The following is a 57671-nucleotide window of genomic DNA, read 5'->3' on the forward strand; positions in this document are numbered from 1 at the left end:
GTTTGTCCTCCTCGCGAATGTACAGTTCTTCCGCCAGCTCCCGGTCGGTGTTCTGTTTCAGCACTTCCGAAAATGAAGCCGCCCCTTCCATAGGGTTCATGTGTCCGCCGAAGCCGAGAGAAAGCTTATTATGGAGGCGCGATTCCCCTCCGCCCGCGAGCCGCTCATACACAAACACCTCATCATCACGGCGGATGACGACATACGGAATCGGCTGTTTAAATCGCGGGTCCTCTTCCGCGTCGCCTCTTCTGATTTCAAAAAAATGCGCCTCAATTTGAGCCATAATTTTTATGATACGTTCATCCTCGCTGTTGACTCCCTGAAATGTCAGCATTTCGTTTTGAAAGACGTCACTCCGCGGTGCAGCCAAGATGATTTCATCCATTTTATTCATGCCCGTTCCTCCTGTCTTACCTCTCCATTCAAGCCAAAAGAGCAGATATTATATCTGCTCTTCGTCTTGGCCAAAATAAAAATCTTCGTCCTTAATCGGTTCTACGGTCGCCTTTTTGTAGCCGTTCCCTTTCATGGAGAAGAAATCATGTGATTTTGTTTTGGTGTTTAATCCGTTTAATACGATCGGATTAATATCCTCTTCTTCAAAGTAAGGATCGAACCCTAAGTTCATCAAAGCTTTATTGGCGTTATAGCGGATGAATTTCTTTACGTCATGAGACAGCCCGACTTGGTCGTAGAGATCCTCTGTATATTCAAGCTCATTGTGATAAAGCTCTTCTAAAAGCTCAACCGCAAATTCGCGAAGTTCCGCTTTTTTCGCTTCTGTTTGTTTATTGTATATTTCCTGTGCCAGCAGTCCGACATATACACCGTGGATCGCTTCATCACGAAGAATCAGGTTGATGATCTCACCGCTTTGCATCAGTTTTCCCTGTCCGTAGAAATATAACGGATAATAGAAACCGCTGTAGAAAAGGAAGCTTTCTAAGTAAACCGATGCGACCATCGCTTTAAACAGTGAAATTTCATCATCTTTTTGAATGGCTTTGTAAAGCCCGACAATCATTTGCGCTTTTTTCTGCAAATATTTATTTTGTTTAACCCATTCAAATACTTCGTTGATCGTTTCAGTCGGAGCAAGCGTCATAAAAATATTTGAATATGATTTTGCGTGCACCGCGTTTTCCATCATCGCCATGAAATTAAGAACCGCTTTTCGCTGATGGCCCTCGACGTGCTCGGCCACAATCGGCATGCCTGTGTTCCCCTGCTCTGTATCAAGCAGTGTCAGGCCGGCGAGCACCTTCATGTACGTATCCTGCTCATTTTTACCCAAATACTTCCAAGTAAGAAGATCGCCGTTTAATGCGATCTCTTCCGGAAGCCAAAACTGCTTTACGTTTTGGTTGTAAAACATTTGGGTGAAATCATCTTCATGCTTTGACCAGTTTGCTGCGTCATAAATTTTTGTCACTGTTAACTCTCCTTTAATCAAACGACACAAGAAAGACAGCTGTCCTGCCCGGTATCTTTCGTTCTTGCATAGTAAATGGTTTTGATGCCTCTATGGTGGGCATACAGATCAATACGGTTCAGATCACGAGTTGTCATCGTATCTTTCAAAAACAGGGTAAAGCTGATTCCCTGATCGATATGCTGCTGGATTGTCGCGATCATATCCACCACTTTGAACATGTCCATATCATAAGCTTCTTTGTAGAAGAACCAGTTATTAGACGCTAACCCCGGCATCGGGTAATACGTTTTTGAATTTCCGTATGTTCTTTCTTCGATCCGTTCCATGATCGGCATAACGGACGCCGTGCTGGATTGGACGTAGGAAATGGAGCCTGTCGGCGCGATGCACAGTCTGTAGCTGTGGTACATGCCGTTTTCAGCGACAAACGCCTTCAGCTCTTTCCAGTCTTCGATTGTCGGGATGTGCATGCCTTCAAAGAGCGCAGCGATTTTTTCGTATGCCGGTGAGAACTCTTTTTCGATGTATTTATTGAAATATTCTCCCGTTGCATAAGTGGAGCCTTCATAATGCTCAAACGTTTCGCCTTTTTCTTTCGCAAGCTCAGCTGAACGCTGGATGGAATAAAAGTTCACCATCATAAAGAACGTATTCGCGAAATCTCTTGCTTCCGGGCTTTCATAAGCGATGCCGTTTTGGGCCAGGTAGCCGTGAAGGTTCATGGCGCCTAAACCGATCGACTTCATCGCTTTGTTCGCGCGTCTGACTGCCGGCGCGTTGCGGATATCCGTCGTCTCAGATACATGAGTCAGGGAATCCGTCGCGAGTTTCACCGTGCGCTCAATCGATTTATGTTTCATGACATTCAGTATATTTAATGAACCAAGGTTGCAGGAAATGTCCAAGCCGATTTCGTCTTCCTCGTCATAATCTGTGTAAGCCGAAACCTGTGACGCCTGAAGCACTTCAGAGCAAAGGTTCGAGAATTTCACTTTTGATACGTGGTTATTCGCATGCTCTTTGTTTACGTTGTCCTGGAACATAATGTATGGATAACCTGACTCAGAACGGAGAACGGCAAGCTTTTCAAGCAATTTGCGCGCATTCACTTTTTCTTTTTTGACACGCGGGTTGTCGACAAGTTCCTCATACATCGCCGTCATGTCCATCTCATCCATATGCTGGCCGTATTCTTTATAAATCGTGTGCGGATAGAATACATAAGCCGCTTTGTCCTCACGTGCAAGCTCAACGAACTTATCCGGAATGACGACACCGATAGAAAGCGTTTTGACACGCACATCTTCATCCGCAGAAATCTTTTTCGTATCAAGAAAGTCATTGATATCGCGGTGGAAAATGTTTAAGTACGCCGCGCCAGAGCCTTGTCTTTGCCCCATTTGGTCAGCGTAACGGAACGCGTTATCAAGAAGCTTCATGACGCCTACAACGCCTTTTGTGGCATTCTCAACATCTTTAATCGCTTCACCTTTCGCGCGGAGCTTGGACAGATTAAGAGAAACCCCGCCGCCCAATTTAGACAGCTGCATGGAAATATCGATCGCCCGTGAAATATCGTTTAAGGAATCATTGACTTCGAGCAAGAAACAGCTCACAAGTTCTCCGCGGCGTTTTCTGCCGGCATTCAAAAATGTCGGTGTGCTTGGCTGATATTCCTGATTGATCATCAAGTTCACATATTCTTTTGCTTTCTCAGTGTCGCCGTTTGCAAAGAACAGCGCGACGATTGAGATCCGGTCCTCATAACGCTCGAGGATTTTTTTCTTGTCATTCGTTTTCAAAGCATAGTCATTATAGAATTTAAACGCACTCATGAAGGAAGGAAAACGAAACTTCTTAGCGTAAGCTGTCTTAAACACTTCTTTAATGTCTTCAAAAGAATAAAGGCTTAAGAATTCCTCTTCGTAGTATTGGTTTTCAATCAAATAATCCAGCTTCTCTTTTAAATCGTGAAAGAAAACTGTGTTTTGATTGATATAGTCTACAAAATAGCTATGTACAGCCTCTTTATCTTTATCAAACTGGAATTTTCCATCTTGTTGGATCATGATTTCGTTATTTAACTGGATCCATTTTGGCACTTGATTTTGTGACAACTCTTTCTACCTCCTGAGTAAACAATTCAACGTCTTTAGATGTGCCGCTGAGTTCAAATTTGTGCAAGATCGGCACCTGATATTGTCTAGAGATGGTATCGGCGCTTTTTGCAAAGTTATCGCCCCATACTTTGTTGCCGCTCGCAGCGACTCCTAATAAGAGATGGGCGTATTTTTCGAGAAATGATTGTGTTGATGCCGGTACCTGACCGAAGTTTGTCGTGTAGGTGACCAAAACAAACGGAGTGTCCACGTGGTCCGTTTCGTCCACCTTGCGGATCAGCTGAAAGTCTGTTTTATTCACAAAACGCTGAACATTCCCTGTCTTTGAATCAAATATGATTTGAACCATCCTTATCACGACCTATCAAAAATAATGAATCTCTTAACACTATATATAGTATACTAACCTCTCAGAAAAACACAACATATTGAGATCGATTTATAAAAAATTCATATTTTTGAAAGAGCGGACTTTGGCTCCGGCCCGATTAACGCCCAAAAAAGAGAGCAGAACGAGAATCATCTCTCATCCTACTCAAGGTGTCATGTGTAAGCCGATGTCTATCATAACATGAAAAAAAACTGCTTAGTAGTCTAGACTTTTATTCTTATTTTTTGTAAGAATCACATTTTTTTTCGCTTTCAACGGTTTCTTCAATCTCCACATCAGCACCGATTTCTTTCAGTACGGCTTTCAGAGCGCTTGTGATGGAAGCCTCTCTGATCAGTTCTTTGCCGTCAACGATGATGCTGGTTCCATATTCATAGCAGGAATCATCTTCACAAGTTTCTTCCCAATGGTTGATTATCACCTTGTGTTTCAATCGTCTCACCCTCTGCATGATCAATGTCAGTACTTAGTGTAGCTTGTGCGGCCCGCTTTGTAAATTCGAACGCTTGTGAAATTTATTCAAGCTCATCCAGCGCCGTTTCTTTTTTCAGTTCGATTTTATCCGTTTTTTCATCATAGCGGTATATTTTTAAGTAACCGTCCTCGACAATGCCGAAACGATTATGTTCCAGCTGCACCACGCCTTCTGTCTGCGGTTCGGCATCCGCCAAGCCGCCGTCATCATCCGTCACCACCGTCTCGTGATTGCTGCAAGCTCCAAACAGCAAAAAAACAGCGATCCAAACGAGCGTAATCCTGATTCTTCTCAGTTCATTTTCACTTTCGAACACGATTTTCCGTACCCCCTTTTATCTTTCCGATATACGGCCTGCAATATACAGACGCGCATAGAAAAAGACCATTGTTCATGGTCTTTGTCAAAAAGTCTATTCAAGCTCAAGCTGGACGTTTTTTTGCGGGGCGAACGTGGAGATGGCATGTTTATAAATAAGCTGCTGCTTCCCCTCCGTTTCGAGCAAAACGGTAAAGTTGTCAAAGCCTTTTACCTGGCCGCGAAGCTGAAAGCCGTTGAGTAAAAACACCGTGACGAACGTATTGTCTTTTCGGATTTGATTCAAAAACTGATCTTGAATATTAATCGGTTTCATGTTTCGTCCTCCTTGGTTCTCAATACAATACTGTTTCGATTAAATTTCCAGTTTTCCTGCTATGCACTCGAAAATTTCCTTTTTTTTCTGCTCAATATCAACAGGCGGCGTCATATCTGTCCATGAAACGGGCATTTTATTGCGAAACCAGGTCAGCTGGCGTTTCGCATATCGCCTTGAATTTTGTTTTAATTGCTCCACAGCCTGAGGGAGCGGCACTTTTCCATCAAGATATTCATACAGCTCTTTATAGCCGATCGCCTGAATCGATTGGCTGTCCCGGATATTCATATCATACAGCCGCTTTACTTCGTCAAGAAGGCCGGTTTCCAGCATCAGGTCAACGCGCTCGTTAATCCGGCCGTACAGCACTTCTCTGTCCATTGTAAGACCGATAAGAACCGCATTGTAAAGCAGCTCCCGTTTTTGGGTTTTAAGATGCTCTGACATTGTTTTTCCCGATACATGCAGGATTTCGAGTGCGCGGATGACTCTTCGCGTATTGTTTTGATGAATGGCTGCCGCCGCTTCCGGATCGGCTGCCGCAAGCTTGGCATGAAGCGCTTCCGCCCCTTCTTCAGCCGCCAGTTTCTCCATGCGCTCCCGGAATACAGGGTCGCCGGAGTTTTCCGTGAACGTATAGTCATACAGCACGGACTGAATGTACAGACCCGTCCCCCCGACAATCATCGGCAGCTTTCCTCTACCGGCAATCTCGGTGATTTTTCCCCTTACCATTTTCTGATAATCTGCCGTTGAAAAAGTGTCGGACGGCTCCAAAATATCAATCAGGTGATGCGGCACGCCTTCTGTCTCTTCTTCGGTGACTTTGGCCGTTCCGATGTCCATCCCTTTATATACCTGCATGGAATCTCCGCTGATGATTTCCGCATTCAGCATTTTCGCGAGTCCGATGCTTAGTTTTGTTTTTCCGACTGCCGTCGGTCCGACGAGTATGACGACAGGCTGTTTTTTATTTTTCAATATGTATCACTCTCTTTTATAAATCTCCCCCTAATTATAGCATTCATTTCTTCAGGCACCTATCCATTTTGCCCTTTTTCCTGAGCGCTAAACATCCGCTACCACCCGATCGGCTCGTTTCCGACAACCTCTCTCGTTTTTCCTTTGAGCGTATGGCGGTGCGTTTTCCGTCCTTTCTCCCGCGGATCGTAAACGACGCCGCCGTGCTGGATCTGAATCGGCTCATTGTAGGCGGCAAAGGTGGTCTCTGAAAGCTCATGGTAATGTGTTCCGTCAACCCTCGGGATGGCAGGGCCGGAAATGCCGTAATACCTATGAAAATGGCCGTTTTCAAACGAGGTGATGCCCGTATAGAAATGTGTATGCTCATCTGTATTGCTGCCGTTCTCCGGCTGCGAAAAGCCTTCGATCACATGGTAATGCCCCTGCACTACATCCGTAACAGCCCGGTATGCGTGTGTGTGCGGAGGTTTTTTTGACCAATCGGACTGATACAGGCCCACAAAAGATCACTCCTTTATTTTTTGATAAACGCCCAATCAAAAATTGGTGGGCTGAATACTCTGTTATCATCTCAAATTTATTCTTGGAGGTACCTAAATTATGAATGAAGAATACACATACGAAGCAGATAGTGATATGAGACAGTTTGGACGGCCCGGATTTGGGTTTGGACGGCCGGGCTTCGGGTTCGGGCGTCCCGGATTCGGATTCGGCTTCGGGCGGCCGGGTTTTGGTTTTGGCCGGCCTTGGTTTGGCCGCCCTTGGTTTGGCGGGTTCGGACGGCCGTTTGGTTTTTACGGCGGACCGTTTGTCGGAGGGCTTGTCGGGGGGCTTGTCGGAAGCGCTTTGTTCAATCCGTATTTGTACGGAGGTTACGGCTACCCTTACTATCCGTATTACTACTAAGACAATCAAAAAGGGCTCCTTTCAGGGGCCTTTTTATATAGGCCTAATGTCTTGACTTGGCGGGCAAAGTTCGGATATTATTTTATTTTACTGCCTTAAACAAAAGGCATAAGGATTATGATGAGAGGGGGATTTGATATGATTCTGGGTTATATCTTCCTCACAATTGCTATTTTATCAGAGTCAATCGGCGCGGCCATGCTGAAGGTCTCCCGCGGATTTACGCGGTTTTTGCCGAGCGCGCTTGTAGTGGCAGGCTATTCATTGGCCTTTTATATGCTTTCACTGACACTGAATCTCATTCCGCTCAGCTTATCCTATGCAACATGGAGCGGAGCCGGAACGGTGCTCGCATCCATTATCGGAGCGAAATGGTTTCATGAAAAACTGGACAAGCAGGCCGTCATCGGACTTGTATTCTTATTGGCCGGTGTCATTCTGATGAATTGGTAGAAAGGAGAAGCATGATATGAAAGGATTACTCTGCCTGGCATTAGCCATTGTATCAGAAGTGTTTGGAAGCACGATGCTGAAGCTGTCGGACGGTTTTACGCACTTATGGCCCGCTCTCGGCGTCATTGCCGGAATCGGAGCCTCTTTTATGTTTTTGAGCTTCTCTTTGAAAAGCCTTGATTTATCCGCCGCATACGCGACATGGTCAGGTGTCGGCACGGCTTTAACGGCAATTGTCGGCTTTTTTGTTTTTAAGGAAGCCATGACAGCCAAAATGATGATCGGGCTTATTTTTGTCATCACGGGCGTCATCCTGCTGAACCGTTCCAAGTCTCAAAAAGCTAAAAAAAATCAAACGGCCCGGAGCTGACCGTTTGAACTCGTCAAGCGCGGGCAGCTTTTACTTCAACCTCAAGCTCCATCTCCACGTTTCCTTGGATCGCTCGTGAAATCATACAGGAGGACTCCGCTTTTTGCGCTAACTTCCTGGCGAGCGTAAAGTCCGTTTCGGCTGCATCCGGCTTTAATAATATAAACGGGCGGTGAATGATTTTCTGGTACGTGAACACACCGTTCGTGACGTCTACAATTCCTTCAGATTCCATATGTAGATCTTCTTTATCCAGACCGCTTCTTTCCATCATCGCCGCAAGCGTTATAATATAACAGGTCGCGGCCGCTCCAAGCAGCATTTCATCAGGATTTGTGCCTTCTCCGGGTCCGTCCATTTCCTTAGGAATGGACACAGCCGTTTCCAGCCGGCCGCTTTTAATATCGCCGACGTCATTGCGATTTCCGGGCCAATTTGCTTTTAAATAAAAGTGATGTTTTGCCAAGGGACAAACCTCCTTTTTTTTCAGTTTACTCACCTTTCACTGGTTTGTCTTTTTTTAAGCTCACGAATACTCTTGATTGATCACTCTTTTTATCGTACGGACAAACCGGTAAAATTCCTCCGTTTTTGTGAATTCCCTTTCGCGGTAATCAAAATTATCAAAAAACGCTTCCCGCTGTTCTCTGCTGATCTCAAGCTGTATACTAAGCCCGGTTTGAGCCTGGTTATTGATATTTTCGGTGTCAACCCCGGCCAGACCGGTTTTTGAGGTTGCCAATTCTGCAGGAAATCCGTTTCGTTTGAGAGCTCTCACCAATTTTTTCGCCCGCTTCCGGTCGCTTCCTCCGACAAGAGTATTTTTCTCGTCGCCTTTATAACCGTGAACTGCGATAACATAATGGTGCTGCTTAATGCTTTCGACTGCTGAAGGCTCATCGAACTTGGTGCTCGTAATATGAAGAGTCTGGTTATCATGCGCTTTTAATCCCTCAAACAGGTAGGTTGAATAATCATCCCTGAAAGAGCGGACGATCTCGCTCACCCCGCCCTCAATTCTCCCTCCGTGCGGCGACATGATCAATACGGGGCTCCCCTTTCGCTTATTGTACGATATATGATAATCATCGGGGTCTTCATGTTCAGCCAGATCTTTAAAATCTGTGTATGTATCAGAAGAATTCGAGGGATCAGGGTCTGACGCATAATGAGCACATCTTATTAGTAAGACCATTGCTACGATAATGATGACATTAAGTAAAATTCTTTTCATCAGCTCTCCTTCTTTGCTCCTTTCTGAAAAATGAAATATTCATTATATGGATTTTTGTCAATAGGTCTTATCTTAACATTCTATTAACATTATCATCAGTGAAAAACTTCCCGGTTTCGAAAAATCAATGGATTGTCACGGTTCAAGCGCTCAAATGCCGGGCATCAGTGAAAAAAGGTTGAGAGAGGGCAAAAAAAAAGGGAGGAACGCCCGAATTTTCAGGGGCGGGAGATTCACGGCCGGAAACGGACGGCATCAAGAATACGCTTTTAAAAATGAATATCCGCCTCCCGAAGCAAATGCGCAGGACAGAATGGAGCCCGTCAAAAAAGTTCTCATCTGCCTTTTTGTACAGCAAAATGCCGTTACAGCCCGCTCATCCCCTTTTTTTATCATAATGGTCCGTTTTGAAATAGAGCCGTCTTTTTTCATATATATAATATCAATCGGAAGCTGTTTTTCCAAGGAATGTCTCAATATGATGTTCATGTGTATACCTCCTTCCGCCGGATTCATCATAAACGAACAAACGTTCCGATCCAACTCGATTTCTTCTCCTGAAAAAGCCGCAAGTAACCAGCTCTCCTGAAGGACAAACAAACTGACCGAACATACGGCCTGTTCATATGGTATAGAGAGAATCGCCAGAATGGGAGGAAAAGTATATATGTTTGGTTACTCAATGGTACAAATGGTGCGGTCAAATGCTCATAAGCTGGACTGGCCGCTCAGAGAAAACGTATTACAGTTATATAAACCTTTCAAATGGACACCTTGCTTTTTGCACAATTTTTTCGAAAAAAAGGTGAAAAACAGAAAGAAAATGTCAGTCATCATTGAATTTGAAGAGGGCTGCCATGAATCCGGTTTTCACAGCACAGGACAGGTCTTATCAAAAGAAAAACGCTGCACCATAAAAAAGCAGTTTCAAACAATCAACTGCTGCAGCGCCGAAGTCACTCCGTCCGCCCTTCACATGCTTCTTTCGCAATGCCGGGATATTCGTAAAATCTATTTAAACCGTGAAGTAAAAGCTCTCCTTGATACGGCAGCTGAATCGTCTCATGCAAAAGAAGTGACCCGTAACGGCACCGTATTAACAGGAAAAGGCGTAACCGTCGCCGTTATTGATACCGGAATCTATCAGCATCCCGATTTAGAAGGCAGGATTATCGGATTTGCGGACTTTGTCAATCAAAAGACAGAACCGTATGATGACAACGGGCACGGCACCCATTGCGCCGGTGATATCGCAAGCAGCGGCGCTTCATCTTCGGGTAAATATCAGGGGCCGGCGCCGGAAGCCGATCTGATCGGAGTCAAGGTTTTAAACAAATCAGGATCAGGAACCTTGGCTGATATCATTGAAGGTGTGGAATGGTGCATACAATATAATAAAGAACACACAAAGAACCCGATCAGAATCATCAGCATGTCACTGGGCGGAGATGCGCTCAGATATGATAAAGAAACGGACGACCCGCTCGTCAAGGCCGTTGAAGAGGCATGGAATGAAGGAATCGTCGTCTGCGTCGCCGCGGGCAACTCCGGTCCGGAAGCTCAAACGATTTCAAGCCCCGGTGTCAGCGAGAAGGTCATCACGGTAGGCGCCTATGATGACAATGATACAGCCAGCAATGAGGACGATACGGTCGCTTCTTTCTCAAGCCGCGGCCCGACGGTGTACGGAAAAGAGAAGCCTGACATTCTTGCGCCCGGGGTCGATATAGTATCTCTCCGTTCTCCGCGTTCATATCTTGACAAATTACAGAAATCAAACCGAGTAGGCTCCTTGTATTTCAGTCTTTCGGGCACGTCCATGGCCACTCCGATCTGTGCGGGCATCGCTGCCTTAATCCTTCAGCAAAACCCGCAGCTTTCGCCTGACGAAGTGAAAACATTGATCAAACAAAGTCCGGATCAATGGACAAATGAAGATCCGAACATTTACGGAGCGGGCGCAGTGAACGCTGAAAACGCCGTGCCGAAAGAGTAACCTTTTTATCATGAGAACGGGGTCGTCTGCACCGGCAGATGACTCCGTTTTTCAGGTGAATAGATGAAACATTTATAATGAAGGAACTCGGAACAGGTCAGAACCGGCTGTCAGAAAAAAAGATCAATGCAAGGCGGTGTATTTCTAAAAAAATAGGGAATAAGTATGGTGTAGATAAAAGGAGGAATCACAATGGCACTTACAAACACCGAATTGTCTGAATGGCTGCAAAAACAGATCGGACAAACGCTTGATATCAGAAAAGGAGAGCTGACAGACAGCCGAAACGAGATTTCTGATATGGACCGGATCATGCTTCACCTTGATGATGTTCTCGTCCGGCGGACAAACCATCCCGATGACTATGTAGCGGATGAAGAACTCGTCTTAAAAGGGCACGGCACAACCTATACGGAGGAAGGAAATGTCCCGCTTCCTCAAGATGCGTATGAAATTCCTCTGCTCGGCGACATTACCATCCAAAAGGAGCAAGACGGATTAAAGGTACATACAGATCGGGCCGTGTATACAATCGGGACCCGGAAAGAGCAATAAAAAGAAAAAACGCCCTGAATCAGCGGCGTTTTTTTATTGGTTTTTTTCTTCAGAATATCCGTGGAACATCGTGAATGCGCAAAGCATAATGCCTAAAATAATGATAATCGGGAGCCAGATCACGGCAAACTTATAATCCGGTTCGGCAAAAGCGCCTATGACCGCCCCAAAGCAATACAGAACCAAGGCAAGTGCGCGCAATACAGCATCTCTCGTAAACTGCTTCCGCTTGTCCGCTTTGTAAAACCTTGCGGTGAGATCTTCAAAAAAATTAGCGAGCGTTCCCGTTAATACGGTCGTGGAAATCCCCGCTACACCAAGTTTTCTCGCGGCTGTCGTCTGCATTCCCATTGCGAAGCTGAGCAGCATAATCAGCACATAAACAGAAATGGCATCTGCAAAAAAGCAAGAGAACAAAGCAAACAGCAGCAAAACAGCTCCTTCAATAGCTAAAGCGGCAGTTACCGCAGGGGGCCAGAATGATTTCTTTTTATTGCCCACAAGCAGGGCCGCGGCAATAACGCCGGCAATAAATCCGATTAACGAGGTTAACGATTTGAGTACGGCAAGGTGCCATGAATTGCCGATCGCCAGGCCGAACAGAACGATATTCCCCGTCATATTGGCAGTAAAGATATGTCCCAGGCTTAAATAACCGATCACATCCACAATTCCCGCTGTTAAACAAAGAAGTAAAAGTGCAATATTTCGGTATGTAGTCACTGTCAATGTGATCCAATCCTTTCTTATGCTGATTCCAACATATAAGTTTACTCTTTGCCATTTCATATGTCCAGCCGGCGTGCCGCTTTTTCAAAGCATAAAAAAACTCCGGCGAACCGGAGAAGTTACTGAACGATAAATAATACTCTCGTGCCGTCGGAATAGCCGCTCATTTGATTTCCAACCCATGAACCGGCCCCGCGGTTATCCGACGGGGTTACATATCTGATATCAGCCCCCGCCCCGCCTTCTGTGCAGACTGCCATGGGCCATTCATCACGGTCAAACCCGGGCTTTGTCGGAATTCCTTTCAATGATTCTTTCCTTCTATTCTCCGCTCCGCCCCGATCAATTGTACAAATCTCAGAATGACCTGCCGAAATGGCGTCTTTTATATGATTTCCCGTCTCTGGATATTTTGACAGCGGGAAATACAGCACCTGATCGTATCGGGATGCGGCACGAGCAGCACTGTCCGAATGGATGCCGGCGCCCGTAAGGCCGAACTGAAGAGAGATCACCAAAAGCAGACTTGCCGCCCATTTCATAAACGCATTCATTCACATCCTCCTTAAGAAGTTGATATGAAGCGTAAATATGTATATTAGCCGGATTTAACACACATGATGAATTGGCAAAAAAAGTTTGCTGTTTTGTTGATAATTAACGAAAATGGCGGCTTTACGATTTATCTATTGAACCGGCTTCTGTTTCCTTATATATTTTAGACATACTTATGAGCCGTTGTGATCAGTGTCTTCGGCAGATAAAAGGAGGAATGCCGTCCGGTCGGCAGGCACCGGCTGTTGGTTATGTCTTTTCAAAAACATGAAGGCGGGGAAATCCAGATGGAAAAAACAATGTTTCACCCACACTCACCCGAGTTTCACGAAGACCCTTTTGCGGTTTTAAGCAGATTCAGAGAGCAGGACCCCATACATAAATTCGAACTGCAGCGTTTCGGAGGCACCTTTCCGGCATGGCTCATCACGCGTTATGATGATTGTATGGCGTTTTTAAAAGACGGCAGAATTACGAGAGATGTAAGACGGGTCATGCCGAAGGAGCTGATCGCAAAGCTGAATGTCAGCGAAGATATCGATTTTGTCTCAGAGCATATGCTGGCAAAAGACCCTCCGGATCATTCACGTCTTCGATCTTTGGTGCATCAGGGGTTCACTCCCCGGATGATTGAGCAGCTTCGCACCGGGATAGAGCAGATCACAGAAGAGCTGCTGGATGAAATGGAAAAAAAAGCAGACCCTGATATTATGAGAGATTTCGCGGCACCCCTTCCGTTTATCGTCATTTCCGAGCTGCTCGGAATTTCGAAAGAGGACCGCGCCAAATTTCAAGTGTGGACTAACGCGATGGTTGACACGTCAGAAAGCGGACAAGATGCGACCAACCAGGCTCTCAAAGAATTTAAACAATATATGAAAACACTGATCGAAGAAAAAAGAAAACATCCGGCTGAAGATCTGACAACCAAGCTTATTTACGCTGAAGAGGACGGCCAAAAGCTGAGTGAATCAGAGCTGTATTCCATGCTGTTTTTGTTAGTCGTTGCCGGGCTTGAAACAACGGTTAACCTTCTCGGCTCCGGCACCCTGGCGCTTCTTCTGCACAAAGACCAGATGGAGAAGATAAAGCGGCAGCCCGAAAATATCCAGACGGCGGTCGAAGAGCTTTTGCGTTACACCTCTCCCGTCATCATGATGGCGAATCGATGGGCGCTTGAAGATTTCACCTATAAAGATGTTTCTATTAAAAAAGGCGATATGATATTTATCGGCATCGGTTCAGCCAATCGGGACCCGGAATATTTCGATGATCCTGATACATTAAATATAGCGAGAACACCGAACCGTCATATCTCTTTTGGATTCGGCATTCATTTTTGTCTCGGGGCTCCGCTCGCCCGGATGGAAGCATCCATTGCCTTTACTTCGCTTTTAAAACGGTTCCCGAATATAGAGCTGAAAGGCGCGCCCGAGGATGTAACATGGAGAAAAAACGTGTTTTTGAGAGGGCTTGAAACATTGCCTGTCAGATTTTAATATCGCCCCCTGTTTATCGGGGGTTTTTTTAATGTCTTATAAACAGGAAATCAATATAATAGTAAATATTTAGTACATAATGAATTTAGTTCTATGTATAAAAAAAACGGCCGGATTGCTCCGGCCGTTCTCTATTACCGTTTTACCAACTCATTTGTTTCGTCCAGCTTTTTTCTGAAAGATTTAAGGAAATTTGCGCTTATCGTTCCTTTGTTTGCGTACAGTTTTTCGCAGAATGCCTTAATGGCGTTTTGCGGCTTTGGTTCCGACAGCATTGTGACATGATTGGAGGAGTGGACGTCCAGCAGGTGAAAGTGTTTCATCTGGTGTTCCCATTCTTTCCAATACGCATCATGGTCTAACGGAATTTGTTCTTCCTCTGCTGTCAGATAACGTTCAAGATCTCCGAGGAACAAACCGCTTTTATTACGGAAGTAGTAGCATTGCAGCGCTTCCGGATGAGGCAGCGGCTTCATGTCATACTCTTCCATTCCGTAAGCGAGCTGCGTCTTCATCATTTGCTCCAGCTGCATCCGGATCGCTTCTTCGGATTTTGGCAGACCGCGCTTTTTGGCAAGGCCGATCAATTCTTTCAATACTTCTTCTTCCTCAGCCTGGACGGTAATGTCTTCTCTGCTGATTAATGCCTCTTCAAGGTTTTCAGGCTTAAGATATGCCGTAAGCATCGTATTGATCGTTTGCAGCATGACTGACTTAACAGATGGTTTTCTTTCTTTCCATTTTTCACTGTACGGGGTGTCGATCATGACGGCGCTTTTTACTGTATGACCTTCCTCCTGCAAGAGGCGCGCGGTTTCATATGCAAGCATTCCGCCCAAGGAATATCCGCCGAGGTCATAAGGGCCTTTCGGCTGTACCGCTTGGATGATTCTCATATAAGAAGCGGCCGTCTCTTCGATTCCTTGCAGCGGCTCTTTCCCTGTCAAACCTCTTGCCTGGATGCCGTAAAAAGGACGCTGACTCTTTTTGGCGAATGGCTGGTATGCTTCAACGCCTCCTGTTCCGCCGTGAAACCAAAAAACAGGACGGCCTTTTTCTCTTTCATTCAGCTTGACGAGTTCGGGAAAATTCCGGCCCGCCTCATGCGGTTGGTTCGTTTTTAACAGCATGCCGATCTCCTGAAGAGTGCTGCATTTCTGAAGAGCTTCCAGACTGATGCGGCTGTCTCCGTCCTCAAGTTTTTTCAGCAGCTGAATACAGGAGATTGAATCGAATCCGTATTCAGTCAGGGGCTTATTTTGATCAATTTCCGCTGCCTTCATCCCCAAAATGTCAGCCACAATGTCAGCTGCGCTCTCGCGGCGGAGCTGAGGGTCCTGGGAAACCGGTGCAAGGCTGATCTCTTCTGGCTGACCGCCGTTCCAATACTTGTGGTGTTCAAAAGGATATGTCGGAAGCGGCACTCTTTGAACAGATTCGCCTTGGTGGAGTCTGTCCCACGGTATATCCGCTCCTTTCACCCAGCAAAATGCAAGCTTTTCCAGATTGTTTTCAGCCAACAGCGTCTCCGTGACGACTGTACCGAGAGTCCCTTCCAGTAAAACGCCGATATCTCCTGATCCAGTCTGCTGACTGCCTGTAAAGAAGCTTTTCATTCCATTGCTTTCTTCGGAAAATGCTCTGTACTCTTTCAGTTTTTCCAGCAATTCATCTTGATTGCGGGCAACGAGTGCCAAGCGGCAGTTCATCGCCTCACGGCCGGTCTGAAGCGTATAAGCAATATCCCGCAATGACGGAGTATCTCCAGTTTGCACAAAATCAGCCAGCTGACCTGCGGCCGCCTTAAGACGCCCTTCGCTCTTAGCAGAAAGCACGATAAGCTGCGGGTCATGCTCAGATTCTTTGTCTTTATGGCTCGGGCTGTACTGTTCCAAGACGACATGCGCATTCATGCCGCCGAAGCCATAGCTGTTAATTGCGGCCCGGCGCGGGATCGGTCTGCCCGTATGGTCGGTGAGCTGTGTCCATTCCTGATTGTCTTCGGTGAAACGGAAGCGGCTTTTTTGAATAGCCATTTGCTCATTTGCAGCTGTAAATCCGGGAATGCCCGGGATGGTATGATGCTTCATGGCCATCGCTACTTTTATAAGGGCGGCCAGTCCGGAAGCGAGTTCGCCGTGCCCGATGCAAGGTTTCACGGTGCTGATATAACAAGGCGTGCTTTCCTCTTGATTTGCAGACTCGCCGTAACCCGCTTTGATTGCATTAAACTCCAGCGCATCTGCCATTTCGGAGGCAATGCCGTGCGCTTCAATATAAGTGACGGTTTGCGGATCAACATCGGTGTCTTCGTACGCTTTTTTCATCGCGGCCTTCATTCCCGCCGGATTCGGTGCGTGAAGCGACATGCCTTTACCGCCGTGAGACACTCCTGTTCCTTTAATGACCATGTGAATATGATCGCCGTCTTCAATTGCCGCCTCAAGCGGTTTGATGATGATCACGCCCGCCCCTTCGCTTCTGACAAAGCCATCCGCATCTTTTTGGAACGATTTCGCCCGGCCGTTTTTGCTTAAATATCCCATTGAGTCAAAACCGATAAAACCTTTCGGCGATTGCAGAATATTGGCGGCGCCCACGACAGCCTGCTCACATTCGTTATGACGGATTGATTGAACCGCCCTGTGCAATGCCACCAGCGTTGACGTGCAGGCAGCCTCGTAATATTCACTCGGTCCTTGTAAATTCAAGGCATATGATATCCTGTTCGGAATGATGGACGGAATGGCTGTTCCATTGTTCGGATCGCTGTTGCCCGCGGCAACGAAAACGCCTGTCGTCCTGCTTGATAATGCCTTATTTGTCAGGCCCGCATCCTCCATTGCCTTCCATGTATGCATCAAAAGCAGAAACTGCTCCGGCCCCATTTGTGATGCCTCTTTAGGAGAAATTCCGAAAAAGAGCGGGTCAAATTCTCCGACACCGTCAATAAAACCGCCCCATCTGAGACTCGTGTCATTCTCATCGCCGGCGTAACGGCGCCAGTCCCAGCGGTCCGCCGGAATTTCGGTAATACAGCGATCCCCGTTTACGATGTGCCCCCAAAAAGACTGGATATCCGGGGATTGCGGAAACTGAGCTGACATACCGATAATCGCGATTCCTTGCTTGACATCGGCGTTTTCACAAGGCGTATGCTGTTTCTTCGGTAAAGTGCGCTCTTCTGTTTCCGTGACCCCAGCCTCTTCTGAATGCTTATGATCGGCAAGCAATTGAGAAAACTTGCTCTCATATGCTGACGCGAAGTGGCGGGTCAGCTCCTCCGCCGTCGGATACTCGAAAAACAATGTTGGATTCACATCGATGTCCGCCTCTTGGCCGATCTCTTTTGTCAGCCCGATCAGACTCGCTGAATCAAGTCCCAATTCCATGATATTCGCGTCAGAACGAAGAGAGGACGCGGGTTCATCCATCATCTTGGCGAGCTTGCCAAGGACGTAGCTGCGGATATCATCTGTCAGACTGCCGGCAGAAATCGGTGCTCCCGCATTCTTAACAGCCGTTCGGGCCGGCTGATTCATCTGTTCGGTTTTCGGGCGGAACCGTTTCAGGGCATAGCCTTCAAAACGCATCACCACTTCCGATCGGCTGCTGATGACATCTGCGTTAATCAGAATCATTTCCCCCGTTTGTTTGGCCAGCTTGATGTGCAGCCAGCAATCGGTAAGATTTTCCGGGCTGCTGAAGGTGACGGAATTAATGCCGAACGGCAGATAGCTTTCCGCCTCTGTTTGGTCCAATAAAGAAAGCGAGGCCAAGTAAGCACTGTTGGCGATTAACGGATTTATGGCATAATGATGCGCTTGTTGTGAGTCGCTATTGTTCAGGTTCACTTTCGCTAAAACGGCATCAGTGCCTTTGTACAGGCGGGTGATCGTTTTAAATTCTTCTCCCCACACGACGGTTCCCGTTCCGTCTCCGTATAACTCATCTATCCGGCCCACTTCCCGGTATGAGCGCTGAATGGCCGCCAGATCCGCGTGCTGCTTTTGAAACGGATACGGGCTGCACTCGGCATACGCCGCTATGCTCCAATCAGGAGACGTGCGGCTGCGGTGCATTATGCTCAGTTCAAATCCATCCCCGTTTTGTTTCGATTCTGTTTTCAGCTCGATGCGATCGCCTTTTTTTACGGTAATGGGGCTGACGTAATTCAGTTTTTTAATATGTCCTCCCTCTGCTTCAGGAAAAAGATCACAAAAATGATCGACTGCCAGACTGTTATATGTAGCGCCGACGAGTACCGGTTCTCCGCTGAATTGATGCCCTTTCACGTATGGGTCGTCATCACTGTATACCGCCTGAACGCCGGCAGCGTTTTCTGATTCACCGAAATGAAAAGAAGTCCCGTGGTCAAAAGCGTAGGCCGGCAGATGAACGGCGTGCTCTTGCTGCAACTGATCAAACGTGATATTCTCTCCTTTTTCCCATTGCCGCGCACGCCGGCCGATATCAGAATCGGAGAAATTGAGATTCCGCTGATCCATGCGGTAAGCGGCCAGTTTTTCCGACAGTTCCTGAACGGAAGCAGCCGTAAATGCCGCCCGATACTCCGGATGATGCGTTCTTTTTTGCAGCGCGGATGCGATGGCGGCCGGATGAAGAGATGGCGTCTTTTCTAAAAAGGCCGCCAGTCTCTCAAGATAGGCTTCAAAACTCCATTTTGTTTTCGCTGACACAGGGAAAATATATTCCTCATTGCCGTGACGGGCATGATTAGAATTCGGATTGATATATTCTTCTACGATGAGATTTGCATATGCCCCGCCTGCCCCGAAGGAATTGATCATGCTTCTCCGCGGTATGATGTCTCCCGTCTCGGCATCCTTCAGACGCTCCCAATACTCGGTTTTCTCCTGCAGGTAAAAGGCCGTTTGTTCAAGCGCGATATTCGGATTTTGCGGTTTTGCATTAATGGTTGGAACTAATGTTTCCCGCTCCATTTGCAGCAGCACTTTCGCGAGCTGGGACATCCCGGAGGCCGCCTCTAAATGGCCGAGATTTGACTTGACGGATCCAAGCGCGCAAAATCGTTTTTTATCGGTATATTGCGAGAACGCGTTTGTCAGGGCAATGACCTCAATCGGATCTCCCAATACAGAGCCGTTTGCCGCTGATTCAACATAACTGATTGTTTCCGGATTGATTCCGGCCTTGTCAATGGAAGCCGCCATGAGCTTCGCCTGCTGTTTCGGATCCGGAGCCGTGTACATCTGCCTTCCGCCGCTATGGCACAACGCGCTGCTTTTAATGATCCCGTAAATATGGTCTTTGTCGGCAACCGCTTTGGAGAGCGGCTTCAAGAGCACTGCTCCGACTCCTTCTCCCGGCATCAGGCCCGTGCCGGTTCCGAAGCTTTTGCTTTCACTTCCCTGCTCAAGCAAATTCGCCCGTTCGAGCGCATCATATTTAGACGGTTCAAGCGTGAGATTGACCCCTCCGGCAATCGCCATGGAACAGCTGTTAAGCTTCAGGCTTTCACAGGCGAGATGAATGGCGCTCAGTGAGCTGGAGCATGCGGTCGTAACGCCCATGCTCGGACCCGTTAAATTGAAAAAGTGGGAAATGCGGTTGGCGATATGCCAATCCCCTCCGTTAGAGCTGAGTGCAGCTTTTTCCAATGACGGGATATTCCAGAAATATTGATTGTACATACTGCCCATAAATACACCGATCCCGCTGTCTGATTCCTGCCATTCGTTTACTCTTTCTAACGAGTAGCCGCCGTTTTCAAATGTTTCCCATACGGTTTCAAGGCTTAGACGGAGCTCAGGCGTCATCTCCATCACATGGTCTTCCCGGATGTCAAACAAGTGATGGTCAAAAGCGTCAATATGCTTCAGAAATCCGCCGTACCGTGTTTTGCGTTCTTCTTTTCGTGTTTCTTTTGCCATCGTTTTCAGAAGACCGGACTTCCATCTGTTTTCCGGAGCTTCCGTAATACAGCTGTCTCCGGCTTTTAAATGCTCCCACAGCTCATCGAGGGTTTCAGACTCGGGATAGCGGCCGCTGATGCCGATAATGGCAATGTCGTCACGATCTGAGCGATTATCGGTGACGTTTTCTGTTTCCGGCTTTGGCGCTTTTGGCTCTTTTTGTTCAGTGATAAATCGCCGCGTTTCCGTGACAAGCGGCACCGGTTCATTCATTGCAGGTTCCGGATGCTCCGTTTCAGGAGGCGCTTGATCGGCTCCGAATGCCTGTTGCAGCTTATCCGGGTAAGTTTCCAGCAAATACTCGGCAAGTTCTTTCGTATTCGTGTGTTCAAATAAGACCGTTTTCGGCAGCTCGCCCGTCAATGTTTCCAGTTCACGGATAAAATTCACCTGCAAAATGGAGTCGATGCCGTATTTTTCAAAGCTGGTTTCCGGCTGAATGCGCTCGGGAGCAAGCTTTATGGACTTGGCTAACGTTTCTTTTATGAATTGCACCGTCCGGTCTGTGACTGAGAAAGACGGTTCTGTGAAATCAGCCGGCTCTTTGGAAGCCGCAATTTCTTCAACCGCCGGCGCGTCCGGCTGCTTTTGCCTGATGACGCCGTCGCTTTCTGCCGCCACGATCTGCTGGCCGAGGTGATGTGACGATTCCGCCATAAATGTAACGTACCGATATCCCTCGCTTTCCAGCGCAGACTGCCACGCTTCAGGATACAGCCCAGGGCATCCGGGAATACGCAGTTTGGCGTCTTCATACAGCCACCAGCCTTCCAAAAGACCGAATGTCAGATGAGAATAAACCGAATGGCTGCTGATCTCATTTAATAGCAAAATCCCATTCTTTTTAAGCACCGCTTTGGCATTGCGAAGTGTCCGCCGAATATTTTTTGTCGCGTGAAGCACATTTGCCGCAATTACCGCGTCATATGCACCCGCCTCTATACCCTGCAAAGCCGGGGGCTCTTCCACATTAAACCGCTTATAAGTCAAATACGGATTGTCGGGACCGTATTCTTTTTCAGCATGCATGAAAAAGGCCTTTGACAGATCGGTGTAGCAATATTCTTTCACATGAGGTTTGACCTCTTTTAATCTTTTGAAAACGGCCGCGCTCGTCCCGCCCGTCCCCGCTCCGATCTCTAATATCCGGATTTCCGCGTTCGGGTCTTCTTTCAGGCGTTCTTCAATGAAAGCCGTCAATGTGTCAGCGAGCACCTCATTAAAGTAGTCTGCCGTTTCATTGTTTTTATAGATTCCTTCAACCAATTCCATTGAGGAATCAGGAAACAGAACATCAGTGGCAGAAACTCTGCCGGATAAAATATCCGGCAAAGCTCTGAGAGCGGTCTCCACTAAGGTGATCATCGCCCGTTTGCTGCTGTCCTTGAGTAAAGGAGCTTTCTTTTCATCCCATTCTTGCCACAGAACGTCCGCACGCTCTATCGGACCCGTTAACACATACGTACTGCCAGACTGTTTCAAAAAGCCTTTTTGCACCAAGATGGAGATGCTTTCTTCCAGCCACCTGCCGTAAAACCCCTGCATGACAGGCTGCGTTTCGTTTTCCGTAAAAAATCCGACAGATTTCAGCTGGCCTGCCAATAGTTTGTAAAGAAGATCTTCAGTGTTTTGCAAAGCCGTCCCCTCCTTAACTCAATTGTTGTACATGTCTTGTTACTTTAGGCTGATAGCTTCGCAGTTTTTGCATCGCCGAGCCGTGATGTTCAGGGTATACTTCTATCATTTCTTCCGGTTTTTCCTCCGGCTCTTCCGCCTGTTTCATCATGACGAACTGATTCAATGGGCCGCCGAGCAATCGTTCAAGCGCCGCCATTGCTTCGGGCGCTTCAATTGATCCGACTCCCGCCTGTTTCATCCGTTCTTGATATTCGGCAGATGATACGATTCCGACACTGCCCCAATAGCTCCAATTCATCACTGCCGCCGAATACGGCCGGACTTGAGCCAAATGAGCGGCAAAGGCATCTTTGAAACTGCACCCGGCAGCATAATTGCTTTGTCCGGCCGCTCGTGCAAATGATTGAACAGATGAGAAGAACAAAGCAAAGTCCAGCGGCTCATTTTGGAACACGCGGGCCATATTCACGCTGACATTGACTTTTGCAGCGAGCACGCTTTTCAAACGACTTTCCGGCATATTCGCCAGGCTCTGATCCTCTAAAACAATTGCGGAATGGATGATTCCGTTAATTTGCGGGTGCGTGCGTTTAATCGTTTCATATGCCCGTGTGAGCTCATCCGGATTTGCCGCGTCAGCTTCAATATAAATCGGCGCCGGCCCAAATTGGCTGAGTCTGTCGATTTTTTCCTGGATGGCGCTGTTATGTTTTCGTCTGCCGATCCAAACGACTCGCGCCTGATACGTTTTCACGGCATATTCGCTCCATGCCTCGCCGATGCCCCCCGCGCCGCCGATGACGACATAAACGCCGCCTTTTTGGTAAGCGGGCCGGCTTGACACCGGCTGCTGTACAGGAATAAGGCGCTGTTTGTACCAGTGATTGTTCCGGTACGCCCAAGTGTTGCCTTGCTCATCAAACGGCGCTGAGAACAGCTCCGCCTTTGAAACATCTTCCGGACATCCGGCATCAATCAGCCGTGTTTGCCAGTTCGGATACTCTTTTGCGAGCGAACCGATCAAACCGTGAATGCCTGCATGAGCCGGATCAATGATGTCCGCCGGCTGTACGGACTGTGTTTTTATTGTGACTGCAGTCAAGCTGATTCGCTTGCCTCCGTATCCTAAAGCAAGCATCGCCTTAATCACTCTGTACATCTGGATGACGCCCGCATCTTGAGCTTTCACCATGTCATCATCGCTGTGAAAAGGAGCGATCCATACGATATGCCCGAAAGACCCTCTTGCTTTCATTTCAGCCGCAACAGCCTCTATTTCATCCTCCGGGTTGATATGAAGCCGTTTCGCAGAAGGATGATGCAATTGAAAAGCCGCGCTTTCCTCATCCCCTGCGATAAAGACAACCTCTTCCGTCTTATATGCCGGGCTTTGGTCACGGAATTCCGCAAGATCCCATACCGGAGCCAGAAGGTTTGCTCCATTTAATGATGTTTCCGGCGCCGGGCCTTCCATCATTCTGGAAGAAATCCCTTTAATCCTGACACAGACGCGGCCTGTCTCATCGCATAAGTCAATGTCCAGCCGCTGTATTTTTTCATCCGTTCCCCGGGAGCTGACATACGCCCACATGCTTGTCGTGCACGGGCTGAAAATGTCCAGTTCCTCAAGGGCGAACGGCAGTGACAGCTGGTTATCACCTGCATGCAGCTTCAGTCCGATTGTCGCTTGCAAAGCTGAATCAAGCATACACGGGTGAAGAACGTATTGATCTGCCGTTTCTTCGAGGAAGGAAGGCAGACGGAGCTCAGCTAATGCTTGATTGCTTCCGATATGAATGTGCTGAATTCCTTGTTGTCCGGGACCGTAGTCAATGCCGATTTTGCTGAATAAACCGTAACACTGCTCAGAAGTCAGCATGCTGCGACCGCATTGAGCTTTCAGTGCGCCTATATCACGGTGCGGAGCCTCACCGGCGCCGAGAATGCCGGCAGCCCCCTGACAGTGTATCTGCCTGCCGCTTGCTTCTGTTTGTGAATCGGTGTAAATGTCATACACGATTTCACCGTTTTCCCTCGGGTTCAGGCTGATTTGCGCTTCAATCGGGCGGTTTCCCGCTTCGATCGGCCGAACCCAAACGATGTTTTTCAGACGGATGACAGAAGGACGTTCCTTTTGCCCTTTGACTGCCTGAGCAACCGCCGCCCTGGCCATTTCCAAGTAGGCAACGCCCGGCATGACCGGCTTGCCTTTAATAAGATGATCGGTGAAAATCGTCTCTTGTCCCGTAAATTCGGATCGGTACCGCTGCTCTGTTAAATCCGATACATTTTCGTGAAGCAGCGGGTGCAGCACCCGCGCCGTCGGCACAGCTTGCGGTTTTTCTGCTTTCGGCCGGTTGTCCGTGATCCAGTACCGCTCTTTCGCAAACGGGTAAGCAGGAAGACTCATCCGTTGGGGCTTGATATCAGAATATAAGCCGTCCCATTTGATATCCGCGCCCTGCACCCATAATTCCGCAAGCTTGCCATTCTCTCGGCGGCTTATCAGCTCTTCGATATCCGCTTCGCCGTTTGCGCCTGCCAGAATGGATTTCAGCGGGGTTTTACCCGCCCCCGCTTTTCCTTTATAAATGCCCGCTTTGTCATAACATCCTTTCGCACAGCTCTTTAGCTTGTCCCGCAGTTCTTCGGCCGAGGAAGCGATAATGGCCGCTCTTTCTTCCATCGCATCACGTCCCTGCTGAAGCGTGTAAGCAACATCGGCAAGATCCGCATCCGTAAAAGAAGCTTGCGCCAACTGTTGCGCCTGTTCCTGCAGACGTTCTTCTTCTTTGGCCGACAGCACAAAGATTTGAGGGTGTGTGAAAACAGCTGTTTTTCTTTCTTCCTTCGGGATATATTCTTCAATGACGACATGGGCGTTTACGCCGCCGATGCCGAAAGAACTGATTCCCGCACGGCGCGGCAGATGATTGCCGTTTTCGTCTTTCAATGCCGTCCATTCTCTTTTTTCCTGTACGATGTAAAACGGACTGTCTTTCAGCTTGATATACGGGTTGATGACCTCGCTGTGGAGGCTTTTTGCAAGTGTTTTATGCTTCATCTGCATCAGCACTTTGATCACACCCGCGACACCGGCTGCCAGTGACAGGTGGCCGATATTGGTTTTAGCCGATCCCAGACCGCAGTGACTCGCGTAAACGGCGGAATCGCCTGTTTTTTCGTACAGCTTTTGAAAGGCGGATTTCAGGCCGTTGATTTCGACCGGATCGCCAAGCTCCGTTCCGGTTCCGTGCGCTTCTATATAAGTGACGGTTCTCGGATCAATGCCTGCTTTGTCATAAGCCGTTCTGACGACTTCCGCCTGGGCTTTCGGGTTCGGTGTCGTCAAGGAGTTCGCGCGTCCGCCGTGGTTGACCGCGCTGCCTTTAATGACGCCGTAAATATGATCGCCCGCTTTTTCCGCTTCTGACAGCTTTTTCAAAAACAGAATTCCGGCACCTTCACTGACGGCAAATCCGTCCGCCCTGTCGGAGAACGTTTTGCATTTCCCTTCTTTGCTCAGCGCACCCGCTTTGTCATAAGCGATGTGGCCTTGCGGTGTGACGACGGTATTCACGCCGCCGGCGATCGCCATCTCGCAGTTCCCGTTTTCAATGGCGCATACGGCGTGATGAATCGCGACCAGCGAGCTGGAACAAGCCGTGTCGATCGGTTCACTCGGCCCGTGCAGATTGAGCATATAGCTGACGCGGTTCGGCCCTGCTGACGGACTCATATTTGCGGCTGACGCACCGCCGATATCCAGGTCGGAAAACAGTGAGCCGTATCCGGTATTCCCCGTGCCGATATACAGGCCTGTTTTCGTGCCGGAAAGGCTTTTAGCGGAATATCCCGCATCTTCTATCGCCTTCCACGCATACATCATTAACAAGCGCTGCTGGGGATCCATCTGTTCGGCTTCCAGCGGTGAAATTCCGAAGAACAGCGGATCAAATTCCGCAACTCCGTCAATAAATCCGCCCCACTTTACATTTGTTTTGTTGGCTTCGTTAAGCGGGTCACCGTAATACTCCCGCCAGTCCCAGCGATCCGCCGGCACCTCTGTTATACAATCTTTTCCCTCTTCTAAATTGCGCCAATACTCATCAATATTTGCGGCTTTCGGAAACACTCCGCTCATGCCGACAATGGCAATCGGTTCCGGTTTATGTTCAGCCGCAGTCTGAACAGGCTGTACGGCTGTTTTTGCAAATCGTTTGTTCCCTGCCAGTCTGATGCCGCCATCATCTGTTACACCGCTTTGTTTTTCTTCTTTCGGCTGTGTGCTGCCTGCAAATTGTGTTTGATAGTCTTCTGCTAAATGATGCGCCAAGGTTTGAATCGTCGCATATTCAAAAAATATGGTCGGTGTGAGATCAAGCTGATAAGTGTCATTCAGCTTGTTGGCGAATTCCGTCAGCGTAATGGAATCAAATCCGTATTGATTGAACTCCAATTCGATATCGATTTCTTCAATGTTTATTTTCAGAAGCCCGGAAACTTCTTTTGCCAGCAATTCCTGAAGTTTGGCCGTCAGGTCTTTCGGCGCAGGCGTTTCCTCCGTTTTCTTAACCGGTGCAAAAGCGGCTGCGGGAGTCTTTTGAAGCAGTTTTTCCCGCATTACGGCGCGGTTTCCTTCCATGACGAGCACACTTGTTTTCCCCATGCTCCATGCTTTGTAAAGAGCTTCTATTCCGGTTTCAGTGCGCATCGGTGTTACGCCGGTTCTTTTTTCGGTGAGCTTCGCCATTTCTTCGTTGACTTGCATTCCGCCGTCTTTCCAAAGCGGCCAATTGATTGACAATGTGTGACCGTGGCGGTACATTGCCGTAACCAGCGCGTTGCGGTATGCCGCATAGCTGTCCATAAATGCGTTTGCCGCCGCATAATCCGCCTGTCCCGCATTCCCGGTGACACCGGAAATGGATGAGAAAACGATGAAAAAGTCCAGCGCTAAATGCTCGGTTGCTTCATCAAGGTTGACAAATCCGTCCGTTTTAGGAGCCAATACACTGTAAAACTCTTCGGTTGTTTTCTTTGCGATATATTGATCTTTCATCACACCCGCGCTATGAATGATGCCGTGAAGGCCGCCATATTCCGTTTCAATTGTTTTGACCAGGTCTGCCGCAGTTTGAGCGTTTGTTACATCAGCCTGTTTGTACTCCGCTTTTGCTCCGAGTGATTCAAGCGATTGCAGCTGCATCCTTTGATTCTCGCTTAATGCGGAACGGCCTGTCAAAACCAGTGTCGGCTCTTTAACTTTCCGGGCAATTTCTTTCGCGAAAATAAATCCTAAGCCCCCGGCTCCTCCGGTAATGAGATAAATGCCTCCGTCGTTCCACGGAATGCGTATTTTTCCGCCGGACACGGCCGTTTCTTTGACATCTGCGCTGTATCGGATGCCGTTTTCATATTTGATATGGCTGTCATCAGCCCTTGTTTTATTTTCTCTGATGATGTCTGTGATTCTGCCGTTTTCCGCCGGTTCTATTTCAATCAGCTGGGTTTTCAGTTTTTTATGTTCCAGGCCGGCTGTTTTTAACAGAGCTGAAATCCCTGAGAGCAGCTGATGCTTATCTGTTTTAGCGAGAACCGTCTGGATAAGGACGTCTCCTTCCGTCTCTTCCTTCAGCAGTTTTTGCAGCGTCTCCAATATCCGTCCTGTATAATCACGGAAGCGCGCCGCCGCTTTCCCGTGCGGGGAGGTCATTTCAATACATTCAGCTCCCGCGGCTTCAACGGCTTGTTTTAATCCGGCGTCTGTGTCACAAAGCATTACGATATGCCGGGCAAAAACCGGTTCCGTTTGAACGGCAGTTTCATCGCTTCGTGTCCATACCGGCTCAAGCATGAGCGTTTCCGGAGCTTTTTCTTTTTTCTCAGGTTCTTTTTCAGCCGTTCTGAATGACAAACCTTTCAGACTTACGCAAACCTTGCCGTTTTCATCACAAATATCAAGATCGCGCTTTTCAATCTGGCCGGCTTTGTGGTCTTCAGAAAGTCTGGCGTAAACCCACATCTCGGCAGCGCATGCGCTGAATACTTCAAGCTCCTGAACCGCAAACGGAAGCATCAGTTTTTCATCATTTGTTCCGGTTAATATGCTTGATGCCTGCAATGCAGAGTCCATTAAGCCCGGATGCATGACATACTCCTGCACCGTGTCCGCACAAGCCGTATCAAGAGACAGTCTGCCCAATACGAAATCATCACCTGTATAAATCGCTTTGACACCCCGGAAAGCCGGGCCGTAATCAAAACCGATTTTGCGGTACATATCGTACACTTCATCTGCAGAAAACGGTGTCTCGGCGGATTGTGATCTCAGTTTTTGCAGATCAATGACCGGAGCCTTTGCGTCAGGGCGGACTGATACTGCCCCTTGGCTGTAAACGGACGGCTGATCTGTTTCCCGGCCGCTGTAAATGTCGAATTGAACGTCATTTGCCGTTTCAGGAATGAGGCGGATGTTGACATGGACCGGCTCGTCTTCAATGGTGATCGGCCGCACCCAAACCGTATTCTTAAGCTTGATGCTTCCTTGTCCGGCCGGTACTTCAGATGCCTGTTCCATTGCTGCGCGCGCCATTTCAAGATGTGCCACACCCGGTAAAATCGGCACGCCTTTTACAACATGATCCGCAAGGTAAAATTCTTCTCCTGTATAGATTGAGCTGAACCGCTGTTCTGCAAGGTTTGAAGTATTTCTGTGCAGAAGCGGATGAAGCGCGTCTTGTTTTCCGGCAGATACTGTGCTTGTTTTTTCGTGTTTTCCGGTGTGTTTCGCCGCCCAATAGCGGTCTTTTGCAAAAGGATACGACGGCAGGCTCATGCGTTTAGGCGGCCGGTCTCCATACAGCTTCGCCCAATCGACGTTCAGCCCTTTGACCCATAATTCAAGCAGCTTCGCGTATTTGCCGCGTGCCATCCATTTTTCAACGGCTTCTTGAATTTCTTCATCTTCCGTCAGCATTTGCAGCGTGCCTTTGTCTATTCTTCCTCTGTACAAATCCGCATGCTTATCTCCAGTGATAAACTGTGACAGTTTTTCCTGCAGTTCTTCTGCGGATCCGGCAATAACCGCCAGGCGTTCTTCCATGGCGTCCCTTCCGATTTGGAGAGTATATGCCATAGAAACGAGGCTGGAATGATCGTACCGTTTTTCAGTAAGCGCACGTTTCAGCTGTTTTGCCTGCTCTTTCAGGCGTTTTTCATTTTTGGCGGACAGAACGAAAAGACATGGGTCGATATGAGAATCATCTGCTTCCTCTCTGTCTTCTGGAATGTATTCTTCGATGACGACGTGGGCATTTACGCCTCCGATGCCGAATGAGCTGATGCCCGCGCGGCGCGGCTGTTCGTTTCCGCGTTCGTCCGTCTGCGTCTTCCATTCCATCGTCTCCCGCACCAGATAAAACGGGCTGTCTTCAAGCTGAATGTACGGATTTACCGTCTCACAGTGGAGACTTTTGACTAATGTGCGATGCTTCATCTGCAGCAAAATTTTAATAATGCCCGCTGCTCCCGCGGCAAGGGATAAATGGCCGATATTCGTTTTGACCGACCCTAAGCCGCAATAGCCGGCCGCTTTCTCTTTTCCGTCTGCAAACGAGCTGAACGCTTGTTTCAGGCCGTTAATTTCAACGGGATCCCCCAGTTCTGTTCCGGTGCCGTGCGCTTCGATATAAGAGACTGTTTTCGGATCAATGCCCGCTTTTTTGTATGCGGCTTTAATGACTTCCGCCTGTTGTTTCGGGTTAGGCGTTGTTAAAGATGCCGCACGGCCGCCGTGATTCACCGCGCTTCCTTTAATGACGCCGTAAATATGGTCCCCATCCGCCTCAGCGGCTTTCAGCTTTTTGAGGAAAAAGAGCCCGGCTCCTTCACCATGGGCAAAACCGTCAGCCTGATCGGAGAACGTTTTGCATCTTCCTTCTTTACTCAGCGCGCCCGCTTTGTCAAAACTGATATACACATCCGGAAGAACAATCGTATTGATTCCTCCCGCCAAAGCCATGTCGCACGTCCCTTCTTCAATTGAAGAAACGGCATGGTGTATGGCAACGAGCGAGCTTGAGCAGGCGGTATCAATCGGCTCGCTCGGCCCGTGCAGATTGAGCGTATAGCTGACACGGTTCGGTCCGACAGACGGACTTGTATTCGCCGCGGATGACCCTTCAATCGCCGCATCGGCATTGGCTAAAAGAGAACCGTAGCCGGTGTTTCCGGTCCCGATAAACACACCTGTCTTTGTGCCTGAGAGACTCTTTGACGCATATCCGGCATCTTCAATCGCTTTCCACGCATACGTCAGCAAGAGGCGCTGCTGAGGGTCCATTTGCTCCGCTTCCCGGGGTGAAATCCCGAAAAACAACGGATCAAATTCGGCAATTCCGTCAATAAACCCGCCTTGGTTGACGTTTGTTTTATTTGCTTCTTTTGCGGGATCCCCGTAATAGTCCCGCCAGTCCCAGCGGTCTTTCGGAATCTCGGTCATGCAGTCTTTGCCTTCTTTCAGGTTCTGCCAGAAAGCTTCAATGTCTTCTGCCATCGGGAAAATCCCGCTGATGCCTACGATTGCGATCGGTTCCGGCCCTTGGTCCCGCTGCACTGTCTGCGGAAGTGTCTCAGGCAGAGTGCGGCGCCGCTTAACGGCCGGGCGCGTGATTTGAGTCTCTTTTACCGGTCTTGCCGATTGAACCGTTTTTGTATTTACCGCAAACCGTCCGGCAAATTCCTCTTCGTATTCACTGATTAAATGAACGGCAAATTCATGGATTGTCGGATGATCAAAGAAAATCGTCGGCGTTAACGTAAGCCGGTACGTTTTGTTTAACTGGTTCGTAAACTCAGTCATCGAGATAGAATCCAGCCCGTATTTTGTCATTTCTTCGTGAGGATCAATTTTGTCAATGTTTACTTTTAACAGTGAGGCCGTCTGCTGTTTTAACAGATGCTTCACTTTTTCAAGCAGGCTGTCAGCATCAATGTCATGACGTACGCCGGTCTCTGCTTCCGGATGATCATTCTCTTTGCGAAACAGTTTTGCTTTCATGTTTTTCACATCTCCTTCAAGAACCGTCATCCGGGCTGTCCCGCTCATCAAGCCTTGATATAAAGCCTTGATGCCGGCATCTGTGCCGAGCGGTGCGATTCCCGCCTCCTGCATCAGCATATCTTCCGTCTGCTTTCCTGCCTGCATTCCGCCTTCTTTCCATAACGGCCAGCTGACAGAAAGCGTCTTTCCGTATCTTTGTCCTGCGGCTTGTAAAGAACGGCGGTGCTCGGCATACATCTCCATAAAGACATTTGCAGACGCATAATCAGCCTGGCCGACGCTTCCAAGCACACCTGATAAGGATGAGAAGACAATAAAGACATCTAATTTCTCATGTTGTGACGCTTCATCAAGATACACAAGGCCCTTCACTTTCGGAGCGAGAACGTGTTGGAATTCCTCTGCCGTCTTCTTCACCATGTAGTTGTCTTTTATAATGCCGGCACTGTGAACAATCCCGTCCAGCTTGCCGTGCCGTTTGCGGATATTGCGGATCAATCGGTATACTTCTGCTTCGTCCGTGACATCGGTCTGCTCGTAGAAAACAGAAGCGCCGGCAGCACGTACTGTTTCCAGCATGTCTTTCTGCTTTTCTCTGAGAGCGGACCGGCCGGTTAGTATGATGACGGCGTCTTTTGTACGGTTTGCGATCTCTTTTGCAAAAATCAGACCTAAACCTCCGGCACCTCCTGTAATGAGATAAACGCCTTCGTCTTTCCACGGAATATCCGGCTCCGCTTGAGAAATATCCACCTCTTCCCAATCAGCGGCAAAGCGCTTGCCGTCTTCATATTTCACATGGACGCTTTCGGCATGCATACGGTTTTCGGACGCTTTTTCCGCGATGCCTTCAGCACTTTCTTTCTCCTCGGCTTCGATCATTTGACAGATCAGCTTGGAATGTTCAAGGCATGCGGTTTTGAAGAGGCCGGTAATGCCTGAGAACACCTGCTGTAAGCCTGCTGACCGCGTAACAGCCTGAAAAAGCACGCGGCCCTTCGGCTTGCTTTTCATTATGGTTTTGATATGGCCAAACAGCTGACCCGCATAAGAATGATACCGCTCTGCAATAGATGCGGGACGATCGTCCAAGATAATGACGCTTGCATGTTCAAGCTTTGCTTCGACAGCTTGTTTAACGGCTTCATCGAACTCACAAAGGAAAATGATATGCTGTTCATACGAAGGCGCATGATCGGCCGGTTCCGGCTGCTCTTTCCAGACCGGTTCAGCGAGCAATGTGTCCGTACGGCTGATGGGAACGCCGGCACCCGCATTTTCTTCCATGATCCGCGTTGAGAAACCTCTCATCCGCACACAAAGCCCGCCGTTATTGTCATATAAATCAATATCTGCTTTTTGGATAGGATCGCCGGCTTTATTGTTCGCACTGAATGTGACGTGCACCCACATATCATCAGCGCACGGATTCAGAACGTCCAGCTCCTCTAAAGCAAACGGCAATGCGGCTTTGAATGGTTCCCCGCTTTCTGCCAGCAGCGCTCTCGTCACGTTTTGCAAATATTCGGCGGCCTGAAGCGCACCGTCCATCATACTCGGATGAAGGATATAATCAGCTTTCGTATGGGAGACGGATTCAGGAAGCTTCAATTTAGCAAGCAGACGGTCTTCGCCTTTGTATACAAGCTGTACACCTTTGTAGCCCGGCCCGTAATCAGCTCCGATCATTCCTTTGTAAAACGCTTGAGATTCGATTGTTCCCTGCGTGCACCGGCGCTTCAGCTGCTCAATATCCGCCGCTTCCTCCGGTTCCTTCCGGATGATTTCAGCGATGCCCTGATTATAAAGGGGAGCTTCTTCACCGATAGAATCGTTACCGCCGTACATTCTGTATTGAATCTGTCCGTCCTCTTCTTCATAAAGTCCGATATGGACACGGACAGCGTCCTGATCGGCTATCACCGGGCGTACCCATACGATATTCTTTAAGCGCAGGCCGAGAGAATCCTCTGTTGCCCCGCCGATGCTTTTCTCCGCCGCGGCCCGTGCCATCTCAAGGGTGACGGCAGCCGGCACGATCGCCATTCCTTTAATGATATGCTCGGCAATAAAATACTCTTTTCCCGTGAATTCCGAACTGAACCGCTGCTCCTGCAAGACGGATGTATTCTGATGTACCAGCGGATGCAAAAACTTGGTATCAGTTTGCTTCACAGTTTCTTCCGGCCAGAAGCGCTCCTCTGCGAACGGGTAGGTCGGCGCACTGATTCTTCGCGGCGCGGAATCCTGATACAATAAGCCCCAATCAACACGCGCTCCTTCAATCCAGAGCGCCGCAAATGCTTTCAGCTTTTCATCACGTGTCTGACATGCCGCAAGCTCTTCCATCTCCTGAGCCGACACTTCTCTGCTTCTCACTTTTTTGCCCCGTAAGATGTTTTGGTCATTGCCGTTGATAAAATCCTGCAGCTGACGCTTCAAATCGTGATGATCATGACTGATAAAAACGGCTCTCTCTTCCATCGCTTCACGTCCGGTCTGATACGTAAATGCCAGATCATGCAAGGAAACATCGTTTTCGGCTTCATCCAGAAAGCCGGATAAACAAGATGCATAGGCAGTAAGACGCTGCTTATTTCTCGCTGACAGCGGAACGATATAAGGCGGCTGTCCGTCATTTAATCCGCTGATCGTTTTGTTTTCATACTGTTCAAAAATGGCGTGTGCGTTTGTTCCTCCGAGTCCGAATGAGCTTAACGCTGCCCGGTGCGGCGTCTCTCTCTCCGGAAGCAGTTTTCTCTTATCCGCCACATAAAACGGCGAACCGCTGAATTTGATATTCGGGTTCGGTGACGTGTAATTAATGGTAGGCGCCAGCTCCCGATGATATAAACTCATGGCGACTTTGATGCACCCGGCCAGACCCGCTGCTGTATCCAAATGCCCGATATTCGTTTTTACGGAGCCGATTCCGCAATACTGCTCCCGGTCCGTGTAACGTTTATACACTTGCTGCAGCGCGGACATTTCAATCGGATCACCCAATGTCGTTCCAGTGCCGTGCGCTTCGATATAGGAAATCGTCTCCGGGTGAATATTCGTGCTGTCTAAAACATGCTGGATGACGTCAGTCTGACCTTTTACACTCGGTGCGTAAAAACCGACTTTATCCGCTCCGTCATTGTTCAGACCGATGCCTCTGAGCATGGCGTATATGTGATCTCCGTCCTGAACGGCTTGCGACGCCTTTTTCAGCAGAATGACGGCCGCTCCTTCTCCGCCCGCCATACCGTCGGCTGAAGCGTCAAATGCCTTGACATGCCCGTCGCTTGAAAAATTCAATCCGTTTTGATGCACATAGCCGATGCCGGTCGCTGCATGCAGCGTTGCTCCGCCGACGAGCGCGTATTCCGATTCTCCGCTCGTGATGCTTCTATAGGCTGAATAAAGACCGACTAATGATGATGAGCAATTGGAATGAACGAAATAGCTTGGCCCTTTTAATCCGAGCTTATGGGAAACCATCGTCGGAATCGTGCCGCTCTGCGCTAACACCCATGAGACATAGCCGTCAGGAGATTCATGGCCTTCTGTCGTTTTTTCCGGTAAAAGCGACCGATACGAATTATTGCTTGCCGACATATATACGCTTGTCTTCGGAATCTCTTTGGATACATATCCCGCGTCCTCGACGGCTTTCCAAGAATGAAGCAGCAGAAGCCGAAGCTGAGGATCCATAAATTCTGCGTCTTTCGGAGAAATGTGAAAGAACTCAGGGTCAAAGAGATCTTTTCCTTCTATCGTCGATAATGCCGGCACATAGTCGGGATTTTCGATCAAATCTTCAGGCACGCCGGCTTCCCGAAGTTCTTCTTCCGAGTAGAACCGGACGCTTTCCTTTCCTTCTCTTAACTGCTTCCAAAACTCATGATGATTTTTCGCGCCGGGGAACTGGCAGGAAATCCCCACTATCGCCACACTGTCGTCAAAGTAAGACGGCACCCCGTTTTGCGGTGTTTGTTCTCTTTCTCTTTCATCTTGGCCTGATACCTCTGATTCAGCCGTCTGTTTAGTTTCAACAATAAATCGGCTGATCGCCTGAATGGTAGAGTGTTCGAATAAATCCGTGACGGTAAAATCGCATTCCAGCTCCTGTTTAATGCGTTCTGCCGCCGCAACAGCCAGAAGCGAGTCGCCTCCCACATCGAAAAAGCCGTCTTCGGTTTTGATGCCCGCCGTATTCAGCAGGTCTTCCCATATTGCGGTCACTTTCGCTTCCGCTTCTGATAACGGCAGTCTGCCCGTCTTTTCAGACCTGTGAACAATTACCTTGCGCTGTTTTAGGTCTTTGCGGTTCACTTTTCCGCTCGGTGTTAACGGCAGCGCATCCAGACGGATAAAATGAGCAGGCGCCATATAATCCGGCAGACTCGATAAAAGATGGTTGCGGAGCGCTTTTTCATCAGCCGTATGACCGGAGCGGGCCGTATAATAAGCAATCAGCTTTTTATGTCCGTTCTTTTCCTGAACAACAACCGCCTGATCAAGAATGTCCGGATGTTCGTTCAATTTCGTTTCAATCGCTCCCAATTCGATGCGGAAGCCGCGAATTTTCACCTGACTGTCAATCCGGCCGGCATATTCTATATTTCCGTCAGGCAGCCATCTGGCTAAATCACCTGTCTTGTAAAGTTTTTCTCCTTCACTAAACGGATTATCAATAAATGATGCCGCCGTCAGCTCAGGCTGATTGTAATAGCCTCTGGCCAGACCGGCGCCGGCCACGCAAAGCTCCCCGGCCACACCGTCAGGGACGGGGCTGAGCTTTTCATCGACGATATAAAGCCGCGTATTGTGAATCGGTTTCCCGATCGGCGTATTCCTGCTTGTGATTTCCTTTTGGCCGCAGCTGTAGTAAGCGGCATAAATAGATGTTTCCGTCGGGCCGTATATGTTTTCAATTCTGGCATGTTTGAAGATGGAAACTGACTTTTTGACTAAATCTTTCGGAAACGCCTCACCGGCCACCATCACATATTTCACAGGGCCGTCTTCTGTAAATGCCGTATGCCGCTTTACCGTTTCCAGAAATACATTAAACACGGCGGGAGCAAAATTCAGGTGCGTGACCTGGTGGGTTTGGATGTATTCCATGCAAAGCTGCGGATTTTTTTCTGCACCAGGCGGCAAAATGACAAGCCGTCCGTTTCCGATAAACCAGCCGAATAATTCAGAAATCGAAACGTCAAATACGTAATTCGTTTTTAACAAATAGGCATCCTCTTGTGCGACCGGATACTCAGCTTCCAAAAACTGCAGCGTATTCATGATGGCCCTGTGCTCAACCATGACGCCTTTCGGTTTTCCCGTGCTTCCGGACGTATATAGAATATAAGCGAGATGATGCGGTTTTGAACGCGGCGTCAGTTTTGCCCCGCTGACAGAACGTCCGCTGTTTTCAATTTCCACCGTGCTCACACCGCCGATGGCCAACTGTTCAATCATGCCGCGCGTCTTTGCTTGCGTTAATACGATTGAAACGCCGCTGTCAGTCAACACGTGCGCCATCCGTTCGTTTGGAAAAGCCGGGTCCAGCGGCACATACGCGCCTCCCGCTTTTAAAATGGCGAGGATGCCGATGACCATCTCAAAAGAACGCTCCGTACAAATGCCGACCGGGCATTCCGGTGTGACGCCCTTTTCTTGCAGGTGCACGGCGAGCGCCGTGCTTCGTTCATCTAATTCGCGATATGTAAGACTGTTTTCACCGAATGTGACGGCTTCTCTGTCAGGGTGGCGTCCGGCTTTTTCCGCAAACACTTCATGAATGCAGCGCTCATTCGGCTGATGGGATGAACGGCTTGCTTCACGTTTTTGATTGAGCAGGCCGGAACAGGCTTCAAAAGCGATCTCCGGATCAGAAAGCACCTTTTCTGCCAGTTTCATATAATGCTCCGCCATCCGTTCGATGAAAGAAGGGCTGTAGACATCCGGGTTGTACAGAAATTGCAGGACGGTTCCTGTTTCTTTTTTATAGACTTCAAGCGCAAGCTCAAATTCGCCTTCCTGATGAATGTCTTCTATCATTTCGATGCCGAGTGATTGATATAGTTCCGCCAGCTTTTCCGCTCCTTCTGTCCGGAAGAAGTTTTGATAGAAAAACGCGGTTTGAAAAACAGGCGAAACCGCAGGCGAGCGTTCCGTCTTCAATTCTTTGACAAGCGCGGGAAACGGATACGCGGCATGGTCCAGCCCTTCTGCCAGTGTCAGCTGCAGCTCCTTCAAAAACGCCGTAAAGGATTTGGCGCCCGTCTCCCTGCTTCTGACCGCGATCATATTAATAAAGTATCCGATGACAGACTCAAATTGAGCCTCAGAGCGCCCCATCGTCGGCATGCCGACGATGACATCTTCCTGATTCGTATATTGATAGAGCAGCCCTTTGAAAATAGCGAGATACACAACGGATTCATTGACATTATGTTTTTGGGCGCACACTTTAATCTGCCGGTTCAGTTCATCAGGAAGCAAGCGCTGATACGCCTGCCCTTTGCAAGTTTGAACCGATGATCTCGGATAATCCGACGGAAGCTCAAGCACCGGCAGCGGTCCTTCCAGCTGCTTTTTCCAATAAGAGAGATGCGTTTTTCCCGCTTCGCTTTCCAGCAGCTCTTTTTCCCATTTCACAAAATCATGATAATCTGCGGCCTGCTGAACCATGACAGGTTCTTTGCCTTCACTTGCTTTTACATAAGCGTCCAGCAGCGCCGACATAAACGTCATAAGAGAGACGCCGTCAAAAATGATATGGTGAATGGTGATTAACACAATCGGCTCCCGCTTCGCCCGCCGGAATACATGAACACGAAGGAGCGGCCCGGTTTCAAGCGCGAACGGTTCTTTTGCTTTTTCTTTAATAAACGAAAGAACGTCACGCCCGCTTAATTCAGAAAGATCCATTTCTTCAATCGGAAAATGCCGATCCGTATCTTCTATCTGATACGGAAGGCCGTTTTCCTCTTTTATCACACTGGTCAAAATAGGGTGCTGGCGCTGCACGGACAAAAGGGCGTTTTTGAATGTCTCGATATCCAGCTTTTGAAAACGAAAGCATAACGGAATGTTATATGCGCTCATCTCCGGAAACATTTTCTGAAGCATCCACAAACCTTTCTGGCCTTCAGAAAGCGGACGTTTTGCAGTTGTCCGCTTGAAAGCCTGGAGCTTTTGTTCTACTTCAGCGATGGTGAGCGTTCCTGATCTGTAGGCATCGAGAAGTTCTTTATGATTCATAGGTCTTACTCCCTTCTATGATGTCTTGCACTCTTTTAAAATCTAATGTCCCCTCAGAGACCTGTTTCATCATGGCGATGATCTCCTGATCCGTATACTCCTTGTTATCCGGAGCGGCGGCTTCTGTTTCGGTTTCTTCCGTTCGGTAAAACGTTTCGATCGTTTCTTTGTGTTCTGTCAGGTAATAGCTGATGACGTCTCCGAGCGTGGCATAGCTGTAAAATAACGCCGGAGTAACTTCAATGCCGTAATGACTCGACAAAAGAGCGGCAAATTTGGCTAAATAGATGGAATCAAATCCGAATTCCGCCCAGTTTTTATGCAGGACGAGTTTATCTTTAGATATTTTCAGCAGACTGTGTATCAGCTCTTTCAAATCCGCTTCGAGCCGTTTTTCCGTGCTTTCTTCCGGGATGCGGCGGCTCACGGTTTCCAAAAGCGCATCCGGTTTTGATGATTCGTCCCGCCGTATGCCTAAAAATCGTTCGGCACGGCTTCTTTTGCCGGCAATGACAAGGCACTGGGTGTTGTCTTGAGAAATGATGCGCTCAAACAGCTCAATGCCTTCATCTGTTTCTAACAGGCGCTGGCCGCTTGATTTCAGGTACATGCCCGTCGTCTCTTCACCGCCGACGGCCATTCCGCCGTTTTTCCAGACCGGCCAGTTTATGACAAAAGCGTTTCCGCTTTCGGATTGTTCGTTTTTATAGCGGGCATACGCCATTTGGAACCTGTTCGCGACCGCGTAATCACAGCAGCCGAAATCTCCTAAAACAGCCGATGTGGATGAAAAGTAGCAGATGAAATCAGGCGTTTCGTTTTTCAGCCACTCGTCAAGAAGCAGGCTTCCGTTTATTTTCGGTTCAAGCGTACTGCGGAAATTCCCGATTTCATTTTCAAAGACGGATGTTCTGCTTTCGATGCCCGCCGCATGAATGACGCCGTGAATGGCTCCGAATCGTTCTTTCGCGCGCTTGATGCAGTCGCCCATTCCGATCGGATCACAAACATCGGCTTCGGCGTAAAGAACACCCGCGCCGAGATTTTCCAGGCCTTTCATTTTTTCTTTCTTTTCTTCATTGATCGGCGACCGCCCCGTGAGAATGACATTTGCCTGGTAGTTCCGGGCGAGATGGCGGGCAAATAAGTAGCCGAGCCCTCCTAATCCGCCTGTAATGAGATATGTTCCGCCGGTTCTGATCCTGCCGTTTTCTTTCGTTAGTCCGGTTGGTTCGGTGTGATAGACATATCGTTTTCCCTCTTCCAAGAAAACGGTATGGTCTGTTTCAGCTTTCAGCTCATCCCAAATGGTTCTCATCCAGTCCGTTATGGCCGCACCGGCTTTTCTGAAGTGGCCGGTAACACTTGTTTTCGGGAGAACAATGCCGAGCGAACGCTCAAAGCCGATCCATGATTCCAAGTAGCACCTTTCCAGACCGGATGCATATTCCCCCGCCAATAACAGCCTTTCCGGCTGCAGACCGGTCTCAGCCATTGCTTTGAGAATATGGACAATACATGAATAATCTTCGATGCAGCTTTTATCTTCAAGCGCCCATAAATACAAAATGGCGGAAGCTTCACCGTACTCTTTTTGAATATCCGCAAAAGCGTTCACATATGATTGCGGATCTTCCCGCACCACTTGGCAGCGGCCGGCGGACAAGGCCTCATACCGGTCTCCCTGAGCGATAAAAATAACGTCAATGTCACTGTCATACGATTTGATCACAGAGACGGCTTCCTGCTGCTTCTTCTGATCAGTTAAGAAAGAAATCACCGTTTCGACTTGTTTTTCTCCGGCAGCCGGCAGAGCCTGTTCTTTAAGAACTTCTCTAAAAGCCATCACTTCAAACTGTTCTGCCGGATCAGTTTCATCAGCCGGCGCCTTAACGGGCGCAGCCTTGCTTTGTACAGGCTGCTGATGCCAGAAGCGTTCTTTCGCAAACGGATAAGCAGGCAGGCTGATGCGGGCCGGAGGACGGTCTCCGTATAATTTCGCCCAATTGATGTCCAATCCTTTTACCCAAAGCTCAAGCAGCTTAGAATATTTTCTTTTGCTGATCCAAGCGTCTATGATTGTTTCCATATCATCATCCGCCGAAAATACGGCAAGCATCCGTTTGTTTTCTTCCGTGCCGTCACGGTGCAGTCCGGCGCTGTTTTGTTCGGCAATAAATCCGTTCAGTTTTTCCTCAAGTTCATGTAGTGAATGGACGATAAAACCGAGACGCTCTTCCATCGGCACCCGGCCAGTCTGGAGAGTAAAGGCTATGCTCATAAGGTCGCTGCCGTTGTATCTTTTTTCACGGATAGCGTCTCTGAGCTGTTTTGCTTTTTCAGTGAGCCGTTCGCTGTTTTTCGCGGACAGGACGATGATGGCGGGCTGATCTGCCGGCGTCTCATCAGGCACTTTGTCTGCCGTATATTCTTCTATGATAAGGTGGGCGTTTGCTCCTCCCGCGCCGAAGCTGCTTAACCCCGCCCTTCTCGGAAGCTCTTTGCCGCCGATGACGGGACGTTTCCACTCACCGAGCTCCTGCTGAACGGCAAACGGCGTATACGCGAAATCAATATTTGGGTTCAGCCGTTCCGCGTGCAGGGACGGCGCAATTTGGCGGTCTTTGAGCTGGAATAATATTTTTGTCAGACCCGCAATGCCCGCTGCGCTTTCGCAATGGCCGATATTTGATTTTGCTGAGCCGATGGCGCAAAACTGTTTGTCTGTTGTATCCTCTTCAAATGCTTTCGTTAATCCGGCGATTTCAATCGGATCCCCTAATGCGGTCCCCGTGCCGTGGGCTTCAATATAACTGACGGTGCGCGCCGGGACGTTTGCCCTTTCGAAAGCTTCTTTTATTAAGGCGGCCTGCGCATTCGGATTCGGAACGGTGTATCCGTTCGTTTTGCCTCCGCTGTTAATGGTGCTTCCTTTAATCACACCGTAAATGTGATCGTTATCGGCGATCGCTTGGTCCAACGGCTTTAACACGACCGCTCCCACGCCTTCTCCGTCGACAAAACCGTCCGCGCGGTCTCCGAACGATTTACACGTGTCGCTTGCGGAAAGCATGTTCATGACTGACAGATTCATATAATGAATCGGGGCGGTCACTATGTTTACGCCACCAGCAATCGCGCATTCGCTTGAACCGCTGTATATGCTCTCAAGTGCCAGATGAATGGCCGTCAAAGAAGAGGAGCAGGCTGTGTCAACGGCAATGCTCGGCCCTTGGAAATCAAAAAGGTAAGATACCCTGTTGGCAATGGACCAGTAGCCGTAGCCTGTCGGGTAGTTTTTGTTCATCGCGCCGGCAAAAACACCGATTTTTCTGCTTTGGCACAGATTGTCAGGCGTATAGCCGGCATCCTCGATACTCGCATACGCCGTTTCTAAAAATAATCGCTCCTGCGGGTCCATTCGCTCCGCTTCCAAAGGAGAAATCTGAAAGAACAGCGGATCAAACTTGTCCATATCCTCAATGAAGCCGCCCCATTTCGTATAAATAGAGCCTTCTTTACCTTTCTCTTCATCGTAGTAATCCTGCCAGTTCCAGCGTTCCCGCGGGATTTCTTCTATGCAGTTTTTTCCTTTTTTAATATTGGCCCAAAGCTCAGCCGCTGTTTTTGCCTGCGGGTAGCGTCCTGAAACACCGATGATGGCCACGTCGCGAACCGAACTTTGCCGGACGGGCTCTTTGGCTGCCCGCTTTTCCCTCCGCCGCCAGTCAGTGCGAAGCGGCTTAGCCGGCTGTACAGCCTGCGGTTCTGGTGTTGCCTTCTGTTCTTCCTGAACAGGCGTTTGTCCTGTCAGTTTGATCATCGCGTCTTTTTTCGTTTTGATTAAGTGAGCGACGAGCGCCTCGATCGTCTGATATTCAAAAAATAAAGTGCTGCTGACTTGGTCCAATACATTTCGTAACGCGTTTGTCAGCTGTACGACGACGATAGAATCAATTCCGTATTTTTCAAGCGGCGCTTTCGGATCAATTTGAGCCGGCGGAATTTTTAATGTTTCTCCGATTAACGTTTTCAAGTACTCGGTGCTTTTTTCTGTTAAAGACGTGTCGCCTTTTTGCACCGTTGTTTGCGCCTGAAGTTCCGGCGTATATGCTGCTTTTGGCGGAGCGGTCCGTTTTCCGGCCCCTGATGTAAGCGTTTTTTGGCGAACAACGCCGTTGCTTTTTGCCGCTATAATCTGATGGCTTAATTCATGTGCCGCTTCTGCCGGGAAGAAGACAGAATGCCAGCCTTCACTTTCTAACACGCGCTTCCAGCTTTCCGGATACAAGCCCGGGCACCCCGGAATACGAAGGGCGGAATCTTCATGCAGCCACCAGCCTTCAAGCAGTCCGAAAGTAATATGCGGGAACAGGCTGTTTCCCGCCATTTCATTTAAGAGCAGCAAACCGTTGTCTTTTAAAACGGCTTTGGCGTTTCTCAGCGTCTGGCGGATGTCTTTCGTCGCGTGGAGCACATTGGCGGCAACGACGATGTCGTATGCGCCCGGCTCTATGTCCTGGCCGGCAAGCGGCGCTTCTGCGTTAAAAAGCTTATACGTCAGATAAGGATTCCGTTTGCCGTATTCCGTCTCCGCATGCACGAGAAAAGCTTTCGATACATCGGTGTAACAGTATTCTTTTATATAGTTTTGATACGGCCTAAGCTTTTCAAATATGCCTGCGCTTGTGCCGCCTGTGCCCGCTCCGATTTCCAGTATGCGGATCTCGGCTTTTGAATGTTTGCTGATGTTTTCTTTCACATACGCCGTTAATGTATCTGACAGAGCGCTGTTAAAGTAATCCGCGACTTGATTGTGCTTATAAATTCCTTCAACAAGTTCCATTGAAGAGTGCGGGAACATGATGTCAGTCGCCGGCACGTCTTCGCGCAGAATGTCCGGCAGTGCTTTAAGCATCGTCTCGGCTAAAACAGTCATCGCTTTTGTATCGGCGTTATTGAGCCATTCCTCTTTTTCCTGCTCCCATTTTTGCCATAGCGAGGCGGTTGTGTCTTCGGCTCGCGCCGACAAATTATATGAATCCGCATTCCCTTCCAGATAACCATGTTCCAGAAGGAAAGCGATCGTTTGATTGAGCCATTTTTTAAAATATTCGTGTTCGGGCTCATACGCTTTAAGGCTTTGCGGCGTCAGCAAGTCTGCTTCTTTAAGCTGGGCGATCAAAAGCTGATACAGAAAATCATCGAGCTTTTGATGTTCAGCCTCTTTTACAAGACGTGCGCCGGGCGGAGCGGCCTTCAGCTGTTGTGAAGAGACAAGCGGCTGAGACGGATAAACGGAAATTTTTTCTGTTTCACTCATCCCTTCGACTGCGACCGGTTTTGTCGTATGAATGAAAGCCGCTTGATCAACCGGCAGCGTCATAAGGGTTTCAAGCGCCTCCATCGCAGCGTCCGGTTCGATCAATCCTAATCCGATCTGATCCATCAGCTGAATAAAATCGCCGTCTTCAGCCGCTTCGCTGTTGCCCCAATAGCCCCAATTCATGACTTTGACCGGACAATTCCACGTCTGATCAAGTTCTTTCGCAAATGCGTCACTGAAAGCGCATCCTGCGGCATAGTGGCTTTGTTTCACGTTATGGATAAATGCCACAAGCGAGGAGAAGAAGAGCGCAAAGTCAAGCGGCTCCTGTCCAAATACCTCCGCCAAGGACACACTGACATCGGCTTTTGCCCGCAGCACCGATTTGAACTCTTCTGTCTTCATATTATTTAAGCTTTGCTCAGACAGATCCATTGCCGAGTGGATGATTCCGTTCATTTTTGTGTGACGCTCTTTTATAAACTGATAAGCCCGCTCTAAGGAAGCACTGTCAGCGGCATCGGCGGAAACATATTCAGGCGCCGGGCCGAATGCGCTGAGCCGGTCGAGTTTCGCCTGTATGGAATCATTCAGTGTGCTTCTTCCGATCCAAATGATGCGTGCTTTGTAGCGGCGGATCATGTATTCACTCCATGCCTCGCCAAGATATCCGGCGCCTCCGATCACGGCATAAACTCCGCCTGTTTGGTACAGCGTGCCGTTTTTCGGCATATTGTCAAGCGGTATCAGCTGCCGCTCAAACAGCTGCTGATTGCGGTACGCCCAAATTTGACCGTTTTTTCCGGCAGAAAGACTGAGCGCCTCTTCGATCGGCCAGCTGCCGTCCGTTTCCGTGTCAATCATGCGGATATTCCAATGCGGATATTCTTTCGCCATTGTTCCGGCAAGTCCGCTGACTGCGGCTTGTGACGGGTCGGCGCTGTCTTGATCGGAAAACGGCTGGGCATTTGCTGTGACGATGCACCAGTCCAAATGTTTTTCTCCGTACCCCAAGGCAAGTAATGCTTTCATCAGCTTGAACACATGAAGAACGTTTCTTTCCTGTTCCTTGAGGCTGTCAGCACTCTCAGCCTGCGGAGCAAGCCAAATGATTTGCTCCAGTTCTTTTTGTCCTTCAAGCATGTGCGTAAGAGATGTGATATCATCCGTACCTCTGATCGGATAATAGGAAGCGTTCGGCAGATGTTCTTTTATGCGCGTATGCATTCTGTCAGTTTCACCGAAAACCGCAGTCTGCTTTTCCGCCGTTTTTGCTTTCTTCGTTTTTTTAAGTGCAACGGGCTCCCAAGCCGGAATCAGCATCGTATGGCCGACAGGCGCCTCCGGGGTTTCACCGCCTGCTGTTTGGCCTGTGTCAAGCGCCCGGACGGACGCGCCTTTCATCCGGACATAAACCGTACCGGCATCATCGCACATATCAATGTCAAATTTTCTTACGTTGTCATCTGCTTTGCTGCCTTCTGTGTACCGGATATATGACCAGATATGTTCAGGACACGGCCCGAACACTTCCACTTCCTGCATTGCAAACGGCAGAGAAAGCTCGTGGCTGTCTGCATCGTCATGTATTGAGCGGACAAGCAGACCGACGGAGGCGTGAAAAGCGGCGTCCATCATACTCGGGTGAAGCGTATACTGTTCTTTATTGTCATGTACGGCAGCCGGGAGTGAAATACGGGCCAATAATCGGTGTTCTCCGATCAGCAATTGCTGTACGCCTCTGTATGCCTCTCCGTAATCCAGACCGATCTTCTCAAAAGCACCGTAACATTCTTCCGCAGTCACGGTCCCTGAATTGCAGGAAGCTTTGACAGACTCGATATCAATCTGGGCGCTTCCCGGTTCGGTAATGACCGCTTCACCCTGGCTGTGAATAACCGGATCTTCGCCGTTTTCTGTTTCACTGAATATTTCATAGGTAATCTCACCATTATCTTCTGGATAAAGGGCAATATGTATTTCCTTCGGTTTGTCTTCAATCATGACCGGCCTGACCCAAACAACCTGCCTGAGTGTGACGCTATGGCCTTTTTCCGTCACGGCAGCGGCCTTTTTGACCGCCTCTCTGGCCATTTCCAAATAGGCGACACCCGGCAGTATTTTTTGTCCGTTGACGACATGGTCAGATAGGAAAAATTCATCTCCAGTAAAAAGAGACGTGAAGCGCTGATGCGAAAAATCTGACGTATTTTCTTGTAAAAGCGGATGCAGCACTGTGCCTGACACGCTTTTCTCCTGTTTTTTCTGCTGCGGAATCCAATAGCGTTCTTTTGCAAACGGATACGTCGGAACGCTTGTTTTACGCGGTTTACCCGAAGCGTACAGCCTATTCCAATCTATTATTTTCCCTTCTGCCCATAACTCGGCAAGCCGTATCGGATCATCCGTCTCTGGAGCGGTTTCGCTCAGTTCCGGCAGCTCGGCTTGTCCGCGCCAAAGACCGGGGATGTTTTCGTTTCCTTTTACGAAATCATTCAGCTTTTCTTTCAAGTCGCGGGTGTCATTTACAAGGAAGACAGCTCTCTCCTCCATTGCTTCACGTCCTGTCTGAAGTGTATAAGCCAGTTCAGACAGCACCGTCTTTTCTGAAAGCGATCGGGCTAATTTTTCCGCATAGGCCAGAAGCCTGTCTTTATTTCTTGCTGACAGCGGGATGAGTTTTGCTGCATCGTTCTCAGGTGCAGGCGCTTTTTGTTCAGGCTGAATGTATTCTTCTAAAATGATGTGGGCGTTCGAACCTGATGCACCGAAGGAACTGAGTCCGGCCCGGCGCGGATAATGTGTGACTTTTCCGTTTTCTTCGGCTGCCGGCTGCATCCACGGAGCAGTCTGCTGCTGTACGTAAAAAGGAGATCCCTCAAATTTCAGGTAAGGATTTAATTCCGCAGAATGCAGTGATTTGACAAGCGTTTTGTGATGAAGCTGCAGCGCCGCTTTTGTTAACCCGCTGATTCCCGCCGCTGATTCTGCGTGACCGATATTTGATTTGACCGAACCGATGGAACAAAATTGCTGATCCTGCGTCCCTTGGCTGAACGCTTTTGACAGACCTTCAATTTCAATCGGGTCTCCTAACGAAGTACCCGTGCCGTGGGCTTCCACATAACTGACGGTCCGCGGGCTGATACCTGCTTTTTTCAGACAGGCCTTAATGACTTCTGCCTGTGCAGCAGGACTCGGGACGGTAATTCCGCTTACTTTCCCGACGTGGTTAACGGCGCTTCCTTTAATGACCGCGTAAATGCGGTCGCCGTCTCGTTCGGCTTTTTCCAGCGGCTTGAGCAAGACCGCACCGACTCCTTCTCCGGAAACGTAGCCGTCCCCGCCCTCGCCGAATGTACGGCAGCGGCCGTCACTTGAGTGCATGCCCACGCTTCCGTAGCTGAGATATTTCGCCGGGTGCAGCGACAAGTTCACCCCTCCCGCAAGCGCGGCTTCACATTCGCCGCGGCGGATGCTTTCAATGGCCAGATGGACGGCGGTCAATGATGATGAACAAACGGTATCCACCGCGATGCTCGGCCCGTGGAAGTCACAATAATAGGACACTCTGTTGGCGATCTGCGCATAATTCAGTGAAACCGGAAAAGGATCAGTTTCAGATAATTGTTCTGCGCCGATTAAGGAATAATCTTTATGCATCACCCCTGCAAATACGCCGATCGGATGCTGTTTCTCCCCTTTATTTCCCAGCGTTTCAGGCGTATACCCCGCATCTTCAATCGTTTCCCAGCATGTTTCTAAAAACAGGCGCTCCTGCGGATCCATCGTTTCCGCCTCACGCGGTGAGATTCTGAAAAACTGCGGATCGAAACAGTCGGCATCGTCAATGAAACCGCCCCATTTTGATACTGTTTTTCCAGACGGGGACGTTACGTTTTGATATGTTTTCCAATCCCATCGGGACTTCGGAACTTCAGTGATGCAATCCGTGCCCGCCTTAAGGTTTTCCCAAAACTCCGCCACACTTTTCGCTTTCGGATAGCGGCCGGCCATTCCGATAATCGCGATGTCTCCGGTGTTTTTATGAAGTTCTGGCGCGTCCGGCGCCTCAGCTTCAGACCGTGATGGTTCGGCTGCACGTTCCTCCGCACATTCAAATGAACCAGTCTTTTTCAGAAAGACTGCGAGTTCTTTTATATTTGTATATTCAAAGAGAAGAGTGGGCGCGAGGTCCGCACCCGTCTTTTTACTGATATCCTGTACAATCTCAAGCAAAGAAGATGAATCCAGCCCAAGCTCGTAGTAGCCTGCAAGAACGTCCAGCGTCTCCCAAGGCTGCCCAAGCTTATCAGCCAAAAGCTTCTTTAAAAACAGAATGATGTCTTTTTCATCTGCGCTTTCCGGCTCAGTTGCAGCCTGTTGATTCTGTTCGGCTGTATTCGCGTCTTCTTCGAGCCGAACCGCTTTTCCCGTAATGTTTTTAAGCTCCGCCACCTTTTGTCCGGATCGGCTGAAGTACTCGATCGTCATCGTTGTGAGTTCTTTTTCCTGACGGACGCCGGAAGCGGCGATACGCGCCGTGCATTCTGATTGAAGCCTGTCAGCGGCCGTGAACGATTCATAATATAAAGGCAGGTGAAGCCGGTTTGTTTCTGAAAGCAAACCGCTCCCCCCGATCCCGCTCGCATCCAAAAGGGCCGGATGGAATAAAAAGAAATCTTTTCCTTCTTCGCAAGAAAGCTCAGCCAGCATGCCGCCTTCTGTTTCGTACAATCGTCCGTTCGATTTCATCATACCGGAATGAACCAAGTCATGATCCAGACAGCGGTTATACATGTCATCAAGATTCAGAGACCTGGCTGACTGCTTCACATCGCCGAAATCAATGGTTTCGTCAAATGTGACAGCGTCTCTTTTCACCATTTCAGCCGTCGCATATTGTATATTGTCTGACAGCTCGTCACCTTGCTGTTTCTGCCCTGAAAGGGAGATGAGCCACTTTCCATCTCCGCTATCAGAACATTGAATGGTCAGAATGATTGCAGCCGTTTCACTGACGGTTAAAGGCTGATAAATCGTAACATGCTTCAATTCGAGCTCATTGTATACATAACCGTGTTCCTGAAAAACCTGATAAATCAAATCGATATAAGCAAGACCGGGCAATACCGCTTCACCAAAGACCATATGGCCCTTCATGATGGGATGATCCAGTGAGATATTGATTTTTTCCGATATCATTCCTTCCCACTCCTCTCTTATTTAAATGCTTTCCAAAACATTTTTTTCGCAGGAAGCTCTTGTTTCTCCGCTCGTACGTCAGGTTCTTTTACCAGAGCCTTACGTCTTAATGACGGTACCGGCAGCGGCTTTCTTTTCATTCGGGTATCTTTTTCTTCCCAAGCTTCCAGAATGACGTGGGCGTTCGTTCCGCCGTCGGCAAAGCAGTTGATGGCTGCTGACGGTCTGGCTGCATCCCATTCGCCGGCTGTTTTATGAAAGTGAAAATCTGTCTTTGTTATATCAAAATGCGGCATCGGTTCGTCTCCTGAGAGAAACGGAACCGTTTGTTTATGCTTCAGCATTAATACGACTTTAATGAAGCTTGCGATGCCTTCCGCGCAAAGCGGATGCCCGATGTTCGGCTTGATTGACCCGATGCCGAGCGGAACATGCGGACCTGAGCGGTATACGGATTGAATCGCCTTCAGCTCAAGCAAATCAGTCACCGCGGAACCCGATCCGTTTGCTTCGATATAACTGATGTCTTCCGGCTTTTTGCCGCTTTTGAAAAGCGCGCTTTGCATGACATCTTTTTGCGCCTGCATATTCGGGGCTGACGGGCCTGCCGTTCTGCCGTCATTGTTCATGGCGGCAGCCTTAATGACCGCGTGTATCGTGTCGCCGTCTTTTTGCGCCTGTCTTACTGTTTTTAACAGCACCATGCCGACGCCTTCACCGAGGACCACTCCGCCGGAACGCTTGTCAAATACGTGAAATGCCGGTTTTTCGTTTAACAGCCCGCGCTCTTGGAACATCCGGTGCGCCGCATCCGTGTTCAGCAGGCTGACGCCGCCAACTACCGCCGCTTTGATATCGCCGCTTCTCAGTGCCTGAACGGCCATGTTCATTCCTGTCAAAGCCGATGAACAAGCCGTATCAAGCACGATACTCGGCCCGCGCAGATCAAAAAATTGCGAAACGTTTGCCGCTAAATAATTCTGCCCGCCCGCAACAATCGGGTTGCGGGTATTCGCAAGACTTTCAGGATCAGGCTGATGCTGGCTGCGGCCTCCGATATACACACCGGCTTCTATGCCCTTGATTTCTTCACGGGTATAGCCGGCATGGCACCAAAGTTTCAAGCTCTCTTCCAGCACCGCCAACGCCTGAGGGTCCATCGCTTTCGCGTCGTTTTCCGGAATGAAAAAGAATTCGGAATCAAAGTGATCCATATTGTCAATCAATCCCGCAACGTATTGATTTGCATATCCGAAACGTTCCGCCGGGACGGAGCCGATTGCGGACCTGCCGCTTCTCAGCAAATCCCAATATTGTTCTAACGATTCCGCTCCCGGAAAACGGCAGCTCATTCCGACGACGGCAATGTCTTCAGTTACAGCAGCACGCTTTTGCTCAGTGTGAACCGTTTGTACGGCAGCCGGAACCAACATTTCTGTATCAGGTTCCTCCCGTTCTGCAAGCAGCTGTTGACCATTGGATACAAGCCATTCGGCAAACGCGTCAATCGTCGGGTGTTCATATAAAACAGACGGATCTAAGTCCTCTTTGAGCGCATGATTCATTTGCTGTAAAAGCTGCGCTAAAATGATCGAATCAACCCCGTAATCCTGAAACGGTTCGTCTGTTTCCAGTTCTTCCGGAGCGATTTTCAGCTCATCGGAAAACAGTTTCACAAGCCACACCTTCGTATCAAGAAGCAGTTCTCTGTCTGAATGTTTTTCCGCGGCTTTGCCGTTTATTACGGCTTCAGTCTCTTTTTGTTTTTTCTTTTGACAGAGCAGCCTGTCAGGATGCCATTCGCTCCGATCAACCATAGCCGGCAGAACGGACGGACGGATGTTTTCAGATAAAATGCGGTCCAGCAAGTCAAGTCCTTCCGCGTTGGACAGTCCCAGCAGCCCGGTCTGCTTCAGGCTTTCTGTGCGGACTTCACCCAATCCGGTTTCCTTCCAGTTCGGCCATTGAATGCTGACTAACGGATATTGATGCTGATGAGCCGCCGCGAAATAATCCATGTACGCATTTGCCATCGCATAATCCGACTGTCCCGCCGCGAGCGCCGGAACGACTGCAGATACTGAAGAAAATAAGACAAAAAATTGCAAAGGATCATTTGTGAAAAGGCTGCTTAATGTTTGAAGCCCGGCGACTTTCGGTTCCAGCACTTCTTGTATATCGTCGGCAGTCTTTCTGATAAATGCCGGATTTACTGAATTAACCGATCCCGCACAGTGAATGACGCCGCCGATCGGTCCCATCGTGCGCCGGATCGTTTCAATTTCCGCTGCTGCCGCATCATGATCAGACAATTTCAGACTGATCACCGCCACTTGCACTCCTTTTGCTTCAAGCTCTTCAATCGCCCGTATCTTCTCTTTCAGCCTCGTATTAACGGCTGACCGTTCATGACGGGGAGGAATCGGCTCCCTGCCTGTCAGCACTACTTTTTTCACGCCGTGTTTTTCTGTGAAATGGCGGGCGCATAAGAGACCCAGTCCCCTCGTGCCTCCGGTAATGAAAAGCACATGGTCTTCAGGAAACGGTGCGGGCTTATGTTCTGCTCGCTTCCCGCTTGGAATCTCGCTGAACAAAGCACGGTATCTCTGTCCGTTTCGGCGGCAGACTTCCGGTTCTGTGCTGTCCGCCGAAAATTCATCTGCAATCTGTTTGGCAAGCGTCTGCTGATCCGTATCTGTATCGGCATCCATGTGTCTGGACGTCACGTTTTGATACTCATTTTGAAGCATTCTGTACAGGCCGCTTTTTGCCGCTCCTGCAAGATGAATCGTTTTCTGCTGAAATGGCTCCAAGCCTTTTGTTACATATAGCAGCGTCAGCGGCCGCGCTTGCCGGCGGCTTGTATCAATCAGAGTCTGGATCCGGCTGATTCCTTCCAGTGAAAGGTCTTCGTCTCCGCATCCCGTCAGATCGATTGCGCCATCTATGTGATTCCAATCGCTAGCTGCAGTGTCAGCGGAATCGGCCGGGAAAATGAACGAGTCAGCGAAATGCTTTGCAGTCTCTTCGGCAAGCCCCGCTGTCCCTGCATCAGCCAGAATCATGACCGTCCTGCCGCTTTTCTCACCGGCCGAATCGATCTCACACGGAACCCATTGCTTTTCTAAAAGCACAGCCTCGCGCCGGTCTTCTGTTTCCTGCGGTACGGCTTTCGGTTCAGGCAGCCAGTAAGGCTCCTTCGCAAACGGGTAAGCCGGCAGACTGATTCTGCGGGGTTTTTCGTCTTGATAGAGTCTGTCCCAGTCCATCTGAAGCCCTTTGGCCCACAATTCCGCTATTTTGGCGTATTTTTTCTTATCGAACCACGACCTGACAAGCTGCTTCAGATCATCGTCCGTTTCAAATGCTTTGATTTCTTTTTTTGCCGTTTTGATGTGGGCTTCATATATCCCTTCACCCGTATTTCCGTTTACAAAATCGGTTAAACGGCTGATCAGTTCTTCTCTCGAACCGGCTGTAACCGCAAGACGGTAATCCATCGCATCACGCCCGGTCTGAAGCGTGTATGCCATATCTGAAAGATTGATATTCTGATTGGCTTTTGCAAATTGGATCACAGACTCGGCATAGGTTTTTACCTGCGGCGCTTTTTTCGCCGACAGCACAAAAATGTTTGTCTCATCAGACTTACGGCTTCCCCGGTCTTTCGGCTGATACTCTTCGATAACGAGATGAGCGTTTGTGCCGCTGTAGCCGAATGAGCTGACACAGGCCCGCCGCGGTGCTCCGCCTGTTTCCCAAGGTTTAAGTTCGGTATTGACAAATAAAGGCGAGTCATCGAAATCAAAATGTTCATTCGGCGTGCTGAAATGAAGGGTCGGCACAAGCTGCTGATGTTTCATCGACAGCAGAACCTTCTGGACGCTTGCTACACCTGCCGCCGCCGACGTATGCCCGATATTCGATTTAACCGAACCGATGGCGCAAAATTGTTTGCGGTCCGTTTTTTCCTTGAATACAGAAGATAAGGCTTCTAATTCAATCGGGTCCCCCTGCTTTGTGCCGGTGCCGTGCATTTCCGCATAGGTGATGCTCTCAGGGTGTATGTTGTGCGCTTCATACACTTGACGCTCTAATTCCATTTGGCTTTTCGCGCTTGGTGCGGTAATGCCGTTGGTTTTTCCGTCCTGGTTAATTCCAGATCCGATAATGACTCCGTAAATATGGTCTTGGTCGGCTTCCGCATCTTTCAGCCTCTTCAAAACGAGCGCCCCCGCGCCTTCGCCAGGCACAAATCCGTTCGCACTGTTATCAAATGCTTTACATTGGCCGTCAGGAGACAGCATTCCGGCTTCACACATGCTGATGTATGATTCAGGCGTTAAATACAAGGTCACCCCGCCGACAAGCGCCATGTCAATTTCATGATTCAACAGCGCCTGACGCGCCAAATGAGTCCCGACGAGAGATGAAGAGCATGCCGTATCAATCGGAATGGCCGGCCCTTTCAAATTGAGATAATAAGGCAGGCGGGCCGCCGCGATGCTGAAACTGTTGCCCGTCGCGCTTCCTCCTGTCTGATGTTTGTTTAACATCATGCCGTATTCATTGTTCATAATCCCCAAATAAACGCCGCAATTTTTTCCGTTTAATTCTTTTGAGCTGTAACCCGCATCTTCAAAGGCTTTAAAACCTTCCTGTAAAAATATCCGGTGCTGCGGGTCCATAAGTTCCGCTTCAGACGGAGATATATTAAAGAACAGCGGATCAAACTCTTCAATGCCGTCAAGCATACCGATTGATCTGCAGTATACTTTGCCCTTCTTGTTTAAGGCCGGATCATAGTATTTGTTTACATCCCAGCGGGAAAGCGGGATGTCGCGAATGGCGTTTTTCGCACGGGCTAAGTTGTCCCAATATGTCTTTAGGTCCGGCGCATCCGGGTACTTGCCCGACATGCCGACGATGGCTATCGCGTCCGCTATCTCGTCTTTAGGCTCCCGTTTGGCCTGCACCGGTTCAGGTTCCTTTTGAACCGTTAATCTCTCCGGCTCGGCAGGTGTTTTCTCCCGCGGGGCGGCTTGCTGCGTAAGCGGCTTTGGATGTACGGGAACCGCCTGTTTTTTTCTTCCGCGGACGGACGGCTGCGTGCGCAGAAAATCGGCAAATTGACGGATTGTCGGATAATCATACACTTTCGTTACATTACAGTCCGTGCCATACCGTTTATTGACGGCCTTTATCCATTCAAGACCGGTAATCGAATCCATACCGAGGTCAATAAAGGCCTCATCAATATCCACTTCATGCCGCTCCATGTACAATACATCAGCCAGTGCTTTTGATAACTCGTCATGCACCGCTTCAATCGGTTCTTCCGGTTCGGCGGAAGCTGCTGTTTCAGACATCGCCTCCAGAATATCCGCTTCTGCTTGTATCACATGCTGCTTATGAGCGTTTAAAGGCTGCAGCAGTATGTTTGACGGTTTTTTTACGGCCTCTGTTTTCTGCGGTTCGGCTGCTTCCTCAAGGATCGGTTCTGTCCCGAGCTCTTTTTGCAAGAAGGCCGCAAACTGGCGGATTGTCGGATAATCATATACTTTCGTCACCGTAAGGGACGTGCCGTACGCTTTATTAACGGCCTTTATCCATTCAAGACCTGTGATTGAATCCATGCCGATATCAATAAATGTGTCATCTGCGTCGATATCGTCGGCATCCATATATAAAACGTCCGCCAACCTTTCCGTTAATTCGGCACTTACTTTTTCAGCGGAAACCGCCGGACGGGAAGCAGACTGTACGGTTCTTTTCGGTTTCGCGCCGCTCAAAGGCTGCAATGAAATGTTTGACGGTTTTTCTTTGGCAGTCTCCTCGTGAAGAGTTGTTACTTCAATGACCGGTTCCGGGACGGCCGCCGGTGCGATCGGCGCAGACTGTGTTTCGGCCGGTCTTTTGACAGCTGTATCAGCTGATGTGTCGATCCAATAACGGTCTTTTGCAAACGGGTAGGCCGGGAGACTGATTTTTTGCGGTCTGCCCATTTGATACAGCTTATCCCAATTCAGCGGAAGGCCCTTCACCCAAAGCTCTAATACCTTTGCGGCTTTGCCTTTTTCAAGCCATGCCTCAATGGTTTTTTCCATGTCCTCATCAGCCGCAAACAGCGCCATCGTGTCTTTATTCTGTTTGACTTGTCCGCGGTAGAGCCGGTCAATTGACTCCTTGCCGCCCGTAAATTCGTCAAGCTTTTCTTCAAGCTCGCGCAAATTGCTGACAATCATTCCGAGACGCTCTTCCATCGGTTCACGTCCGATTTGAAGCGTATATGCGATCCGGCTCAGATCCGCTTCCCGGTAACGCCCGCTCCGCAGCGCATCAAGAAGACGTTCCGCCCGTTTTTGAAGCCGTTGCTCATTTTTCGCGGAAAGGACGATCATCGACGGATGAGGTGCAGCAAAAGCCGTCTCCTTATCCTCATCAGCGGTATATTCTTCGATGACGATATGAGCGTTGACGCCGCCGGCTCCGAATGAGGAAAGCCCTGCGGTTCTCGGCAGTTCTTTATTTACTCCGTTTTCATTTATGACCGGTCTTTTCCACTCTTCAAGCGTCTGCTGCACTTTGAACGGCGTAGAGAGAAAATCAATATTCGGGTTAAGCGTCCGGGAATGCAGTGACGGTGCGAGCTTCTTATGTTTCATTTGCAGGAGCACCTTCGTCAGACCCGCGATGCCCGCCGCGCTTTCACAGTGCCCGATATTGGATTTTGCTGAGCCGATGGCACAAAACTGTTTATCTTGTGTTTGTTCTGAAAAGGCTTTTGTCAGACCCGTGATTTCAATCGGATCACCGAGTGAAGTCCCGGTGCCGTGGGCTTCAATGTAGCTGACCGCCCTCGGATCGGTTCCCGCGTCTTTTAACGCCTGTTTGATCACCGCGGCTTGGGCGTTCGGATTCGGTACGGAATACCCGTTTGTTTTTCCATCATGGTTTACGGCCGTTCCTTTGATCAGGCCGTAAATATGATCACCGTCCGCTTTCGCTTTAGAAAGCGGCTTAAGGAGCACGGCTCCCACTCCTTCACCGGGCACATAACCGTCCCCGCCTTCACCGAAACTTTCACATCTGCCTTTGCTTGATAAAAATCTGTTCTGGCCGAGCATCAAATATTTATTCGGATGAACGGATACATTGACGCCCCCGGCAAATGCTGTCTCGCATTCCCCGTTCCGCAAGCTTTGGCATGCCAGATGAATGGCTGTTAAAGAAGAAGAGCACATCGTATCCAGCGCCATGCTCGGACCGTTAAAACCGAATACATAGGAAGCCCTGTTCGCAATTGATGACGGATTTCCGGTCAGCGCAAGCGATTTTCCGCGCGCCTGTTCTTCGGCTCCGTAAAGCTGATATTCCTCATACATGACGCCTACGTAAACACCGACATTGGCGCCAAGCAAATCACCCGATTTTTCCGTGAGCTTTTTGCGCGTGTAACCGGCATCTTCCATCGTTTCGTAGACACATTGCAGGAATAACCGCTCCTGCGGGTCCATCAATTTTGCATCCCGAGGCGAAATAGAGAAGAATTGCGGATCAAATTTGTCCACGTCTTTCAAAAATCCTCCCCATTTTCCGTACGTCTTGCCTTCTTTATCTTTATCAGCGTCGTAATAAAGACTGTGATCCCAGCGATCGTTTGGAATTTCGGTTATGCAGTCAGTGCCTTCACTCAAGTTCTTCCAAAATTCCTGAAGATTTTCGGCCTGCGGATATCGTCCTGATATACCGATAATCGCGATATCTTCACGCTCCGTCAGCTGCTGATTTTTCCGCGCGTCTGGACGGACTTGCGCAAAGCCTTTTTTGCCTTCATTCCGTTTGGAAACGGGCTTTACTTTCGCTTTCTCAGACAGCGCCGGTTTGGCTGCAGGGGTTTCTTCTGTTTTCATCCCGGTCACTTCCCGCAGCGTGTCCCGGTGTGCTTTCATAAAATACTGCGCCAGCGATTCGATATTCTGGTACTCGAAGAACAATGTTTTTGACAATGAACCGAAGCTCTTTTCCAGCCGGCCCGTCAAATGCATAATCATAATCGAATCAATTCCGTAATCTTCCATAGGCGCCTTGGCGTCAATTTTGCCGACAGGAAGTTTGGTTACTTCCGAAAGCACATGTTTCAAGAAATGCTCTGTTTTTTCTGCAAGCATGTTCTCTCCGCCTGCTGTAAGACCTGCCGTTTCTTCCGTTTTGCTGCCCTTATCCGGCTGATCATCCGCTGATTTTTTCAGAAACGCCCGGATTTTTGCGGCGTAGCCTTCCGTCACCATGATTTGGGATGTGTTTGCCGCCCACCCGCGGTACAAAGCATGGATGCCGTTTTCTGTTTTCATAGGGACCATGCCGCTTTCTTTTGTCAGCATCGCTTCCGTTTCAGCATCAACCGTCATGCCGCCGTCTTTCCAAAGCGGCCAGCAGATTGAAAGGGTGTGTCCATAGCGTTCATTTCGGGCTTTTTTACGGTTTCTTTTTTCACTGAAGGCGTTCATAAACGCATTGGCCATCGCATAATCAGCCTGGCCCGCGCTTCCGGCGCTTCCGGCTCCGGAAGAGAAAAGAATCAGAAAATCAAGCTCAATGTCCTTTGCCGCTTCATCAAGATGAACCAGCCCGGAGACTTTCGGCGCCAGTACATCACGGATTTCATCTTTGTGCTTTTTCAGAATATAGTTGTCTTTTATCGTTCCCGCGCTGTGTATGATACCGTTTAATCCGCCGTACTTCCGGCAGATGTCCGCTGTGAGCGATTGAACTTCTTGTTTTTCCGTCATGTCCGTTTGTTTGTACACGGCTTGCGCGCCGAGATCGGACAGTTCTTGAAGCTGGACTTTTTTACGGTTATCCAACAGAGAACGCCCCGTTAA

Annotated in this window: 24 protein-coding genes (2 of these 24 cut by a window edge); 6 read left to right on the plus strand and 18 right to left on the minus strand. The window is 49.0% G+C overall.

From position 1 onward, the window contains the following. The 9 genes from OWN49_RS00570 to OWN49_RS00610 form a co-directional block, all read right to left on the minus strand. Positions 1–397, minus strand: the 5' portion of a protein-coding gene (locus OWN49_RS00570) for a hypothetical protein (protein WP_044053225.1). The gene continues 224 nt to the left of window position 1, outside the view; the window shows 397 of its 621 coding nt (coding positions 1–397); the start codon lies at positions 395–397; its stop codon lies beyond the left edge, outside the window. 48 nt (positions 398–445) lie between these two features. Continuing rightward, positions 446–1435, minus strand: coding sequence for a class 1b ribonucleoside-diphosphate reductase subunit beta (nrdF, locus tag OWN49_RS00575; protein WP_024085331.1), 990 nt, complete (start codon positions 1433–1435; stop codon positions 446–448). A 17-nt stretch (positions 1436–1452) separates the two neighbouring features. Beyond that, complete coding sequence (nrdE, locus tag OWN49_RS00580) at positions 1453–3555, minus strand: class 1b ribonucleoside-diphosphate reductase subunit alpha (protein WP_003154060.1); 2103 nt, start codon at positions 3553–3555, stop codon at positions 1453–1455. Continuing rightward, positions 3515–3907 carry a class Ib ribonucleoside-diphosphate reductase assembly flavoprotein NrdI gene (nrdI, locus tag OWN49_RS00585; protein ID WP_003154061.1) on the minus strand — a complete coding sequence of 131 codons (393 nt, stop codon included), beginning with the start codon at positions 3905–3907 and terminating at the stop codon, positions 3515–3517. The genes nrdE and nrdI overlap by 41 nt, the downstream gene beginning before the upstream one ends. Before the next feature lie 259 nt (positions 3908–4166). Beyond that, positions 4167–4382 carry a hypothetical protein gene (locus OWN49_RS00590; RefSeq protein WP_003154062.1) on the minus strand — a complete coding sequence of 72 codons (216 nt, stop codon included), beginning with the start codon at positions 4380–4382 and terminating at the stop codon, positions 4167–4169. Between the two features lie 82 nt (positions 4383–4464). Then, positions 4465–4740, minus strand: coding sequence for a YmzC family protein (locus tag OWN49_RS00595; protein ID WP_071391798.1), 276 nt, complete (start codon positions 4738–4740; stop codon positions 4465–4467). A gap of 96 nt (positions 4741–4836) precedes the next feature. Beyond that, positions 4837–5058: an RNA chaperone Hfq gene (gene hfq / locus OWN49_RS00600; RefSeq protein ID WP_003154064.1), complete on the minus strand. Its 222-nt coding sequence runs from the start codon at positions 5056–5058 to the stop codon at positions 4837–4839. 39 nt (positions 5059–5097) lie between these two features. Continuing rightward, a complete protein-coding gene (gene miaA, locus OWN49_RS00605; protein ID WP_015388203.1) occupies positions 5098–6042 on the minus strand; it encodes a tRNA (adenosine(37)-N6)-dimethylallyltransferase MiaA in 945 nt (314 codons plus the stop codon). 98 nt (positions 6043–6140) lie between these two features. Next, on the minus strand, positions 6141–6545 hold the full coding sequence (locus tag OWN49_RS00610) for a YmaF family protein (RefSeq protein ID WP_070081859.1): 405 nt from the start codon (positions 6543–6545) through the stop codon (positions 6141–6143). A 100-nt stretch (positions 6546–6645) separates the two neighbouring features. On the opposite strand from OWN49_RS00610, the gene OWN49_RS00615 reads away from it, so the two are divergent. The 3 genes from OWN49_RS00615 (at position 6646) to erbB (ending at position 7774) form a co-directional block, all read left to right on the plus strand. Continuing rightward, positions 6646–6951 carry a hypothetical protein gene (locus OWN49_RS00615; RefSeq protein WP_015239898.1) on the plus strand — a complete coding sequence of 102 codons (306 nt, stop codon included), beginning with the start codon at positions 6646–6648 and terminating at the stop codon, positions 6949–6951. A 138-nt stretch (positions 6952–7089) separates the two neighbouring features. Beyond that, positions 7090–7404, plus strand: coding sequence for an SMR family multidrug efflux transporter EbrA (gene erbA, locus OWN49_RS00620; RefSeq protein ID WP_003154071.1), 315 nt, complete (start codon positions 7090–7092; stop codon positions 7402–7404). A 16-nt stretch (positions 7405–7420) separates the two neighbouring features. After that, the gene (gene erbB / locus OWN49_RS00625) at positions 7421–7774 is read left to right on the plus strand and encodes an SMR family multidrug efflux transporter EbrB (RefSeq protein WP_003154073.1); all 354 of its coding nucleotides are present in this window, start codon (positions 7421–7423) and stop codon (positions 7772–7774) included. Positions 7775–7787: 13 nt separating this feature from the next. On the opposite strand, the gene OWN49_RS00630 is transcribed toward erbB, so the two are convergent. The 3 genes from OWN49_RS00630 to OWN49_RS00640 form a co-directional block, all read right to left on the minus strand. After that, the gene (locus OWN49_RS00630; protein ID WP_070081858.1) at positions 7788–8240 is read right to left on the minus strand and encodes an OsmC family protein; all 453 of its coding nucleotides are present in this window, start codon (positions 8238–8240) and stop codon (positions 7788–7790) included. Between the two features lie 60 nt (positions 8241–8300). Then, positions 8301–9008: a poly-gamma-glutamate hydrolase family protein gene (locus OWN49_RS00635; protein WP_003154076.1), complete on the minus strand. Its 708-nt coding sequence runs from the start codon at positions 9006–9008 to the stop codon at positions 8301–8303. A gap of 255 nt (positions 9009–9263) precedes the next feature. Further along, positions 9264–9497, minus strand: a complete 234-nt coding sequence (locus tag OWN49_RS00640; protein ID WP_015239897.1) for a hypothetical protein — start codon at positions 9495–9497, stop codon at positions 9264–9266. Positions 9498–9675: 178 nt separating this feature from the next. On the opposite strand from OWN49_RS00640, the gene OWN49_RS00645 reads away from it, so the two are divergent. Next, the gene (locus tag OWN49_RS00645) at positions 9676–11004 is read left to right on the plus strand and encodes a S8 family peptidase (protein ID WP_043867149.1); all 1329 of its coding nucleotides are present in this window, start codon (positions 9676–9678) and stop codon (positions 11002–11004) included. Positions 11005–11196: 192 nt separating this feature from the next. After that, positions 11197–11559 carry a hypothetical protein gene (locus OWN49_RS00650; RefSeq protein ID WP_077722227.1) on the plus strand — a complete coding sequence of 121 codons (363 nt, stop codon included), beginning with the start codon at positions 11197–11199 and terminating at the stop codon, positions 11557–11559. A gap of 33 nt (positions 11560–11592) precedes the next feature. On the opposite strand, the gene OWN49_RS00655 is transcribed toward OWN49_RS00650, so the two are convergent. Both OWN49_RS00655 and OWN49_RS00660 read right to left on the minus strand, forming a co-directional pair. After that, complete coding sequence (locus OWN49_RS00655; RefSeq protein ID WP_077722226.1) at positions 11593–12348, minus strand: YoaK family protein; 756 nt, start codon at positions 12346–12348, stop codon at positions 11593–11595. 59 nt (positions 12349–12407) lie between these two features. Beyond that, positions 12408–12842: a NucA/NucB deoxyribonuclease domain-containing protein gene (locus OWN49_RS00660; RefSeq protein WP_007611576.1), complete on the minus strand. Its 435-nt coding sequence runs from the start codon at positions 12840–12842 to the stop codon at positions 12408–12410. Positions 12843–13130: 288 nt separating this feature from the next. On the opposite strand from OWN49_RS00660, the gene OWN49_RS00665 reads away from it, so the two are divergent. Continuing rightward, positions 13131–14342, plus strand: a complete 1212-nt coding sequence (locus OWN49_RS00665) for a cytochrome P450 family protein (protein WP_176283332.1) — start codon at positions 13131–13133, stop codon at positions 14340–14342. A gap of 134 nt (positions 14343–14476) precedes the next feature. On the opposite strand, the gene OWN49_RS00670 is transcribed toward OWN49_RS00665, so the two are convergent. The 4 genes in view from OWN49_RS00670 to OWN49_RS00685 are tightly spaced (at most 17 nt apart) and all read right to left on the minus strand, a layout consistent with a single transcriptional unit that may run on beyond the window. Further along, the gene (locus tag OWN49_RS00670) at positions 14477–21934 is read right to left on the minus strand and encodes a beta-ketoacyl synthase N-terminal-like domain-containing protein (RefSeq protein ID WP_176283331.1); all 7458 of its coding nucleotides are present in this window, start codon (positions 21932–21934) and stop codon (positions 14477–14479) included. 13 nt (positions 21935–21947) lie between these two features. After that, complete coding sequence (locus tag OWN49_RS00675; RefSeq protein ID WP_176283330.1) at positions 21948–38255, minus strand: non-ribosomal peptide synthetase; 16308 nt, start codon at positions 38253–38255, stop codon at positions 21948–21950. Next, complete coding sequence (locus OWN49_RS00680; protein WP_176283329.1) at positions 38245–48786, minus strand: type I polyketide synthase; 10542 nt, start codon at positions 48784–48786, stop codon at positions 38245–38247. Before OWN49_RS00680 ends, OWN49_RS00675 begins: the two co-directional genes overlap by 11 nt. A 17-nt stretch (positions 48787–48803) precedes the next feature. After that, positions 48804–57671: the 3' portion of a type I polyketide synthase gene (locus tag OWN49_RS00685; protein WP_270908448.1), read on the minus strand. 4560 nt of this gene lie beyond the right edge of the window; the window shows 8868 of its 13428 coding nt (coding positions 4561–13428); its start codon lies beyond the right edge, outside the window; the stop codon is at positions 48804–48806.

Origin of the sequence: Bacillus sp. NEAU-242-2, from assembly GCF_027853835.1 — a bacterium.
Taxonomy (GTDB): domain Bacteria; phylum Bacillota; class Bacilli; order Bacillales; family Bacillaceae; genus Bacillus; species Bacillus velezensis.

Bases quoted from the DNA above. Each gene is read 5' to 3' on its own strand.
- OWN49_RS00665 (WP_176283332.1), top strand. From the start codon at position 13,131: ATGGAAAAAACAATGTTTCACCCACACTCACCCGAGTTTCACGAAGAC.
- OWN49_RS00645 (WP_043867149.1), top strand. From the start codon at position 9,676: ATGTTTGGTTACTCAATGGTACAAATGGTGCGGTCAAATGCTCATAAG.
- nrdI (WP_003154061.1), bottom strand. From the start codon at position 3,907: ATGGTTCAAATCATATTTGATTCAAAGACAGGGAATGTTCAGCGTTTT.
- OWN49_RS00650 (WP_077722227.1), top strand. From the start codon at position 11,197: ATGGCACTTACAAACACCGAATTGTCTGAATGGCTGCAAAAACAGATC.
- OWN49_RS00635 (WP_003154076.1), bottom strand. From the start codon at position 9,008: ATGAAAAGAATTTTACTTAATGTCATCATTATCGTAGCAATGGTCTTA.
- OWN49_RS00640 (WP_015239897.1), bottom strand. From the start codon at position 9,497: ATGAACATCATATTGAGACATTCCTTGGAAAAACAGCTTCCGATTGAT.
- OWN49_RS00615 (WP_015239898.1), top strand. From the start codon at position 6,646: ATGAATGAAGAATACACATACGAAGCAGATAGTGATATGAGACAGTTT.
- OWN49_RS00675 (WP_176283330.1), bottom strand. From the start codon at position 38,255: ATGAATCATAAAGAACTTCTCGATGCCTACAGATCAGGAACGCTCACC.
- OWN49_RS00655 (WP_077722226.1), bottom strand. From the start codon at position 12,348: ATGAAATGGCAAAGAGTAAACTTATATGTTGGAATCAGCATAAGAAAG.
- OWN49_RS00680 (WP_176283329.1), bottom strand. From the start codon at position 48,786: ATGATATCGGAAAAAATCAATATCTCACTGGATCATCCCATCATGAAG.
- erbB (WP_003154073.1), top strand. From the start codon at position 7,421: ATGAAAGGATTACTCTGCCTGGCATTAGCCATTGTATCAGAAGTGTTT.
- erbA (WP_003154071.1), top strand. From the start codon at position 7,090: ATGATTCTGGGTTATATCTTCCTCACAATTGCTATTTTATCAGAGTCA.
- OWN49_RS00660 (WP_007611576.1), bottom strand. From the start codon at position 12,842: ATGAATGCGTTTATGAAATGGGCGGCAAGTCTGCTTTTGGTGATCTCT.
- hfq (WP_003154064.1), bottom strand. From the start codon at position 5,058: ATGAAACCGATTAATATTCAAGATCAGTTTTTGAATCAAATCCGAAAA.